The organism is Pseudomonas sp. EMN2 (genome assembly GCF_009650555.1).
Lineage (GTDB): Bacteria > Pseudomonadota > Gammaproteobacteria > Pseudomonadales > Pseudomonadaceae > Aquipseudomonas > Aquipseudomonas sichuanensis.
Map to the genome: position 1 here is coordinate 1 of NZ_VZZR01000045.1, position 55049 is coordinate 55049.

At 63.8% G+C, this 55049-nt stretch carries 55 protein-coding genes and 2 pseudogenes (1 of these 57 running past the window's edge); 32 read left to right on the forward strand and 25 right to left on the reverse strand.

From position 1 onward, the window contains the following. The 5 genes and pseudogenes from F6X61_RS14485 to F6X61_RS14505 all read left to right on the forward strand — a co-directional run. Positions 1–391: cytochrome c-type biogenesis CcmF C-terminal domain-containing protein (locus tag F6X61_RS14485; protein WP_306109183.1), on the forward strand; the 391-nt coding region annotated here is incomplete at its 5' end. Beyond that, entirely contained in the window at positions 388–843 is a 456-nt protein-coding gene (locus tag F6X61_RS14490; protein WP_153787199.1) for a cytochrome c-type biogenesis protein, read from the forward strand. The genes F6X61_RS14485 and F6X61_RS14490, both read left to right, overlap by 4 nt. Then, a pseudogene (locus F6X61_RS14495) lies at positions 840–1469 on the forward strand (tetratricopeptide repeat protein); the annotation flags it as partial. The gene F6X61_RS14490 and the pseudogene F6X61_RS14495, both read left to right, overlap by 4 nt. A gap of 88 nt (positions 1470–1557) precedes the next feature. Further along, positions 1558–2511, forward strand: a complete 954-nt coding sequence (locus tag F6X61_RS14500; protein ID WP_153787201.1) for a fimbrial protein — start codon at positions 1558–1560, stop codon at positions 2509–2511. A 75-nt stretch (positions 2512–2586) separates the two neighbouring features. Continuing rightward, on the forward strand, positions 2587–2961 hold the full coding sequence (locus F6X61_RS14505) for a DUF2784 domain-containing protein (protein WP_153787202.1): 375 nt from the start codon (positions 2587–2589) through the stop codon (positions 2959–2961). Here F6X61_RS14505 and tam read toward each other — a convergent pair. Then, entirely contained in the window at positions 2938–3714 is a 777-nt protein-coding gene (tam, locus tag F6X61_RS14510) for a trans-aconitate 2-methyltransferase (RefSeq protein ID WP_153787203.1), read from the reverse strand. The genes F6X61_RS14505 and tam overlap by 24 nt on opposite strands. 106 nt (positions 3715–3820) lie before the next feature. On the opposite strand from tam, the gene F6X61_RS14515 reads away from it, so the two are divergent. Then, on the forward strand, positions 3821–4270 hold the full coding sequence (locus F6X61_RS14515) for a FecR domain-containing protein (RefSeq protein ID WP_178125822.1): 450 nt from the start codon (positions 3821–3823) through the stop codon (positions 4268–4270). 55 nt (positions 4271–4325) lie between these two features. Here the strand turns inward: F6X61_RS14515 and F6X61_RS14520 are convergent, their stop codons facing one another. After that, entirely contained in the window at positions 4326–5735 is a 1410-nt protein-coding gene (locus F6X61_RS14520; protein ID WP_153787205.1) for an amino acid permease, read from the reverse strand. Positions 5736–6175: 440 nt separating this feature from the next. Here F6X61_RS14520 and F6X61_RS14525 point away from each other — a divergent pair, with 440 nt between their 5' ends. Continuing rightward, positions 6176–7600, forward strand: coding sequence for a PLP-dependent aminotransferase family protein (locus tag F6X61_RS14525; protein WP_153787206.1), 1425 nt, complete (start codon positions 6176–6178; stop codon positions 7598–7600). Positions 7601–7827: 227 nt separating this feature from the next. Here F6X61_RS14525 and F6X61_RS14530 read toward each other — a convergent pair whose 3' ends face one another. Together F6X61_RS14530 and F6X61_RS14535 are read right to left on the reverse strand one after the other, a co-directional pair. Then, positions 7828–8097 (reverse strand): DUF3077 domain-containing protein, encoded by a 270-nt coding sequence (locus F6X61_RS14530; RefSeq protein WP_153787207.1) that lies wholly within the window; start codon positions 8095–8097, stop codon positions 7828–7830. 64 nt (positions 8098–8161) lie between these two features. After that, complete coding sequence (locus tag F6X61_RS14535; protein WP_153787208.1) at positions 8162–8404, reverse strand: hypothetical protein; 243 nt, start codon at positions 8402–8404, stop codon at positions 8162–8164. 675 nt (positions 8405–9079) lie between these two features. On the opposite strand from F6X61_RS14535, the gene F6X61_RS14540 reads away from it, so the two are divergent. Continuing rightward, positions 9080–10825, forward strand: a complete 1746-nt coding sequence (locus tag F6X61_RS14540; protein ID WP_153787209.1) for an S-type pyocin domain-containing protein — start codon at positions 9080–9082, stop codon at positions 10823–10825. Beyond that, on the forward strand, positions 10822–11088 hold the full coding sequence (locus F6X61_RS14545) for a hypothetical protein (RefSeq protein ID WP_153787210.1): 267 nt from the start codon (positions 10822–10824) through the stop codon (positions 11086–11088). Before F6X61_RS14540 ends, F6X61_RS14545 begins: the two co-directional genes overlap by 4 nt. A gap of 97 nt (positions 11089–11185) precedes the next feature. On the opposite strand, the gene F6X61_RS14550 is transcribed toward F6X61_RS14545, so the two are convergent. From F6X61_RS14550 to F6X61_RS14560, 3 genes are read right to left on the reverse strand one after another with little or no spacing between them, the layout of a single operon-like run. Beyond that, on the reverse strand, positions 11186–12208 hold the full coding sequence (locus F6X61_RS14550) for a histone deacetylase family protein (RefSeq protein WP_153787211.1): 1023 nt from the start codon (positions 12206–12208) through the stop codon (positions 11186–11188). Further along, positions 12208–13449 (reverse strand): Zn-dependent hydrolase, encoded by a 1242-nt coding sequence (locus F6X61_RS14555; RefSeq protein WP_153787212.1) that lies wholly within the window; start codon positions 13447–13449, stop codon positions 12208–12210. Before F6X61_RS14555 ends, F6X61_RS14550 begins: the two co-directional genes overlap by 1 nt. Before the next feature lie 27 nt (positions 13450–13476). Beyond that, a complete protein-coding gene (locus tag F6X61_RS14560; RefSeq protein WP_153787213.1) occupies positions 13477–14781 on the reverse strand; it encodes an MFS transporter in 1305 nt (434 codons plus the stop codon). Between the two features lie 285 nt (positions 14782–15066). Between F6X61_RS14560 and F6X61_RS14565 the strand changes: the two genes are divergently transcribed. Next, complete coding sequence (locus tag F6X61_RS14565; protein WP_153787214.1) at positions 15067–15975, forward strand: LysR family transcriptional regulator; 909 nt, start codon at positions 15067–15069, stop codon at positions 15973–15975. A gap of 23 nt (positions 15976–15998) precedes the next feature. On the opposite strand, the gene F6X61_RS14570 is transcribed toward F6X61_RS14565, so the two are convergent. Then, positions 15999–17159 carry a diguanylate cyclase gene (locus F6X61_RS14570; RefSeq protein ID WP_153787215.1) on the reverse strand — a complete coding sequence of 387 codons (1161 nt, stop codon included), beginning with the start codon at positions 17157–17159 and terminating at the stop codon, positions 15999–16001. Positions 17160–17407: 248 nt separating this feature from the next. On the opposite strand from F6X61_RS14570, the gene F6X61_RS14575 reads away from it, so the two are divergent. Further along, positions 17408–18364, forward strand: a complete 957-nt coding sequence (locus F6X61_RS14575; protein WP_153787216.1) for a DMT family transporter — start codon at positions 17408–17410, stop codon at positions 18362–18364. Positions 18365–18377: 13 nt separating this feature from the next. On the opposite strand, the gene F6X61_RS14580 is transcribed toward F6X61_RS14575, so the two are convergent. The 4 genes and pseudogenes from F6X61_RS14580 to F6X61_RS14595 all read right to left on the reverse strand — a co-directional run bounded on the left by F6X61_RS14580 (position 18378) and on the right by F6X61_RS14595 (position 20973). Beyond that, positions 18378–19079 carry a DUF2063 domain-containing protein gene (locus F6X61_RS14580; RefSeq protein ID WP_153787217.1) on the reverse strand — a complete coding sequence of 234 codons (702 nt, stop codon included), beginning with the start codon at positions 19077–19079 and terminating at the stop codon, positions 18378–18380. Beyond that, on the reverse strand, positions 19072–19905 hold the full coding sequence (locus tag F6X61_RS14585; RefSeq protein ID WP_153787218.1) for a DUF692 domain-containing protein: 834 nt from the start codon (positions 19903–19905) through the stop codon (positions 19072–19074). The genes F6X61_RS14580 and F6X61_RS14585 overlap by 8 nt, the downstream gene beginning before the upstream one ends. Positions 19906–19986: 81 nt before the next feature. After that, a pseudogene (locus tag F6X61_RS27635) lies at positions 19987–20241 on the reverse strand (EF-hand domain-containing protein); the annotation flags it as partial. Positions 20242–20409: 168 nt separating this feature from the next. Next, positions 20410–20973, reverse strand: coding sequence for a DUF4174 domain-containing protein (locus F6X61_RS14595; RefSeq protein WP_153787219.1), 564 nt, complete (start codon positions 20971–20973; stop codon positions 20410–20412). Between the two features lie 242 nt (positions 20974–21215). On the opposite strand from F6X61_RS14595, the gene F6X61_RS14600 reads away from it, so the two are divergent. Next, positions 21216–21434, forward strand: a complete 219-nt coding sequence (locus tag F6X61_RS14600) for a hypothetical protein (protein ID WP_153787220.1) — start codon at positions 21216–21218, stop codon at positions 21432–21434. Positions 21435–21476: 42 nt separating this feature from the next. Here F6X61_RS14600 and F6X61_RS14605 read toward each other — a convergent pair whose 3' ends face one another. Next, on the reverse strand, positions 21477–23837 hold the full coding sequence (locus F6X61_RS14605) for a DNA polymerase II (protein WP_153787221.1): 2361 nt from the start codon (positions 23835–23837) through the stop codon (positions 21477–21479). 54 nt (positions 23838–23891) lie between these two features. Continuing rightward, on the reverse strand, positions 23892–25088 hold the full coding sequence (locus F6X61_RS14610; protein WP_153787222.1) for an MFS transporter: 1197 nt from the start codon (positions 25086–25088) through the stop codon (positions 23892–23894). Between the two features lie 117 nt (positions 25089–25205). Here F6X61_RS14610 and F6X61_RS14615 point away from each other — a divergent pair, with 117 nt between their 5' ends. Further along, entirely contained in the window at positions 25206–26117 is a 912-nt protein-coding gene (locus F6X61_RS14615) for a LysR family transcriptional regulator (protein WP_153787223.1), read from the forward strand. On the opposite strand, the gene F6X61_RS14620 is transcribed toward F6X61_RS14615, so the two are convergent. Beyond that, positions 26098–27018, reverse strand: a complete 921-nt coding sequence (locus tag F6X61_RS14620; protein WP_153787224.1) for a LysR substrate-binding domain-containing protein — start codon at positions 27016–27018, stop codon at positions 26098–26100. The two genes, F6X61_RS14615 and F6X61_RS14620, sit on opposite strands and share 20 nt — an antisense overlap. Positions 27019–27188: 170 nt before the next feature. Here F6X61_RS14620 and F6X61_RS14625 point away from each other — a divergent pair, with 170 nt between their 5' ends. From F6X61_RS14625 to F6X61_RS14660, 8 genes are all read left to right on the forward strand, one after another. Beyond that, the gene (locus tag F6X61_RS14625) at positions 27189–27965 is read left to right on the forward strand and encodes a YqcI/YcgG family protein (protein WP_153787225.1); all 777 of its coding nucleotides are present in this window, start codon (positions 27189–27191) and stop codon (positions 27963–27965) included. 2 nt (positions 27966–27967) lie between these two features. Beyond that, positions 27968–28594, forward strand: coding sequence for a LysE family translocator (locus tag F6X61_RS14630; protein ID WP_153787226.1), 627 nt, complete (start codon positions 27968–27970; stop codon positions 28592–28594). A 34-nt stretch (positions 28595–28628) separates the two neighbouring features. Further along, the gene (locus tag F6X61_RS14635) at positions 28629–29720 is read left to right on the forward strand and encodes a hypothetical protein (protein WP_153787227.1); all 1092 of its coding nucleotides are present in this window, start codon (positions 28629–28631) and stop codon (positions 29718–29720) included. 92 nt (positions 29721–29812) lie between these two features. Further along, positions 29813–30532 (forward strand): sel1 repeat family protein, encoded by a 720-nt coding sequence (locus F6X61_RS14640; RefSeq protein ID WP_256671365.1) that lies wholly within the window; start codon positions 29813–29815, stop codon positions 30530–30532. Positions 30533–30615: 83 nt separating this feature from the next. Then, positions 30616–31314 (forward strand): AzlC family ABC transporter permease, encoded by a 699-nt coding sequence (locus F6X61_RS14645; RefSeq protein ID WP_125859123.1) that lies wholly within the window; start codon positions 30616–30618, stop codon positions 31312–31314. Further along, positions 31311–31625, forward strand: a complete 315-nt coding sequence (locus F6X61_RS14650; RefSeq protein WP_011534512.1) for an AzlD domain-containing protein — start codon at positions 31311–31313, stop codon at positions 31623–31625. The genes F6X61_RS14645 and F6X61_RS14650 overlap by 4 nt, the downstream gene beginning before the upstream one ends. Further along, positions 31622–32455 carry an AraC family transcriptional regulator gene (locus F6X61_RS14655; RefSeq protein ID WP_153787228.1) on the forward strand — a complete coding sequence of 278 codons (834 nt, stop codon included), beginning with the start codon at positions 31622–31624 and terminating at the stop codon, positions 32453–32455. Before F6X61_RS14650 ends, F6X61_RS14655 begins: the two co-directional genes overlap by 4 nt. 75 nt (positions 32456–32530) lie before the next feature. Further along, entirely contained in the window at positions 32531–32758 is a 228-nt protein-coding gene (locus F6X61_RS14660) for a hypothetical protein (RefSeq protein ID WP_110996175.1), read from the forward strand. 67 nt (positions 32759–32825) lie between these two features. On the opposite strand, the gene F6X61_RS14665 is transcribed toward F6X61_RS14660, so the two are convergent. The 6 genes from F6X61_RS14665 to F6X61_RS14690 form a co-directional block, all read right to left on the reverse strand. Further along, positions 32826–33308, reverse strand: a complete 483-nt coding sequence (locus F6X61_RS14665; RefSeq protein ID WP_153787229.1) for a copper chaperone PCu(A)C — start codon at positions 33306–33308, stop codon at positions 32826–32828. Then, a complete protein-coding gene (locus F6X61_RS14670) occupies positions 33309–33917 on the reverse strand; it encodes an SCO family protein (RefSeq protein WP_110996177.1) in 609 nt (202 codons plus the stop codon). 188 nt (positions 33918–34105) lie between these two features. Beyond that, a complete protein-coding gene (locus tag F6X61_RS14675; protein WP_153787230.1) occupies positions 34106–34810 on the reverse strand; it encodes a hypothetical protein in 705 nt (234 codons plus the stop codon). A gap of 119 nt (positions 34811–34929) precedes the next feature. Next, positions 34930–35514 (reverse strand): Fe-S biogenesis protein NfuA, encoded by a 585-nt coding sequence (gene nfuA, locus F6X61_RS14680; RefSeq protein ID WP_110996563.1) that lies wholly within the window; start codon positions 35512–35514, stop codon positions 34930–34932. Positions 35515–35571: 57 nt separating this feature from the next. Beyond that, on the reverse strand, positions 35572–36606 hold the full coding sequence (locus tag F6X61_RS14685; RefSeq protein WP_153787231.1) for an acyltransferase: 1035 nt from the start codon (positions 36604–36606) through the stop codon (positions 35572–35574). Between the two features lie 188 nt (positions 36607–36794). Further along, a complete protein-coding gene (locus F6X61_RS14690; RefSeq protein WP_153787232.1) occupies positions 36795–39095 on the reverse strand; it encodes a fatty acid cis/trans isomerase in 2301 nt (766 codons plus the stop codon). Between the two features lie 174 nt (positions 39096–39269). Here F6X61_RS14690 and metH point away from each other — a divergent pair, with 174 nt between their 5' ends. Together metH and F6X61_RS14700 are read left to right on the forward strand one after the other, a co-directional pair. Then, the gene (gene metH, locus F6X61_RS14695; protein ID WP_153787233.1) at positions 39270–42977 is read left to right on the forward strand and encodes a methionine synthase; all 3708 of its coding nucleotides are present in this window, start codon (positions 39270–39272) and stop codon (positions 42975–42977) included. A 69-nt stretch (positions 42978–43046) separates the two neighbouring features. Then, positions 43047–43265 carry a DUF2970 domain-containing protein gene (locus F6X61_RS14700; RefSeq protein ID WP_153787234.1) on the forward strand — a complete coding sequence of 73 codons (219 nt, stop codon included), beginning with the start codon at positions 43047–43049 and terminating at the stop codon, positions 43263–43265. A 419-nt stretch (positions 43266–43684) separates the two neighbouring features. Here the strand turns inward: F6X61_RS14700 and F6X61_RS14705 are convergent, their stop codons facing one another. Further along, entirely contained in the window at positions 43685–44761 is a 1077-nt protein-coding gene (locus F6X61_RS14705) for an ABC transporter substrate-binding protein (RefSeq protein ID WP_153787235.1), read from the reverse strand. A gap of 216 nt (positions 44762–44977) precedes the next feature. Here F6X61_RS14705 and F6X61_RS14710 point away from each other — a divergent pair, with 216 nt between their 5' ends. The 3 genes from F6X61_RS14710 (at position 44978) to F6X61_RS14720 (ending at position 48792) form a co-directional block, all read left to right on the forward strand. Beyond that, a complete protein-coding gene (locus F6X61_RS14710) occupies positions 44978–46630 on the forward strand; it encodes a nitrite/sulfite reductase (protein WP_153787236.1) in 1653 nt (550 codons plus the stop codon). After that, positions 46614–47108, forward strand: a complete 495-nt coding sequence (locus F6X61_RS14715; RefSeq protein WP_153787237.1) for a DUF934 domain-containing protein — start codon at positions 46614–46616, stop codon at positions 47106–47108. Before F6X61_RS14710 ends, F6X61_RS14715 begins: the two co-directional genes overlap by 17 nt. A 124-nt stretch (positions 47109–47232) precedes the next feature. Continuing rightward, positions 47233–48792, forward strand: coding sequence for a hypothetical protein (locus F6X61_RS14720; protein ID WP_153787238.1), 1560 nt, complete (start codon positions 47233–47235; stop codon positions 48790–48792). Positions 48793–48868: 76 nt separating this feature from the next. Here the strand turns inward: F6X61_RS14720 and F6X61_RS14725 are convergent, their stop codons facing one another. From F6X61_RS14725 to F6X61_RS14735, 3 genes are all read right to left on the reverse strand, one after another. After that, positions 48869–49717: a c-type cytochrome gene (locus F6X61_RS14725; protein WP_371923709.1), complete on the reverse strand. Its 849-nt coding sequence runs from the start codon at positions 49715–49717 to the stop codon at positions 48869–48871. Positions 49718–49779: 62 nt separating this feature from the next. Then, on the reverse strand, positions 49780–50442 hold the full coding sequence (locus F6X61_RS14730) for a cytochrome c (protein WP_153787250.1): 663 nt from the start codon (positions 50440–50442) through the stop codon (positions 49780–49782). A gap of 146 nt (positions 50443–50588) precedes the next feature. Then, the gene (locus F6X61_RS14735) at positions 50589–50948 is read right to left on the reverse strand and encodes a hypothetical protein (protein WP_153787240.1); all 360 of its coding nucleotides are present in this window, start codon (positions 50946–50948) and stop codon (positions 50589–50591) included. Between the two features lie 161 nt (positions 50949–51109). Between F6X61_RS14735 and F6X61_RS14740 the strand changes: the two genes are divergently transcribed. The 6 genes from F6X61_RS14740 to modC form a co-directional block, all read left to right on the forward strand. After that, the gene (locus tag F6X61_RS14740) at positions 51110–51412 is read left to right on the forward strand and encodes a DUF1883 domain-containing protein (RefSeq protein ID WP_046855131.1); all 303 of its coding nucleotides are present in this window, start codon (positions 51110–51112) and stop codon (positions 51410–51412) included. A 7-nt stretch (positions 51413–51419) separates the two neighbouring features. Continuing rightward, complete coding sequence (locus F6X61_RS27000; RefSeq protein WP_167409850.1) at positions 51420–51590, forward strand: hypothetical protein; 171 nt, start codon at positions 51420–51422, stop codon at positions 51588–51590. A gap of 36 nt (positions 51591–51626) precedes the next feature. After that, on the forward strand, positions 51627–52712 hold the full coding sequence (locus tag F6X61_RS14745) for a nitronate monooxygenase family protein (RefSeq protein WP_153787241.1): 1086 nt from the start codon (positions 51627–51629) through the stop codon (positions 52710–52712). 83 nt (positions 52713–52795) lie between these two features. Next, positions 52796–53554 carry a molybdate ABC transporter substrate-binding protein gene (modA, locus tag F6X61_RS14750; RefSeq protein ID WP_153787242.1) on the forward strand — a complete coding sequence of 253 codons (759 nt, stop codon included), beginning with the start codon at positions 52796–52798 and terminating at the stop codon, positions 53552–53554. After that, positions 53554–54234 carry a molybdate ABC transporter permease subunit gene (gene modB / locus F6X61_RS14755; RefSeq protein WP_125859135.1) on the forward strand — a complete coding sequence of 227 codons (681 nt, stop codon included), beginning with the start codon at positions 53554–53556 and terminating at the stop codon, positions 54232–54234. The genes modA and modB overlap by 1 nt, the downstream gene beginning before the upstream one ends. 1 nt (position 54235) lies before the next feature. After that, positions 54236–55049: the 5' portion of a molybdenum ABC transporter ATP-binding protein gene (gene modC / locus F6X61_RS14760; protein ID WP_153787243.1), read on the forward strand. Its footprint extends 278 nt past the window's final position; the window shows 814 of its 1092 coding nt (coding positions 1–814); the start codon lies at positions 54236–54238; its stop codon lies beyond the right edge, outside the window.

The following is a 55049-nucleotide window of genomic DNA, read 5'->3' on the forward strand; positions in this document are numbered from 1 at the left end:
CGAGCTGGGCGGCTACCACTTCCTGTTCGAAGGCGCCAAGCACTTCGAGGGCCCGAACTTCATCTCCGACAAGGGCACCGTGCGGGTGGTGAAGAACGGCCGCGAGATCAGCGTGCTGCACCCGGAAAAACGCCTGTACACCGTGCAGCAGTCGATGATGACCGAGGCCGGCATCGATGCCGGCTTCACTCGCGACCTGTACGTCGCCCTGGGCGAGCCGCTGGACAACGGCGCCTGGGCGGTACGGATGCATATCAAACCCTATGTCCGCTGGATCTGGCTGGGCGGTCTGCTGACTGGCCTGGGCGGCTTGCTGGCGGCGCTGGACCGGCATTACCGGGTCAAGGTGAAAGCCGGGATACATGAATCGAATGAAGGAGTGACGGCATGAAACGCTGGCTTGTAGCCGCGCTGCTCGGCCTGGCGGGAATGGTCAGCGCGGCCATCGATACCTACCAGTTCAAGGACGATGCACAGCGGGTCCGCTATCGCGAACTGACCAAGGCACTGCGTTGCCCCATGTGCCAGAACCAGGACATCGCCGATTCCGACGCGCCGATCGCCGCGGACCTGCGCAAGGAAGTATTTCGCCTGCTCGGCGAAGGCAAGAATAACCAACAGATCATCGACTACATGGTGGCTCGTTATGGTGAGTTCGTCCGTTACAAACCCGGCCTCAATGCGAGGACGGTGCTGCTCTGGTTCGGCCCTTTCGGCCTGCTGCTCGGGGGTGGTGTGATCATCGCAACGATTGTCCGACGCGGCAGCAGACGACTTGCAGACTCACTTCGCCCCGAGGAGCGCGAACGCCTTGAGCACTTGCTGGATGAACACCAGCCATGACGGGTTTCTGGATCGTTGCAAGCCTGTTGCTACTGGTTGCCTTCGGCTCTCTGCTAGCTCCCGTCTTGCGTCAGCGGGAAGCCCAGCCCTTGCTGTTGTTGGTAAGCCTGCTGGTGCCGTTGATAGGGCTGGGGCTGTACCTGCATTTCGGCGCCCGCGACAACGTGCAACTGGCCTGGGAGCTGTCCCAGGGACCGAGGTCGATGGACGAGATGACTCACCTGCTGGAACGCGCCGTGGCGGCCCAGCCAGATGCCGTCGAAAGTTTATATTTCCTCGGGCGTGCCTACATGGCCCAGGCGCGGCCTGCCGAAGCTGCGAAGGTATTCGAGCGCACCACGGCCTTGGCCGGACGGCGGCCGGAACTGCTCGGGCTATGGGCGCAGGCCCGCTATTTTGCCGACGGTAAAAAGTGGTCTAAGACGGCTCAGGATCTGACGGATGACGCGCTGAAAGCAGACCCGACGGAAGTGACCAGCCTGGGTCTGCTGGGTATCGAGTCGTTCGAAACCCGGCGGTATCAAGAGGCGATTGAGTATTGGAATCGCCTGCTGGAGCAGTTGCCATCAGATGACAAATCCCGCAGCGCATTGCTGGACGGCATTGGATTGGCGAAAAGCAGGCTTCTTCAGCGGTGACCATACGGCATTCCTCGGTGGAAGCCCGTCAAACACCTACTCATAAAAATAGACCCCTGGAAACAATCACTACCCAATGAACAAATACAACTTTCTTTATATTGCGACACTTTTTTGTTTGTCATGGGATGCATTCGCGGAATGCCAGTTTTTGCCTGGGCACGGCCAAAGCGCCATACAATTCAATATCCCATCGACACTCTCAGCACCTCGCGACGCACCTGATGGCACGATACCTTATGAAAGCCCAATCAAAACCCTGCAAAATGTCTACAGCTCCTTTAAGTGTGACACCTCTTTCGTAGAGGGCATTAAAAACAGTGTGGGACCCACTACCGCCAATGGTAAAATTTTCCCAATCGGAAATACAGGAATTGCTTGGCAATGGGTATCGTCCTTTAGCCCTTCTGGCTTCCCAGGCCTGACTCGACCACCCACAGCGGGTATGGGGTTCAATGGTACAACACACGGCTTGCGCTTGATAAAAAACGGAAGCATTCAAAATTCCAAAATAAATCCGGGAGTACTTGGCATATTGCACGAAGGTAGCGTCGCACCTTTAAGGATGGAAATAATTGGCACTGGAACATCCATTTCCCCCCAATCCTGCGAAACACCGGATACCACTGTCCAAATGGGCAACTACACGCTCAGAGAACTTGGCTACGAACAGGGAAGCACTACAAAACCTGTCCCCTTCAGCATAAAACTGAATAACTGCCCTTCAGGAATCAATACAGTCAAATACCGCTTCAAGAAAGCCAGCCAGATTTATGATTATCAAAACGGCGTCATCCGATTGAGCTCCGACTCCACAGCTAAAGGTTTGGGAGTCCAGATTAAAGACGCCGATAACAGACCCATTTTAATAGACGACAACACCCGACAAACTTTTAACGATTACGACTCAAAGGGAGGTAATTTTGAGATCCCATTGACCGCCGCCTATTTTAGAATAAAAAACGAAGGCCAGGATTTTCAGGCTGGCACAGCTAACGCTGAACTGATTTTTACAATCGAATATTTATGAACCGTCGATCATTTATTTCTGTGTCACAGATACACATCTGATTTATGCTGAAAACCCTACCCCGAGCCCCACCCCATGCTCTACCGCCTGGCCGCCGACGCCCTGGTCCTGTTTCACCTCAGCTTCATCCTCCTGGTCCTGCTCGGCGGCCTGCTGGTGCTCTGGCGCCGCAAAGCCCTGATCCTCCACCTCCCCGCCCTCGCCTGGGGCCTGGCCGTGGAAGGCCTGCACCTGGAATGCCCGCTCACCGAGTGGGAAAACCGCCTGCGCGCCGCCGCCGGCGACGCCGGTTACCCCGGCGGCTTCGTCGAACACTACATCTGGCCCACCATCTACCCCGCCGGCCTCACCCCCCAGATCCAACTGTGGCTGGGCTCCATCGTCCTGATGCTCAACCTCGGCATCTACGGCTACGTACTCTGGCGCCTAACGCGTCGCCACCACGAATAACCGCGGGAACGGCAACAGCACCTTGCCGTCAGTGGCCGGCGGGTAATCGCGCTGCATCGCCTGCAGGTACAGCTGCAGGAAATCCGCCTGTTCCCCTTCGTCCAGCCGCGCCAGATACGGCCGTAGCGCCGACCCCTTGAACCACTCCACCACCGCCTCGGCGCCACCGGGCAGTGGGTGATGATAGGTGGTGCGCCACACATCCACCCGCGCACACAACGGGCTGAGCAGGTCGTAATAGAACGCCGCGCTGTGCCGTGGCGGCAAGCTGAAGTCGGCGAACTTGTCAGCCCACGGCCCTTGGCTGGCAATGTCCCGCAACTGCCGGTGCGCGGGTTCATCGAGGTTGTCCGGAGTCTGCACCGCCAGGCTGCCACCCTCGCTGAGCTGGCGTACCAAGTGCGGGTACAGGCTGGCGTGGTCGGGCACCCACTGCAGCGAGGCATTGGCGAGGATCAGGTCCTGGGGTTCGGGGGCCGTCCACTGGCCGATATCGGCGATCTCGCAACGCACCCGGGGAATGCTCAGGCGCGGCCGCTGCCTGGCCTTGTCGACCATGTCGGCGTCGCTGTCCAACGCGGTCACCTGCGCATCGGGGTGGCGCTGCAACAGCACTTCGGTAGAGTTGCCCGGGCCGCAGCCCAGGTCGGTGGCATGGCGGACCGGGCGTGGCGGTACGGCAGCGAGCAGGTCGCGCACGGCGCGGGTGCGTTCGGCTTCGAACAGCGAGTACTGGGTGGCGGACCAGGCCATTGTATGGCTCCTTGCGTGGCGGATGTGTGCAGCATAAGCCATTCGCCGGGTGGAGCGCCGGAACCGAGTGACTATGCTGCAAGTCTGTCCCTGTATGCGCACACCGATGAAAACCACCCTGCCCCTGATCTTGCTCGCACTGGTCGCCGCCTCTGCCCTGCTTGGCTCGCCGTGGATGAGCCAGCGCTTCGACCTGGCCGACCTGCGCACCACCGCCAGCCAGCAACTGACCCGCCACCTGGAGGACGGCAGCCTGCTGGTGCTGCAGCCCGACAGCGCGGTTGACGTGGAGTACGACACCCGCCAACGGCGCCTGACGCTGCTGCAAGGCGGGCTCTACGTCGAAGTGGCCGATGACGACCCACGGCCCTTCCTGCTGGTCACCGATCACGGCACCCTGGCCACCCGGGACGGGCAATTGGCGCTGGTGCGCAAGGCCGGGCAATCCGACGTCGAACTGCAGGCAGGCAGCGCCGAGCTCGACAGCGGCGGGCAGCATGTGCGCCTTGGCCCCAACCAGGCGCTGCGCTTCGACCAGGCGGGCCCGGTGCGCTGAACGAAAACGGCCGGCCCCCGCAAAGGGCCCGGCCGTCTTGTGCAACGCTCGGCGCTTACGCGCGCTTGCTGCTGCGGATCTGGTGCACCACGCCCATGGCCACTACCACGGCGGCAGCGATGCCGGTGGAGATCACCAGGATCTGGTAGTCAGGCATGAAGGCCATGGTCACCAGCGCGGCAATGATGAAGGCGATCACCAGGTAGGTCAGCCAAGGGAACAGCCACATCTTCAGGCGCACTTCCTTGCCTTCGGCAATCAGCTTGCGGCGCATGCGCAGCTGCGAGAAGGCGATCACCAGGTACACCAGCAAGGCGATCATGCCGGTGGTGTTCATCAGGGTTTCCAGCACGTCTTTCGGGCGCAGGGTGTCGCTGAAGTTGATCAGTGCGCAGAACACCGCCACCAGGCACGAACCGATGATCGCGTTCACCGGTACACCGGTGCCGGTGCGGGTGAACTTGAACAGGCGCGGCGCGTCGCCACGCTGGGCCAGGGAGAACAGCATGCGCGAAGCGGTGTAGTGGCCGGAGATCAGGCAGCTGCTCACCGAGGTCAGCACCACGAAGTTCATCAGCAGTTCAGCGTACGGCACCCCCAGCAGTTCCAGGGTGCGACGGTAAGCGCCATAGCCGGAGACGCCCAGCTGCGGATCGTTCCACGGCACCAGGCAGACGATCAGGAAGATCGAGCCAACGTAGAACAGGCACACACGCCACACCACCGAGTTGGTGGCCTTGACGATCTGGGTGGCCGGATCCTTCGCCTCGGAGGCGGCGATGGTGACGATCTCGGCGCCCAGGAAGGCGAACATCACCCCCAGCAACGCACCGATCACCGTGGTGATGCCGTTGGGCATGAAGCCTTCGGCGGTCAGGTGGCTGATGCCACGCACTTCACCGAACTGCCAGACGTTCATCACCGCCGCGGTGCACACCACCAGGAAGCAGACGATCGCCACCACCTTGATCAGCGCGAACCAGAACTCGAACTCGCCGTAGTGCTTGACGTTGAAGAAGTTGACGGTGATCAGCAGCAAGGTCGTGGCCAGCACGAACACGTTGACGCTCACGTCGGGGAAGAAGCCGTGCAGGATCTTGCCCGCCACGTAGGCTTCCCAGGCCATCAGGATCACCCAGTACCACCAGTACAGCCAGCCGATGGTGAAGCCGGCCCAGCGGCCGATGGCGCGGTCGGCGTAGGTGGAGAACGAGCCGGTGTCGGGCGAGGAAGTCGCCATTTCGCCGAGCATGCGCATGATCAGCACCACCAGGATGCCGCCGGCGAGGTAGGCCAGGACGGCGGCCGGGCCGGCGCTGTGGATGACACTGCCGGAACCGACGAACAGTGCGCCGCCGATCACCCCGGCGATGGACATCATCGTCAGGTGGCGCGACTTGAGCGAGGCACTGAGCTTGCTCTCGTGCCCGTCGTTCGCGGTGGTGGATGTGGATGTTGCGTCCATCAGTTATTTACCCCGTGCTTCTTTTTATCCAAGGAAAAACTGTGAAACCCCGATGGTTATCGGTCTCACCTGTACATCAGTGCTAAATGCGGGCAGGGAGGTGTGCGCGAGCACACGCAGGCCATCCGTGGCGGCCTGCTTACGCGGCCAGAGGTTGTCCTCTGAACGAACTGAACCATGCTGGGTCCGAACCAAAGGCGGCCGGCCGGGCAGAAAGAAGGTGCGAGGCGAACCCCGACGGTAAAGCAGCGAATTTATGATTATTCATGACGCTGGTTCGTGCTGTGTTGGCGATTTCTGACACGTAATGTAAAAATGTCGAACACTTTGAGCCATGCACAGCGGTGCGAAATCTGTACTGCACTGTACAGGCCGCCGATGCAATACACCCCGAATTCCCGGCCGGCGCTTGGCGTTACGCACCCCCGAAGGCACCCCGAATGCTCCAGCTACACCCGGACTCCTCCACCCCGCTGGTCAATCAGATCATCGACGGGCTGCGCGCGCTGATCGACAGCCAGGCGCTCAAGCCGGGGGCGAAGGTGCCATCCATTCGCGCCTTTGCCGCCACCTACTCGGTGAGCACCTTCACCGTGGTCGAGGCCTACGACCGGCTGGTGGCCCAGGGCCTGCTGGTGAGCAAGGGCAATGCGGGCTTCTTCGTCAATCGTGCGGCGAACGAGCTGGTGGATAAAGCCAACGTCGAGACGGACAGCGCCCGCCCGACGTTCAATTCCGAGTGGTACCTGCAGCAGATCTTCGAGACGCGCCAACTGCCCTTCAAGCCCGGTTGCGGCTGGCTGCCCAACGACTGGATGTACGAGGAAGGCCTGCGCCGCGGCATGCGTCAGGTGGCCGGCAGCCCGCTGGAACTGTCCGGCTACGGCGACCCGATGGGCCTGCCGGAGCTGCGCGCCCTGACCGCGCAGAACCTGCAGCAGGAACTGTCGATCGTCGCCAACCCGGCGCAACTGATGCTCACCCACGGCGCCAGCCAGGCCCTGGACCTTGCCGTGCGCACCCTGGTGCGCCCCGGCGATGTGGTGCTGGTGGACGACCCCGGCTACCCCAACCTGATGAGCATCCTGCGCACCCAGGGCGCAACGCTGGTGGGCGTGCCCCGCACCCCGGCCGGCTACGACCTCGACCATCTCGAGCGGCTGCTGGCGCACCACAAGCCCACGGCATTCTTCACCCAGCCACACCTGCACAGCCCGACCTGCTCGCGCACCCCGCTGGCCCAGCTGCACCGCCTGCTGCAACTGGCCAGCCGGCACGGCTTCCGGCTGGTGGAAAACAACCTGTACGCCGACATGATCACCGATCCGCTGCCATGCCTGGCCAGCCTCGACCACCTGCAACAGGTGGTGTACGTCGGCAGTTATTCGAAGAGCATCTCGCCCAACGTGCGGGTCGGCTACCTGCTGGCCAACCCCGAACTGATGCAGCAGTTGCTGCACCTGAAGATGCGTTCGGGGCTGACCACCTCGCAGGTGATGGAGCGCGTGGTGTACGCCGCGATCATCGACGGCCGCTGGCGCAAGCACCTCAAGCGCCTGCGCCAGCGCCTGGCCGAGGCCCATCAGGAGGTGGGCCGGCATCTGCATCGGCTGGGCTTTGAGCTGTTCATCGAGTCGGACGAAGGCATGTACATCTGGACCCGGCATCCGGCGATTCCGGACAGCGCGGCGTTGCTCGACGATGCGCTGGAGAAAGGCATCATGCTCGGGCCTGGGCAGCTGTTCATGGTGGATGCCAAGGCCACTGGGTGGATGCGTTTCAATGTGGCGTTCAGCACCGACCCGGCGATGTGGGAGTTGCTGGAGAAGGTGTTGGTCAAACATGTGCGCCGGGGTGGAGTTTGAACCTGCCTCGCTTTCATCGCCGCTAGCGCTTCTGCCGCCCCAACTGACGCAAGCCATGCGCCAAGGCTGGCAACCATGGCCTCACAGGTTCGGCACGTTGCAACAAATGTAGGAGCGGCCTTGCGTCGCGATGCGCCGCGCGGGCGGCGCTCGATCTTATAGGCGCTGCAAAGATTCCGGCAAACACCTTGCCGGCGATGGGCCGCTCGGCCGCCCCTACTACCGACTCAATGCGCCAAGCCCAGCTCGGCATCATCAAGCAACGCCTTGGCCATGGCGCTCAGGTAATACGCCGCCCAAACCATGCGCGGGTCTTCCTCCATGACCCCGAGCAGGGTCAGGTGGCGCACGCAGTCCAGCAGTTCAGAAGCCTGTTCGCGGGCGTGATCGCAGGGTATGCCCGGTTCGATGCGAAACAGTGGCTGGGGGCTGTCTTGCCCCTGGCAGAAGCGGGTTGTGCCGGCAGTTGTGGGGGGTGTTGGGTTGTTCGTGGTCATGCCGTAATCCTCGAAGTCATGGCGTTGGGTGTGGCGGCCCGTTCGCTGGCGAACGGGCTCGGCCTCAATGCAAGGGCTTTGGCATCACCGCCTGTTGCACCTGCGCCAGTGCAGATTCCAGCAGCGCGCGCAGCGTTTCCATCTCGTGCACGGCGGCCAGCATCAGCATCGAGCCGGGGGACTTGGAGCAGAGCAGGACGGATTGGTGGGCGACGGCCAGGGCGCAGTGCAGGTGTTCGCTGATCTGGACCAGGGTGTCTTCGAGGAAGGCGTGGGAATGGGGTGGGTCGGGGACGATCTTGAGCATTAACAGTTCCTCAAGTGGGCAACCGTCCACTCTGCTGTCAAACAGGTGGGTGGCCGCTGTACGTAGGTTGACAGACCGGAGGAACTGTTAAGACCGGCGCACGCGAGCGTGCCCTACGTACAGCCGCCATTGAGGACGACACCATACGCATTCAGTTCATCGCGGCCTGTCAAAGCCATGTCGCTGATGTGCAGCGACCCGGCGAGACTAGTAGGCGGAAATTGCCACCGCAACGGAAAAAATGCGCGGGCATTATCTTTGGGAAATGGACTACAGGGAAGGTGGGAAATCTGATTGATGGGCTGGGGCTGGCGAGGGCCTGGCTGTAGATTGCATGTGGGCGGCAAGGTGCCAGGCGCTGCAAGACTGCCGCCTGGCACCTGGTGGCCCACATGCGATTTCAAGACAGGCCCTTGAACGCCACACTTCCGCCCACACTTAATCCCGCCCCTAAAGAACCAAGCCCTAACACCCGCTTCCGTGCCATAACTAAAACATCTACAGCAAAGTATTTGAACACCCCGCCACAGCTCGGTCATTTCCGACACGACTTTACTTGCAGCACAACCCAAACAGTTTCAACCAGAGCAAGTAAGCCAGGGCATTATTTCCACATTCCCCCTTCTCAATAAAACGACCATCGTTCTTTCCCAAACCACCCAAAAGGAGAGAACAGTGATCTCACGCACGTTACTGACACAGTCAGAGCTTCAAGAAATATATTCGACAGATCCGTTCTCGTATGATTTCGAACATATCATCTCATGGGACCACCCTTTCACATACCCAATATCACCACCAGACATATCAAGATTCTCAATCGACGGGTTAAGAGCCAACGCCATAAGCATTGTCGAGGATATCATCAACAGAGTCGAAGCCACACGCCCTTCAGGAACACCAGGGTATGACAACTATATAATTCAACAAAGAACAAAAATCAATGAAACCTACACCGACACTGTAAGCAGGCTTTACGCAAAAAGGGAATTTCTTATCGACCTTCGCGCCAGAATATTTGGCCAAATGGGCCTATACGCTAAAAACTTTACCGGAGAACATATCTACGCCCAAACCGACCGCAGCCCAGGCAAATGGTTTTTAATCCTCACAGACATACATGCTACCGAAGACGAATTCATTGATCTCCAGATCTGGACACACAGGCTATTAGAGAGCATTACTTCAGCACAAATAGAAATCATACTAAAACGCTGCCTACCCAAACTCAATAAAGACTTGAAGAAAACCCATCTTCAACTTCTTGCCGCCTCAAAAGAGAGAGACCAGCAGGCACAAGACAGCAACGTCATCAGTTTCAGCCTCACCCCTTCCCTGCAGCTGAGCACAACTCAAGGCCCTATTGCGACATACGAAACCCCTAGGAGCACAGCAACTGCGCTACTGAAAGCAGGCCGCCTATTGACAGCTCTAGCCGAAGCTGCAGCGACTCGTTTTTTTAAGCTTTTTGCAGGCGGTATTCTTTACGCCCCTGAACTGGGGAACTCAGACCTCTACCACGACTCAGCACTGAGCATTCCCGCAGAACTGCTCCTCCCTCGCATCCCTCAGGACATCAATGACATTGCTGCGAACTATGGAGAACTGGAGCTACCGCTCAGAGTCCACCCGGACTCTGGCACCTATAGCCTTATAAAACCTCCAATTTCTGCCAGTTCGATAAACAAGATCCCAGTACGACCTCTCGTCCTAGACAGGGTACGTAACAGCTACGTATCTCTCCCCTCCAGTGAGTTCCCCACAAAGCTCATATTCCCCATACATCCTCGCGACACTTCATCTACAACCTCCCCTTTAGAACCAATTCCTGCCAACCCCTACACTGGGGTAAAACTTCTACCCGAGTTCACAACAGCAACACCGTTCCCCGCCTCTACAACGTCGAGATCCAAAGACTGTATTTACTGTTTCCCTGCAGATTCAGGACTACCACCGCTATACGTCGTCTTCAGTTCGCCTTATCCAGGTGCCACGACACGAGGCCAATACAGCGGACGCCTTTACAACCCAGATGAGTCTGGAGGCCCTATCGAAAAACTTGACTGGCGGGATGCAACTATCACTCAGGCCGGCATTGACCTCGCAAGGCTACACACGAGTCGGCTCGATCCTTCCGACGCAAACGAAATAATGCTCAATAGGCTTACAAAAATCCTACAGGGCTCGATAGAGGCAACTGACACTGACAAACGCTTTTACACGCACGAAATCAGGGAGCTGGAACGGTATCGCCGCCTTGGCATCGCTGATAACATGAGCCCCGGCATTGAAACTGGAACATGGAACAACACACACACCGCCACGCTTGAAGATTATGGGCTCAGTTCTGGTTTCGAGCTACTTTACACTCCCGAAGCCGTTGAAGCAGATACTCTACAATCCGCCCGAGAAAACAAATGAACACGATCAATGACATCATAAAAAATGAAAAGCCCGTCGATGTTATTTTATTCTTAACCAGCAAAAACGGGATCGACCACCCTAGACTTGACAGGCTTTACAGCCTGAACAACTGGCCCCACATAAACAACAACATGAGACTCATTGAACTTGTCGGCAACATGATAGCCGAAGGCCTTATAGAATCGAAAGGTGGTAGACACACCAAAGGCCCAAACTGGAGAGCTCCACAGTTTATGTTGGACAACAAATACACGCTTTAAAAACCGCCAATTGATTTATAAAAAGCCTCACAGACCTCTCGCGTCACGCACACCATAGAGGTCTGTGAATTTAATAACCCATCGAACAGTCTATTAACTAACCCCAATCCCCCCTATCCGCAAAAAACGCCCGCGCATTCGCCTCCAGGCTCTCCAGGTGATACCCCCCCTCCTGCACAATCAAACACGGCAAGCGCAACCCACGAATCTGCTCACCCAAACGGGCAAAACCTTCAGTGGTTACCGCCACCTTGCTCTGCGGGTCCAACTCATAGATATCAAAGCCCAACGACAACACCAGCACTTCAGCGCCAAAGTCCTTCACCGCAGCCAACGCCACCTCCAACTGGCCCATAAAGTCAGCCTCACTGGCACCGTGGGCCATGGGCAGGTTGAGGTTGTACCCCTCCCCCACACCGCTGCCGCACTCGTCCTCGAAACCCGCAACGCCCGGATAGAAATTGGTCGGGTCGCCATGCACCGAGACATACAGCACATCGTCACGGTCGTAGAAGATCTCCTGGATACCCTGCCCGTGGTGCATGTCGGTGTCGAGGATCGCCACCCGCCGATAACGGCTGCGCAGGGCCTGGGCAGCCACGGCAGCGTTGTTGATGTAGCAGAAGCCGCCCGCAGCATCGAAGCGGGCATGGTGCCCCGGCGGGCGACACAGGGCGTAGGCAGCGGGCTCACCGTCCAGAATCGCCCTGGCACCGGCCACGGCGCTTTGCGCCGACCAGTAGGCCGCATGCCAGGTCTGCTCACCCACCGGGCAGCTGCCGTCGGCCAGGTAGCGCCCGGCCTGGGCGAGAATGCCGCGCAGGGCATTGGGCTCGCGCACGAAGATGTTCGACATCACCTCGTCGCCCCAGTCTTCAGGCACTTCCTTCCAACGCGCATGGGCCTCTTCGAGGAACGCCAGGTAAGCCTCGCCATGTACCGCCGCCAGCGGCGCAAGGCCTGCGTCTTCAGGCTGGCGGATGTCGAAGCCCAGCCCCTTGGCAGCCTGCAGCAAACGCTGGGCACGCTCGGGGACTTCCTGCGGGGTGCGCATGGCGCCGCGGGAATAGTAGCTGCGTGGATGGTGCAGCAATTGTTCAGGGTGGAAGTAGCAACGCATCAGGCTTCTCCTTGTTGCACACGGCCCGCGCGGGCCAGCACGGCGTTGAGCAGCACATCGGCACCCTGGCGGGCATCTTCGGGCAGCACGTCTTCGGCCTCGTTGTGGCTCAACCCGCCCACGCAGGGGATGAACACCATGGCCGTTGGGCAATAACGGGCCAGCAGGATGGCGTCGTGGCCGGCGCCGCTGACGATCGACTGCTGGGCATAACCCAGGCCGTCCACCGCCTGCTGCACCGCGGCCACGCAGTCGGCATCGAAGGGCGTGGCCGGGCTCACCCAATGGCGCTCGATACGCACAGCAAGGCCGCGCTGGGTAGCGATGGCTTGCAGCTTCAGGGCAAGCTCGCGCTCCATGGCTTCGATGGCCTCGTCGCGGTGATGGCGCAGGTCGACGGTAAAGCTCAGCACGCCGGGAATGGTGTTGCGCGAGGATTTGGCGATCGACAGTTCGCCGACCGTGGTCAAGCCTTGCGGGGCGAAATCCGCCGCCAGTTGCTCCACCGCCTGAATCATCCGCGCGGCGCCGTACAGGGCATCCTTGCGCAGTGGCATGGGCGTGGTGCCGGCGTGGGCGGCCATGCCTTCGACCGTCACGTCCAGCCAGCGAATGGCCTGGCCACCGCTGACCACACCGATGGCCTTGGCGTTGTCTTCCAGGATCGGGCCCTGCTCGATGTGCGCCTCGAAGTAGGCATCCACCGCGCCACCCAACGGGCGCTGGCCGGCATAGCCGGTGCGGCGCAGCTCATCGGCCACGCTGATGCCGTCGGCATCGCGGATCGCCAGGGCCTGCTCCAGCGCAAGGGTACCGGTGAACACCGCCGAGCCGAACATGGCCGGGGTGAAGCGGGCGCCCTCCTCGTTGGTCCACACCGCGATCTCCAGCGGCTTGCGGGTCTGGATGCCCAGGTCGTTCAGGCGACGCACCACTTCCAGGCCCGCCAGCACCCCGTAGACGCCGTCGAAACGCCCGCCTTCGGGCTGGGTGTCGAGGTGACTGCCCATCATCACCGGCGGGGCATCCGCCTCGACGCCCTCGCGGCGGGCGAACAGGTTGCCGATGGCGTCCACGCTCAGGCTCAACCCGGCTTCGCGGCACCAGTGACCGAACAGTTCGCGGCCGGCCTTGTCCTCGTCGCTCAGGGCCAGGCGGCAACTGCCGCCACGGGCGGTGGCGCCGATTTCGGCCATGGCCATCAGGCTCGCCCACAGGCGTTCGCCGTTGCTTTTCAACATTGCAGGTACTCCAGGCAAATCAGGGATTCAGGCCAGTTCGAGCTGGCGGCTGCGGGCGTACTGGCGCGCCAGGCCCAGTACGCAGACCAGCGAAATGGTGGCAATCAGGGTGTAGAACAGCGCCATCGGCCACCATTGGCCGGTGAAGGTATGCGCAAGCCAGGTGCCGATCAGTGGCGTCAGGCCACCGGCGATGGCGCCGCACACCTGGTAGGCCAGAGAAATCGCGGTGTAGCGCACGCGGGTGTCGAACATGCCGCTGACGTAACCGGCGATCACCGCATAGAACGAGGCCATGCACGCCGCAGCCAACGCGATCCCGAGCACGATCAGCGGGCCCTGGCCAGTGCTGACCAGCACGAACATCGGGTACGGCGAGGCCATCGCCAACAGCGCCACCAGGGCCAGGAAGCGCGTGGCGCCGAGCTTTTCCGACAGCCAGGCAGCCAGCGGCTGCACGCAGAACTGGATGCACGCGACGAAGAACAGGCATTCCAGGATCAGCGAGCGCTCAAGGTGCAGTTGCTGGGTGGTGTAGCTGATCATGAAGGTGTTGGTGAAATAGACCCCGGCAATGCCCAGGGTGTTGGCGCCGATGCACAGCAGCAGCGGGCGCCAGGCGGTGCGCAGCACTTCCAGCACCGGTGCCTGTTCCTTGCGCTGGTCCTTGGCGGCCTGCTCGCGGCTGGCGATGAACTCGGGCGATTCATTGACCCCCAGGCGTATGGCCAGGCCCACCAGCAGCAACAGCGCGCTGGCCAGGAACGGCACACGCCAGCCCCAGCTCATCAGGTCTTCCTCGGGCAGGCGGGTCACCGCGCTGAACGCCAGCAGCGACAGGATCAACCCGGCCGGGCTGCCCAGCTGGGCGAACGAGGCGAAGAAGTTGCGCCGCCCCTTGGGCGCGTGCTCGCCGGCCATCAGCACCGCGCCGCCCCACTCACCGCCCACGGCGATGCCTTGCACCACCCGCAGCAGGATCAGCAGCACCGGCGCGGCGACGCCGATCTGCGCGTAGGTGGGCAGCAAGCCGATGCACACGGTGACCACGCCCATCATCAGCAAGGTGATGATCAGCGATTTCTTGCGCCCGATGCGGTCACCGATATGGCCGAACACGATGCCGCCCAAGGGCCGCGCAAGGAAGCCCACGGCGAAGGTGCCGAAAGCGGCCATGGTGCTGAACAGGCTGTTGTCGGAGGGGAAGAACAAGGCACCGAACACCAGGGCGGCGGCGGTGGCGTAGATGTAGAAGTCGTACCACTCGATCATGGTGCCGATGAACGCGGCGGCGGCGGCACGGCGCGGTTGGGGCGAAGCGGCGGGCTTCATGGGGTGGCTCCTTTGTTTGTTGTTCTGGCAGGAGTTGGGGACACGGTTTGCGCTCTTGTGGCGCTTCGCAGTGCGGACCTGAAAGATCAAGTTGCTTGCTTCGCGGGTAAACCCGCTCCCACAGGTCTTGCGCCTACCCTGTGGGAGCGGGTTTACCCGCGAAGCAAGCGACGCCGAACTGGCAGGCCTGCGCTTCAATGACTGTGATTTTTCGGCCCACCCCTATGATTAGTCAATTTTCTATTTATTATTCGAAGTATTAACCCTGCTTATACAGAGCCCACCATGCCCGACCGCCTGCTCAACGACCGCCTCGACTGGAATCTGCTGCGTACCTTCCGGGTAATCGGCCAGGAGCTGTCGATCAGCCGTGCCGCCGCCCGCCTGCACCTGACGCAACCGGCAGTAAGCCAGGCGCTCAAGCGCCTGGAAGAGCAACTCGGGCGCCAGCTCATCGCCCGCCGTGGGCCGCGCTTCGTGCTCACCGAGGTGGGCGAGCAATTGTTCGAACTGGCCGGCGAGGTGTACGGGCAGATGTCGCAGATCGGTGGGTTGCTGGAGCAACCGGCGGACGAACTGGTGGGCAAGGTGCGCCTGCTGATGATCAGCCGCATCGTCAGCGAGCGCTTCGACGACTTGCTTGCCGACTTCCATCGCCAGCACCCGCGGGTGGAGCTGGAGATCGACGTGATGCGCAGCTCGGACATCGTCGCGGCACTTCAGGAAAAGACCGCCACCGCCGGGCTCAGCCTCAATCGCCGGCCACAGCCGCGCCTGGAGCAGCAGCTGTTCCTGCGCCAGCGCTACGCGTTCTTCTGCGGCAAGCACCATGCCCTGTTCGGCCAGCACCAGAGCGACCTGCAGCGGGAGAATTTCGTCAGCTTCACCAGCGACCAGATCGGCGGGATGCTCTCGCCGCTGACCATCTTCCGTGACCAGCAAGGCTTTGCCGGGCGCATCGTCGCTTCGTCGCCGAGCCTGGAGGAAGTAAGGCGCCTGGTAATCGCCGGTTTTGGCATCGGCTGCTTGCCCGAGCATGTGGTGGCAGCGGATGTGGCGGCAGGCCTTTTGTGGAAGCTGCCGCCGCTGGAGGGGATCGCCGATGTGGATATCCACTTGCTGTGGAACCGCGAGCAGCGACTGAGCCGCGCAGAGAGTGCCTTCATCGAGGCACTGCAAAAAAGCCTGGTTTGACCTTGGCCATGGGCCTTGCCTGGTCAGACCGTGCTGCGCGATCCATCCATCAACTGCACGCTGTTGCGCCCGGCACGCTTGGACGCGTACAGCAACCGGTCGCCCTGCTCGATCAGTGCCGCCAGGCTGGCCGGCGGGCGGTCGAACAGGTGGGCACCGATGCTCAGGGTCACCGCTTCGGGGGTGGCGCAGGCGTGCGCGGCGGTGTGCTGGAATTGCTGGCGCAGGGCCTCGGCCAGGGCCTCGATCCGCACTCGTGACGCATCGGCCAGCAGGATCACGAACTCGTCGCCACCCAGGCGTGCGGCAATCGAGCGCTCCGGCAACAGCGCGCGGATCATCTCGCTGAGGGCGATCAACAGGCGGTCGCCGGCGGCATGGCCGTGCAGGTCGTTGACCAGTTTGAAGTGGTCGATGTCGATCAGCAGCAAGGCGCCGGGGCGCTCGGGCGAGACTTCCTTGAACAGGGCAGGCGCGCGCACTTCCAGGGCGCGGCGGTTGTACAGCGCGGTCAGCGGGTCGCGCGCGGCCAGGCGCTCGATGCGCTCTTCGCGGCGATAGCGCACGGTGCCGGTCATCGACAGGGCGATCAGCATGATCGCCATCGCGCCTTCCACCAGGGAGATCTGGATGATCTGGCCACGGAAGGCAGTGAGGTCGATCAGTGTGCCCGGCAGCAGCGCCGGCAGGGTCTTGGCCAGGTAGAACAGGCCGTGGAACAGCAGGATGAAACGCAGCTGTACCGCGCCGACGCTGAACGATTTGCCATGGGGACGCAGCAGCCAGCTGGCCTGCAGGGTGAGCAGCGCGATCATGCTTGACTGCACCACCAGCAAGGTCTTCGACCACTGCGGCCAGTCCGGCAGCAGCAACATCGCCAGCCAGGCGGGGATGATCAGGTACCAGGCCCGTGACAGGCGCGTTTCGGTGAACCGCGACACCCCCAGCAGGAACAGCCAGTGAGCGCTGATCAACATGCCGTTGGCAAACCACACGCCGATGAACAGGTAGCCGCTGCTGCGCAGCAGAGCCAGGGAAGAACCAACGCTGATGATGGCGAAGCTGGCGCTCCAGCACAGCAGCGAAGACTCGCGCACGCTGCTCCACTCCACCGCCAGGTACAGGGCGGCGGCAGCCGCAAGGGCGATGGTGAGCGTGAGGATGGTGGAAGCGTCGAACGCCATGAACGGGGTAGCCTGTGTCTTACGTTTCTAAAGGAAGGATTGTATGCGTTCGTAGGGATTTTCACAGGAGGACTGCCATCCAAATGATGGCACTCATCCGATTCATGCATGCGAATGCAGGCCGCAGCAGACTGGATCAGTGTGCTTGCGTGCGGCGCAGGGTGATTTGTGCAGTTCGGCAGGTTATGGTCGCAACGGTCGTCGGCCGGCACATCGTTGGCCACTACTCATTTCGTTACGGACCCGCCATGCCCCGCCTGCCCGCCCCGCTCGACCGCGCCCTTGCCAATGGCAGCCTCTACGCCGTACTCGCGGCGCTGGGTTTCAGCTTCAAGGCGATCTTCGTCAAGCTCGCCTACGCCGCGGGGCCTGTGGATGCGATCAGCCTGCTGGCGCTGCGCATGGCCATGTCCTTGCCGTTGTTCGCCTGGCTTGTGTGGTTCAGCCGCAAGCAAGGCGGTAGCGCGCTCACGCACGGGGACGGGCTGCGCGTGGCATTGCTCGGGCTGTTCGGTTATTACCTGGCGAGCCTTTTCGACTTCTACGGTTTGCAGTACATCAGCGCCGGGCTGGAGCGGTTGATCCTGTTCACCTACCCCACCCTGGTACTGCTGATCCAGGCCGTTGCCCAACGCGAGCGCCCCACCCTGCGCACCCTGGCGGCCATGGGCCTGTGCTACCTGGGGCTGGGTGTCGCCTTTGTCCACGACATCAGCGTCGCGGGGGTGGGCAGCCAGGTGGTGCTTGGCGCGTTGTGGGTGTTTGCCAGCGCGGTGACCTATGCGCTGTATTACGCCGGCACCGGGGTGATGCTCAAACGCATGGGCTCGATGCGCCTGGCCGGGTTGTGTGGCACGGCCTCGTCGCTGATGGTGCTGGCCCATTACCTGTCGGTGGCCGAGGTGGCGCCACTGTTCGAGCTGCCCGCAGCGGTATGGGGGAATGCGGCGCTGATGGCGCTGTTCTCCACGGTGCTGCCGATCTACTGGGTGGCCTTGGCGATCCAGCGCCTGGGGCCTACCCACACCGCGGCAGTGGGCAACCTGGGGCCGGTACTGACAGTGCTGGCGTCATGGGCGATCCTGGGCGAGGCGATTTCGCTGTACCAGGTGATCGGGCTGGCCGTGGTGCTGTTCGCGGTGTCGCGCTTGAAGCCTGAAAAAAAAGCCGAGGCCGTAGCGCCGGGCAAGCAGACCGAGGTGTAGGTCGGCTGCCGGCTCAAAGCCTGGTCCCGACGATGACGCCCTGCCCGCGCAGCTGCTCCAGCAGCGCCAGGCCATCCGCCTCATCCTTGCCCAGCGCGCGCAGGCGTTGCCTTCCCGTGCCCGGCAAACCCACCAGCAACTGCCAGGCCAGTGGCGCCAGACGGGCGAAGCGAACCTGCAGGTCGATATCGCGGTACACCAGCAGCAAGGTCGGTGCCTCGGGCGCAACGCTCGGCTGGAAGTCCGGGCCGATACGCTCCACTGGCCAACGATAGGCCAGCACGCGGGCCACACAGGACAGCAACGGCTCGCCGGCCAGCAGGTCACCGTCGGGGTGATGGGGCGGGTCTTGCGCATCGCTCAGGTACAGCTGCGCCTCGACCCATTCGTAATGCGCCAGCTCCAGCTGCCAGGGCGTATCGAGGTCGATGCCTTGCAGGTAATCGATGAACGCCTCGGCGATTTCGGTGAACAGCGGCGTCTGGCTGCGGTAATTGGCGTAGAAGTCGTGGACCCGGGCATGCCAGCGTTGCTCGCCTAGGGTTTGCCGCAACACCGGGAAGCTGCCCGCCAGCAGACTTTCGATAGCACCGTAGAACAGCTCGCGATAGACCTTCAGGCGCCGCGCCTCGATACCTGGCGGTGGTGGGTTGGCGGCCGGGTCGCGCAGGTGCCGGGCCAGGGTGAACTGTTGTTCGCGCAGGGTTTCAGGCATGGCAGGGTGCTCCGTGGCGCTGTTGCAGGGCGCGGATGTGCGCCGTCTCGGCCAGCAGCTCGGCCAGCGGCGGGTAGTTGAAGTCGCGCTCGAGCACCGTGGGGTGGGCGCCGAAACGCTGGCAGGCGTTGGCGAACAAGGCCCACACATCCGCCTTGACCGGTGCGCCATGGGTGTCGACCTTGAGGTCCGGTGCCTCGTCGTAGTGCCCCGCCACATGCATGCCCACCACCCGCTCGCGGGGGATGCCGGCGAGGAACGCCTGGGCGTCATAGCGGTGGTTGCAGGCATTGACGAAGACGTTGTTGACGTCAAGCAGCAGGTCGCAACCGGCCTCGTCGAGCACCGCGCGGATGAACTGCAGTTCGCTCATGGCCTGGTAGGGGGCGGCGTAATAGCTGATGTTTTCGACCGCAATGCGCCGGCCCAGCAGGTCCTGGGCCTGGCGGATACGTGCCGCCACATGGCGCACGGCCTCGTCGGTGAACGGGATCGGCATCAGGTCGTAGAGATGGCCGTCATCACTGCAGTAGCTCAGGTGCTCGCTGTACAGGCGCACCTGGTAACGGTCGAGGAACTGCCGGGTGCGGGCGAGAAAGGCGACGTCCAGCGGCGCAGTGCCGCCCAGTGACAATGACAGGCCGTGGCAGGCAATGGCGAAGCGCTCGGCCAGCTGCGCCAGGCCCTGGCCGTAAACACCGCCGACCCCGATCCAGTTTTCCGGCGCGCATTCGAGAAAATCGACCGCGCCGGCCGGCATCGCCAGCAGCTCAGGCAGCAGACCGCGACGCAGGCCAAGGCCTGTGTGCAAGGGTTGCGAATTCATGGGTCAGCCTCCAGAAAGGTGCGCGGCGCCCCAAGGCGCCACGCTACAGCAAGGGGATCAGGCTTTAGCTTTGCCTTCGGCGCCGCACTTGCCTTCGCCGCACTTGCCCTCTGCCTTGTCGGCCTTCGCGTCGGCACCACACTTGCCTTCGGCCTGGCTGGCCTTGCCGCTGCCGCCACATTTGCCTTCGCCGCACTTGCCTTCACCGGCGGCCTTGGCCGCTGCCAACTGATAGCCCTGGCTCAAGGGTTCAACGGCGAACGCACTGTTGCCCAGTACCAGGCCACCGAGCAGGGTGGCGCCGAGCAAGCTGAGGGTCTTGGGGGTCGTTTTCATGGTGTCGCTCCACTTGTGGTTGGAAAGTGGAGCCATTGAAACGTCGCGCTGTGTCGTGGGTGTATCGCGATGAGCGGCGTTTTGTATGCCAGTCGGTCGTGATGAGGCGCAGATACACAGTGATACAGGGAAGGCCTCCTGCTGGCGCAGAAGGCCGTGGCAGAGCGGTCAGTCTTCCAGCGGCTTGGGCGGTTCGGCAGGCTTGGCCGGTTTGGCGGGCTTGCCTGGCTTGCTGTCCTTGGCCTTGGGTTCGGCCGGTGCCACCGCCACCGGCTCGGGCGCGGTGACCGCCTTTTCACTGGCCGGCAGTTCGTCGACGGCCTTGAAGATCACCTGCGGGTCGATTTTTTCACCGCTTTCATCATCCTTGAGGACATGGCGTTCGCCATCCTTGCCCACCAGGATCACCTTGGTGCCCTTGCTGGCGCCGAGTTGCAGCTCGCGAATCAGGGCCATGGTGGTCTGCTGCTCGAGGTTCTTGTCCTCACGCTTGCCCATCATCTGGGCGACGCTGTACAGCACCAGCCCACGCTCCTTGAAACCGGCTTGCACGGCCGGGTCTTTCAAGGCCTCGTTGAGGCCGCGCAAGGTCGGGTCGGCGCTGCTGGGCGCAATCACCACCAGCGGCCGCGCCTTGCCCTGCTCCTTGGCCAGGGGGGCATCGCTGTCGGCGGCAAGCAGGGGGCCCGCGAAGGCGAACAGGGTGGCGAGGGTCAGTGACCTGACGAGCATGGGCATCTCCTTGTTAATTCTCATGACTACAGATCCTGGCGAAAGATCCGACATGCGAGCCTAAACCACCGAACCCGGCGGACAACGCGGGCAAAAGTAACTTGCGATGTCTGAGCGGTAACGGGGTGCGACACCCTGAGCATAGTCCAACCGCCCGCGGGCCAATGGCTGGAGGCATTGTGATAGCATGCGCGCGCCTCGGGAGAGGCATTGCTTGTTCACATTCAGTAAGGAATACGCCCGTGAAAGATTTCGTCATCAGCGTCAACAACATCGTCCTGTACGTTTCACTGGCCTTGATCTGGCTGGTTGCTCTGATCACCCTGTTCAGCGTTGGGTTCCTGCAAGGGCTGGGTATTTTCGTCGGCGGCAGCCTGATGTGGTGCATCGTCTCGGGCTTCTGGTTCGTCCAGTCGGCCACCTACGAAGAGCTGCGCAAGCTCAACGCCAGCAAGGGCTGAGCCATCCAGGGCTGCGCCGCGATGACGCCGCCCTCCCCTGTGCTAGAACAGCGGCAGTTGCTGGCCGGTCAGCGCCGCGAAGTCATCGCCCACGAACGGCAGGATGGCATCGGCCACCGGCTGCAGCTGACGGCTCAGGTAGTGCTGATGGTCAATGGGGGATTGGCGGTTCTCCAGCGGTTCGGGACCTGAGGTGGTGATCAGGTAGCTGATCCAGCCGCCGTTCTGGTACTGCTTGGGCCGCCCCAGCCGGGCGTTGTATTCATCGGCCAGGCGCGCGGCGCGCACATGGGGCGGCACGTTGCGCTGGTAGTCGGCTAGTGGCCTGCGCAGGCGCTTGCGGTACACCAGCAGCTCGTCATCCTCGCCCGCCAGCAGGCGCTGCACGGTTTCACGCACATAGTCGCGATACGGCTGGCCACGGAACACCCGGCCATAAAGCGTTTGCTGGAACTGCCGGGCCAGGGGCGACCAGTCGGTGCGCACCGACTCCAGTCCCTTGTAGACCACGTCCTCGCTGCCATCCTGGCGCTGCACCAGGCCGGCGTAGCGCTTCTTGCTACCCTCTTCGGTGCCGCGGATGGTGGGCATCAGGAAGCGCCGGTAATGGGTTTCGAACTGCAGCTCCAGGGCACTGTCCAGCCCCATGGTTTCGCCCAGGTGCTGGCGCCACCATTGATTGACCTCGGCCACCAGCGCGCGCCCGATGCGCGCCGCGGCCTCCTCGCCGTGGGCACCCTTGAGCCAGACGAAGGTGGAGTCGGTATCGCCGTAGATCACGTCGTAGCCACGCGCCTCCACCAGTGCCCGGGTCTGGCGCATGATCTGGTGGCCGCGCATGGTGATCGACGAAGCCAGGCGCGGGTCGAAGAAACGGCAACCACTGGAACCGAGCACGCCATAGAAGGCGTTCATGATGATCTTCAGCGCCTGGGACAACGGCGCATTGCCGTCGCGCTTGGCGGCCTCGCGCCCTTGCCACACGCGCTCGACGATGGCCGGCAGGCAGTGCTCGCTGCGCGAGAAGCGCCCACCGCGGAAACCCTCGACCGAGTGCGCGTCGTCCGGCTGGCGCAGGCCCTCGACCAGGCCGACCGGGTCGATCAGGAAGGTGCGGATGATCGACGGGTACAGGCTCTTGTAGTCGAGCACCAGCACCGAGTCGTACAACCCTGGGCGCGAATCCATGACGAAGCCGCCAGGGCTGGCTTCGTCGGGGCGGCTGCCCAGGTTGGGTGCGACGAAACCCAGGCGGTGCATGGGCGGGATGTACAAATGACAGAACGCCGCCACCGAGCCGCCGCTGCGGTCCACCGGCAGGCCGGTGACGCTGGCGCGCTCGAGCAGGAAGTCGAGCAGCCGGGTGTGGGCGAAGATCCGCGTGACCAGCTCACAGTCCTTGAGGTTGTAGCGGGCCAGCGCCGGCTTGTCCTCGGCGAACTGGCGGTTGATCTCGTCCATGCGCTGGTAAGGGGTGCTGATGGCCTTGCCCTCGCCGAGCAACTGCTGGGAAACGCTCTCCAGGCTGAACGAGGGGAAACTCCAGGTGGCTGAACGCAACGCCTCGATGCCATCGATCAGCAGCCGCCCGGGGGCTTCGGCGAAGAAGTGGCTGCGGCTGCCGTGCTCGCGCAGGTGCAGCGGCGCGCCATCACGGCCCAGGCACAGCGGCACGTTCAGCCGCTTGGCGTGCTCATGCAGCAGGCGCAGGTCGAACTGCACCAGGTTCCAGCCGATGATCGCGTCGGGGTCGTGGCGCGCCAGCCACTGGTTGAGGCAGTGGATCAGCCCGGCGCGGTCGTCGCAGTAGTGCAGGTCGAAATCCACCTGGCTGGCATCACCATTGGCCGGGCCGAGCATGTACACCGTGCGCTGGCCGCAGCCCTCAAGGCCGATGCTGTACAGCTCGCCGCGCTCGCTGGTCTCGATGTCGAGCGAGGCCAGACGCAGCGGTGGGCGATAGTCGGGGTCGGGTTTGAGCTGGGCGTCGATCAGCGTGCCGTTGGCATCGGGCCGGCCATCGAAACGCACCGGGGCGGTGATGAAACGCTCCATCAGGTAGCGCTCGGGCGGACGGATATCGGCTTCGAACACCTCGATGCCGGCAGCGCGCAGGCGCTTGTCGAGGGCGATCAGCTGACGGTGCTGGCGGCAGTACAGGCCCAGCACCGGGCGCTGGTCGAAGTCGCGCAGTTGCAGCGGTTTGAGCTCGACCCCTTGCTCACCGGCCAGCAGCACCTTGGCATGCTCGGCCTGGGCGACGGGGATGAACGCCACCGACGGTTGCGGCGCCAGGCGCAGGTGGCGTGGGCCCTGGTCGGTGGCCAGCCAGAACTCGACACAGGTGCCTTCGGGCGTGTCGTGCCAATGGCGGGTGAGGACAAAGCCCTGTTGACGCTGCACTGCGTGGTCCTTGCTGGGTTGCTGGAGGGCGATTCTACACCCTGCAGGGGCCGATCAGCGTGCGCCTGCGACGAATCCGGCGCGGCGCCCGGCAAACACCAGCAGCCAGGCCAGCCCGGTGAGCGCCAGCACCACGCCACCGAACGAGCCGACCCCGGCCCCGGTCAACAGCAGCCCGCCAATGATCCCGCCCAGGGCGATCGCGCTGTTCCACACCGTCACCAGCATCGACTGCGCCACATCGCCCCCCTCGCCCGCCGCATCGGCGCAGGCGGTCTGCAGCAGGGTCGGGGCGCCGCCGTAGGTCATCCCCCACAGTGCCACGCTGGCATGCACCAACCAGGCCGAACCCTGGGTGTGCCCCAGGGCCAGGGTGGCCACGGCGAAACCGGCCAGGCACAGCAGCACCAGGCCGCGCAGATGGCGGTCGACGCCAAGCCCGACCAGGGCGATGCCCGCCAGCGAAGCCAGGCCGAAGGTCATCAGCACCTGGCCGACATCGGCGCCCATGCCGGCCGCCGCCAGTAGCGGCACGATGTAGGTGTAGAGGATGTTGTGGCCGAGGATCCACGCCAGGATCACCAGCAGCACCCGCGCCACCCCTGGGGTACGCAGCACGCCCAGCGCGGCAGGCCGCTTGCCGGCGGCCTGGCCGGTGAAGTCGGGCACCGCGCGCAACACCCAGGCCACCAGCAGCAAGGCTGCCAGGGTGACCACCACGAAGGCGGCGCGCCACCCCAGCCAGGCGCCCAGCCAGGTGCCGATGGGCAGGCCCAGCGACAAGGCGATGGGCTGGCCGAGCATGGCTAGCGCCATCGCCTTGCCTTGTTGTGCCGGTGCCACCATGCGCCGCGCATGCCCGGCGATCAGGCCCCAGGCCAGGCCGGCGGCGGCGCCGGTGAGAAAGCGCAGCAGCAAGGTCAGCTGATTGTCGCTGGACAGCGCGGTCAGGCCGTTGAACAGGATGAAACCGACGATGGCCAGCAGCAGCGCCCGGCGCCGCCGCCAGCCTTGGGTCAGGGTGACCAGCGGGATGGCGGTGAGCAACGAGCCCAGCGCATAGGCGGTGACCCACTGCCCGGCCATGGCCTGGCTGATGTGCATGCCGTTGGCGACCTGGTCGAGCAGGCCGGCGGGCAGGGTTTCGCTGAGGATGGCGATGAAGCCGGTCAGGGCCAGGGCCAGCAGCCCGCTCAAGGGCAGGCGCGTGGCGTTGGCGGGCGCCTCTGCGGCGGTGAAGGTTGAGTTCATGGGGTGTCGTCCTGGGCAGTGATCAAGGCCGGCATCTTGCGGCGCCGAGGCACTGCGGAAAAAGATGGGTAGAATTCCGCACATCCAGGACATCAAGGTCCGCAATCGGAGCACGACATGGACAGCCTCAGCGGTTTCGTGGTTTTCAACCGGGTTGCCGAAACCCGCAGCTTCGTCGCCGCCGGCCAGTCGCTGGGCATCAGCGCCTCGGCGGTGGGCAAACGCGTGGCGCGCCTGGAAGGCCGCCTGGGCGTGCGCTTGTTCCACCGCAGCACCCGCAGCATCACCCTGACCGCCGAGGGCGCGCTGTTTCTCGAGCGCAGCCGGCGCATCCTGGCCGAGATCGAAGCCACCGAGCAGGAACTGTCGCAGGCCAACGGCGCCCCCCGCGGGCGGCTGCGGGTAAGCCTGCCGCAGGTGACCGGGCTGGTGATGCCGGCACTGGCCGAGTTCATGGCGCGCTACCCGGACATCGAGCTGGACCTGGACTTCAGCGACCGCATGGTCGACATCATCGGCGAGGGTTTCGACGTGGTGATGCGCGGTGGCCAACCGCTGGATTCGCGCCTGAACGCCAAGTTCCTCGGCCATTTCCAGCACCGCCTGGTGGCCTCCCCGGACTACCTGCGCGAGCATGGCCTGCCCGTGCATCCGCGCGAGCTGGCCGGGCACCGCTGCCTGCACTACCGCTTCCCCAGCAGTGGCAAGCTGGAAACCTGGCCGCTGCGCCGCGAACACCCCGAGCAGGACTACGAGATTCCCATCTCGATGGTCTGCAATCACGTCGAGACGCGCATCTGCTTTGCCCTCAACCACCGCGGCATTACCTGCCTGCCGGACTTCAGCGTGCGCGCCGCGCTGGCCAGCGGCAGCCTGGTGAGCGTGCTCGACGACTTCATCGAACGGCGCGGCAGCTTCTATCTGCTGTGGCCGTCGGGGCGGCAGGTGCCGCCGCGGTTGCGGGTGTTCATCGATTTCATGCTCGAACGGGTGTTCCCCGGCAACGCGGTCAGCCGTACAGGTAACTGATGTCCTTGTGCGCCAGGGGCGGCACCCGGGCCAGCAGGTAGTCGCGCAGCTTGTGCATCTGCCGGGCCTTGGGGCTGGACTTGAGCCAGGTCATGTAATAACCGTCGCCAGTGGCGACTGCCTGCGGGAAAGGCGTGACCAGGTTGCCGACGGCCAGGTCGGCGCTGGCCAGCACCAGGTCGACCACCGAAATGCCCAGGCCCTGCTGGGCCGCCGAGATGCCCTGGTCGAGGGTATCGAACACCTGGCCCTGGTCGATGCTGATGTCCGGCGCAGCCACCCGCGCCAGCCAGCGCCGCCAGTCGCGCCGATCCGGTGAGGGGTGAAGCAGCTCGCAGCCTTCGAGCACGGCCAGGTCCGGGGCGGGCCCGGGCAGGTAGTCGGGGTGGCAGACCGGGATCAGCCATTCATCGAACAGCTTCAGGCTCTCGACGTCTGCCGGGAAACGCCCGTTGCCGAGCAGGATGGCGCAGTCGTAGGGCTCTGAGTAGAAGTCCACGGCGTCGATGTCCATCCACACGCTCGACAGCTGCACCGCGCAGCTGTTGTCGACCTTCTTGAAGCCGTCCAGCGCACGCAGCAGCCAGCGTACCGTCAGCGTGGACGGCGCCTTCAGGCGCAGGCCGTAGCGGTCCTGGCGCAGCAAGGCACAGGCGTTTTCGATGATCTTGAAGCCGACCTTGAGCTCCTCGGCCAGCAGCCGGCCATGCTCGGTCAGGCGCAGCTTGGGGCCACGCCGCTCGAACAGGTCGCAGCCGAACAAGGCTTCGAGGGTCTTGATGTGATGGCTGACCGCGCCCTGGGTCAGCGCCAGCTCCTGGGCGGCGCGGGTGAAGGAGCCATAGCGCGAGGCAACTTCGAAGGCACGCAGCGCGTGCAGGGCCTGAATCCGTTCCGACATGGGGCTTTCCAAAGCATGAGTGAGACTAATAGTTGGTCATAGTTCCAGGCGTTTTACAACCTATGACCCTTTTCGGAAAATGCCGGAAACAACAAATATAGAGCGGTTAACCGTATGGATATGCCGGTAAAACCACCTTAACTGCCAATTTGCGACTACCTGGGGAAATCATGTTTACGGGTTATGGAAATTGCTACCGCCTGGATGCGCTGGAGCTGGCCGATGAACATGTTCAGAACCCACACCACTGGACACACAAGGCCATAGAACACTTCAAGGAAACCCTCGCCAACCCCGACTTCCCTTGCCTGTTCGGGCGCAAGGCGGTGAATGCGCGCACCTGCCACATCCTCTTCGCCCGTGCAGAGCAACTGGCCGACGACATCGCCCGCGGCCTTGCCGACTACATCGCCACCATCGAGCCCATACCGCTCAAGCAGCGTATCGGCAACCCGTTGCTGGTGTTCCTGCAAACTGCCGCCGACACCTCGCTGCAACAGCAGCAGGCCCTGGCCTGGGACGTACTGCGCCAGGTAAACGGCCGTGACCCCCTGCCCTGGCCAAGCGAGGTGCCACAGGACCCGCACGACAACCAGTGGTCGTTCTGCTTCGCCGGCATGCCGCTGTTCATCAACATGAACTTCCCTGCCCACCGCCTGATGAAAAGCCGCAACCTGGGCCGACACATTGCCTGGGTGATCAACCCGCGGGAAAGTTTCGACGAGGTGGCCAGCGCCAACACCGCCAGCGGCCAGCGGATCCGCGCACGCATTCGCGAGCGGGTGCAGCACTACAACGATGGCGTGATGCCGGCCTCGCTGGGCTTCTTCGGCCAGCACGACAACTTCGAATGGCAGCAGTACCAACTGCAGGAACCCGGCTCGCTGAACCCGGCCCGCTGCCCCTTCCATACCTGCGCAACACCCGACCCTTTGATCGAGAACTGAACGTGAATACCGCACTGACCGCCACCTACGCCCTCACCGTCCTGCTGCTGATCGCCACACCCGGCCCGGTGGTGGCGTTGATCGTCAACACCGCCGCCGCTGCCGGCTCGCGCAAGGCCCTGTTCACCGCCATCGGCACCAACTGGGCCTCGCTGGTGCTGATCGGCGTCGCGGCCTGGATCATCATGACCAGTGCAGCCATCGACAAAACCTGGCTCAACGGCATGAGCCTGCTGGGCTGCCTGTTCATCGGCTACATCGCCGTGGGCACCCTGCGCGAAGCCCTGCAGGCCCCGGCACAGCCAGCCGCAGTCGAAGCGCCAGCAGCTACCCGCGGCGGCCTGCTGCAGGGGTTCATGGTCGGTATTTCCAACCCCAAGGACATCATCTTCTTCATCTCGTTCTTCCCGCAGTTCATCCAGATCACCGAGTCGTTCGGCAAGAGCATGGTGGTGCTGTCACTGCTGTGGATCGCCATCGACTTCGCCGTGCTCAGCCTGTACATCTTCGCCATCGGCAAGATCGCCTCGCAGCGCAGCAACCGCCTGATCAGCCTGGCTTCGGGGGTTGCCCTGCTGCTGATCGCCGGCGTGGGCCTGGCCTACAACCTCAAGGCCCTGGCGGCCTGAGCCCTGCCGTGCGGCACGCCGCCAAGGAGCGTCCATGACCCTGATCGCCAAGCCCTCGGCGGGTGCTGCGCAGCCGTTGCAGGACAGCTATCAGCGCTTCCTGCAACTGGGCAGCCGCCGCGCACCGCAAACACTGTACGTGCACGAACAGGGCTATCGCTCCAGCACCATCAACACCGACGCACAGGGCATGCGCTACAGCCATCGCGCCGGCAAGCGCTTTTCGGTGGCCGAGTGCACAGGCGCAGGGCGCATCAACCTGCTGGTGGGGGGCTCCACCGCGCTGGGGGTCGGTGCCAGCTGCGATGAACATACGGTGGCGTCCAAGCTGTCGCTGCTGACCGGCGAGACCTGGCTGAGCCTGGCCGGATGCGGGCTCAACGCCACACAAGAGCTGCTGCTGTTCCTCACCCATCAGCACCGCTTTGGCCAGCTCGGCCATGTCGTGGTACTCAGCGGGTTGAATACCCTCGCCCAGGAGGCGCTGGTCGAGATACTCGCCGCTACCCATGACCCGCAGCACTCACAGGCCCACCTGGCATTTCTCAATCGCTTCAACGAGGGGGTGCAGGACACCGCGCCGGCGCGGCGCGCCTCATTGTGGCAGCAGCTGCGCCATGCCGTTGCGCCTCGCCAGGCGCCGCAGTGGCCGACGCTCGATGCGTTGTCGCCCGCGGACAAACGCCTGGCCCGCGCCGCCGACAGCATCGGCCGTTCCTTGCGCCAATGGGAGCGCCTGCTGGCAGACGACCATACCAGCCTGACCTTCATCCTCCAGCCGCTGCTGCCCTGGTGCCGCGAGACGCTGCCCGCCGGCGAGCAATCGATGCTGGCCGGGCTGGCGAAGCAACCGACCAACTTCGATCGCCTGCTCGGTGACAGCTATGACCGCCAGCTGCACTCGGCATTTTTTCGACGCATCAGAAGCCAGGCCGAGCCAGTCCCTTGCTACGACATGAACTGCATGCTCAGCAGCTCACCGGTTTTTGCCGAAGACCTGTTCGTCGATCGCCTGCATTTCAACGATCAAGGCAACAATGCCCTGGCCAAAGTGATCACCGCCAAGCTGGGCCTGGCCCAGGAAAAACACGCACAACGCCGAGTGCCGCCGGTCAGGCAGGGCTGATAGGGGTTTCCCGGGCTTCCGGCAAGCGGACGAGGATGGCTAGAATACGCTGTCGTCGCACCTGATTCGCCTGAGGCACACCCACACCTGCCATGACCATTCAAGCCGTCTACCCACGCCAAGGGCTCAACGCCCTGCGCGCGGCCTGTCTGCCGCTGCTGCTGACGACGTTCCCTGCCCAGGCGTTGGAGGTGAGCATCGACCCGCATGCTGACCTGCTGTACCGCCAGGCCCTTCCGTTACTGGAACAGGCGGACGTGACAGACGACAGCGCCAACCTGATGCGTACCGTGGCAAGCGACCCCGAACTGAGCCGCCAGGGCCAGGCCATGGCCCGCACCCTGCCCACGGCGGTGACGCTACTGAAGAAATCAGTGGCACTCGATCACCCGGTCGCGCAGTACCGCCTGGCGCTGTACTACATCACCTTCCTGCCGACCGCGCAGATCCCGGACGCTGCCTGTCCACTGCTGGAAGCCAGCCTCAAGCAAGGCTTTGCCCCGCCTGCCTTGGCCATCGCCCGTTGGTGTCGGCCGTACAACAGCAGCCCTGCCTACCGCGAGGCGCTGGAGTCGATCCCGCGTATGGCCACCCTGTATGCGCCCTACTACCCGCAGCCGGCCACCCGCCTGGCCTGCAGCCGCAGCCGGCCACAAGGCCTGGCGCTGCAATGGGGGCGCCAGAGCGACTACCAGGCCGAAGTCCTGCGCCTGCTCAGTGACCTCGACCCGGTGCGGCGCCAGGCCTTGCTGCAGAAGGCGGTGGAAATCAACGGCTGCAATACGGCGCAACAGCACTTGAGCAATCGCTGAGCCACAAACCAGCAAGAACGTTCAAGCCAGCGGGCGGCACCTCTGGCATGCTGGCCCACCCTGTCGATTCGTTGTCGTGCCCCATGCCCAACCCTACCCTGGCCCGCCAGGCATTCGTCCATGGCGCCATCGCCATCCTGCCGCTGTCACTGGCCGTCGCCCCCTGGGGGCTGCTCGCCGGCTCCATGGCCATCGAAGCCAACCTCAGTGCCTGGCAAGGCCAGGGCTTATCGGCCATTGTCTTCGCTGGTGCCGCGCAGTTGGTGGCGATCGGCATGCTCAAGGGCGGCGCCAACCTGTTCTCGATCCTGCTCACCACGCTACTGCTGACCTCGCAACACCTGCTTTACGGACTGTCGATGCGGCCCGTGCTGTCGGGGTTACCGACGCGCTGGCGGCTGGGGTTGGGTTTTTTGCTCACCGATGAGTTCTTCGCCCTGACCAGCCACCACGACCAGCAGCAGTTCAACCGCTGGTACGCCCTGGGAGTGGGACTGACCTTCTACGTGGCGTGGAACCTGTTCACCCTGGCCGGCATCATCCTCGGCCAGAACATCCCGCACCTGGATCAGCTGGGCCTGGATTTCTCCATCGTCGCCACCTTCGTCGCGCTGATCGCGCCGCTGGTGCGCAACCTGCCCACCGTGGTGTGCGTGGCGGTGTCACTGTTCTGCTCGGTGCTGTTCAGCTTCTGGCACTGGGAAACCGCGCTGGTGGCGGCCGGCCTGCTGGGCATGGCTGCGGGCTTTATCTGTCAGAAATTCTCCGGAGGCCGCCCATGATCTGGCTGCTGATCTTCGCCATGGGAGCGGTGGTGTTCCTCAACCGCTATGCCTTCCTGGAGCCGCGCCTGCCCTTGCGGTTGAGCTCCAACGCCCGGCAGTTCCTCGGTTTTGCCGTGCCCGGCATGCTCACGGCAATCTGCGGGCCGATCATCTTCCTGCCTGGCCACCAGCTCGATCTGAGCCCGCTCAACCCCTACCTGCTCGGCTCGCTGGTGGCCATCACCCTGGTGCTGTTGACCCGCAGCGTATTGCTGAGCATGCTGGCAAGCATGTTGATCTTCTTCCTGCTGCGCAGCTGGCTGGCATGACCACGCCCCAACGCGAACAGACTCACCTGTGGCAAGCACCGGCGCTGGGCGACGTCGAGATGCTGCACGCCCGTTACTTCCAGCAGCGCTTCGCCCCGCATGTGCACGAAGGCTACGTGTTCACGGTGATCGAGTCCGGCGCCCAGCGCTTCTGGCACCGTGGCAGCGAGCACCTGGCGCCGGTGGGCAGCATGGTGTTGATCAACCCCGACGAGCTGCACACCGGCGCCACCGCCCACGAGGCCGGTTGGCGCTACCGTGGGTTCTACCCCGAATGCGCACGGGTCACCGGGGTGCTCGACGAGCTGGAACTGGGCCGCCACGGCATGCCCCTGTTCAAGGCCAGCGTCATCCAGGACCCGGCACTGGCCGCGGCCTTCAGCCAGCTGAACCAGCGTTCGGAGGCCGGTGCCAGTGCCCTCGAACAACAGACCGCCTGGCGCCAGGCGGTGTTGGCGCTGGTGCAGCGCCACGGCCACTGCGCTGAGCCCGCCGCCCCCGGTCATGAACCACTGGCAGTAGCCCGCGCCCGCGAGTTGCTGGAAAGCCAGTTGGCCGATCCACCGTCGCTGGAAACCTTGGCGGCGGCGGTGAATCTCTCGCCCTTCCACTTCGCCCGGGTGTTCCGCCAGGCCACCGGCCTGCCACCCCATGCCTGGCTCAAGCAACGCCGCCTGGCCCGTGCCCGGGAGTTGCTGCGCAGCGGCCTGCCGGCCCTGGAAGTCGCCTTCAACCTGGGTTTTGCCGACCAGAGCCACCTCAGCCGACAGTTCAAACAGGCCTATGGCGTCACCCCAGGCGCTTACCGCCAGGCCTGCCTGAACCCCTGACGGCGTGCGGCAATCCACCCCAGGCAGCCTGGCAGGCCACTGCTACACTCAAGGGGCTGAACGGAGGATCTCGCCATGTCCGAACGTGAAATCACCAACCTGCTGTCGCTGATGACCCAGCGCCAGGCCAACCTGAGCAGCGCCTGCAAGGAAATCGCCGACTGGATCGATCGCCAGGGCGACGTGCCTGCCGCCGGCAAGATCCGCGCAAGCCTCAAGGCGCTGGAAGCCGACGAAGCGCAGGTGCGCAAGACGCTGACGTCACTGAGCATCGAACGCCCGCTGCCGCGCTTTCGCAGCTGAAAGCACACGGCTTGAGCCTGTGCACCCGGCTGAAAAAGTGAGGGCCGCATAAGCGGCCCCTACTCGATCAGTGCTGCATGTGCATATGATCATGCCCGCCGCCCGCCTCGGCAGTGAGCGGACGCACTGTTGCCTGCACCTGCAGGGTTTCCTTGGCACCCTTGGCATCTTCGATGGTCAGGGTCAGTGGCACCTGCTCACCGTCCTTCACCTGCTGGTTCAGGCCCATCAGCATCACGTGCAAGCCATTCGGGTCGAGGGTGACCGGCTTGCCGGCCGGCAGTTCGACCGCCTTGACCTCACGCATGCCCATCACGTCGCCGTTCATGGTCATTTCGTGCACCTGCACGGTCTTGGCTACCGGTGATGCCACGCTCACCAGCTTGCTGTCGCTGCTGGCGGTGAGGGTCATGAAGGCACCGGTGGATTGCTGGTGCGGCACGCTGGCGCGTACCCAGGCGTCACTCACGGTGGTCTGGGCGAAGGCCGGCAGGGCCAGGCCGAACAGCGCCAGGGCAGCCAGGGTGCGTTTGATCGGTTGCATCGACATTCAGCAGATCTCCATCAGGGTGAGCAGGTCTTCGGTGCATTCCTTGGCGTTGAGGGAATGGCCGAGGCTCAGGCGCAGGGTGCCACGGGTATCGTAGACGTAGCTGGTGGACGAGTGAGAGATGGTATAGGTGTCGCCGACCGGGACTTTTTCGTAGAACACCTTGAACTCCCGGGCCACTTCGGCGATTTCCTCGGGGGTGCCGGTGAGGGCGATGATCGACGGGTCGAACGCCTTGACGTAGGCATCGAGCACTTCGGGGGTGTCGCGTTCCGGGTCCAAGGTGATGAGCACCGGCTGGAACAGCTCGAGGTCACGGCCCCGGAGCATCTTGCGGATCTGCGCCACACGCGCCAGCGCGGTCGGGCAGACTGCCGGGCACTGGGTGAAGCCGAAGAAGATCATCGGCATGCTGCCGTAGAAGCTCGACAGGGAGCGTTCGTTACCCTGAGTGTCCTTGAGCTTGAATTTGCGCCCGAGGATCTCGTTGCTCATGTTCTTGCCGTACTTGAAGTCCAGGCCGCGGGCCGGGTTGCAACCCGCCAACAGGCCAAGCCCCAGTACGCCCATCCCGGCGACTACCGCGCGCCGGGTCAACAGATCAGTCATGGAACCATCCTTTACAGGGAAGGTGCCGGCCCTTGGGGTGGGTCGGCCAGAAAACCGGGGCATTCTGTCATGCCACCCCCTGGCCATCCACCCGACCTAGGCCCGATCGGCCGCAAGCCCTTGATTTCCGGGATGCGGCCTGTTGTCGCAGGGGTTGAATTGGTAACAGTTTATTGCTAGCTGCGACTTCAGTTCTGCAACCTGTCCATACGCCTGGCGACTGCGGGGCAACCATTGATATCGATTGCCTTCTGCCAGAACTCGCGGCGCAGCGGGCTGCGTCGATCACTGGCAAAGCCGAGCAGACGGTAGAGCTCGGCCTGGTAGGCCGTCGCATCGCCCCATTGCAACTGGATGTCTTGTGGGTTCGGCTTGGCACACTCCAGCGTCACCGTTGGCTGCGGGTAATAGGCCGTGAACTGGGAAAAGTCGGAAAGCGCCTTGTTCAATGCTGGCGCATAGGCCGGTCCGTCGACATAACCAATACATAGGTTGACCATGCGCCCAGCAGCTGGCGCGAAGCCTTGCTCCAGGCTCTTGGTCAGCAGTGCGCACTGGTTGGGGTCGTTGAGCTCGATGGCATCTGCCTGATAGGCGAACAGGTAAAGCGCCATTCGATACTGGGCCACGGCATGGCCTGCATCGGCTGCGCGCTGGAGCTGTTGCAGCGCCGGCGTCCATTGGCCACGCAGTTGGCCAAGGCGTGGCTCCAGATCCTGGGCGGGGGTGCCTTGGGCGAGCTTCTGGACCATCACCATCAGCTGTGGCTCGACCACGTCGAGACTGGCGACGGCCTGACGGTAGTCGGCCTCACTGCTACCAGGGGGCTGGTAGGCGCCCAAGGCTTGGGTCGAAAGCATCAGGGCGATGAGTGCGGGCAGGGTGCGGTACATACCGAGCATCCTTGTTCAGTCGTTGGGCTGGCGGGGCAAACGCAATCGCGGGGCAAGCCCGCTCCCACGCAGGTCTATGTGCGTGGGAGCGGGCTTGCCCCGCGATAGGAAGAAACACCTTAGTAGTAGGCGTTTTCTTTCTGACTGTGGTCAGTCACGTCACGTACGCCCTTGAGCTCCGGAATGCGCTCGAGCAGGGTGCGCTCGATGCCTTCCTTGAGCGTCACGTCGGCCTGGCCACAACCCTGGCAACCACCACCGAACTGCAGCACGGCAATGCCGTCATCGACCACGTCGACCAGGCTCACGGCGCCGCCGTGGCTGGCCAGGCCCGGGTTGATCTCGGTCTGCAGGTAGTAGTTGATGCGCTCGTTGATCGGGCTGTCTTCGTTGACCATCGGCACCTTGGCGTTAGGGGCCTTGATGGTCAGCTGGCCGCCCATGCGGTCGGTGGCATAGTCGACCAGCGCGTCTTCGAGAAACGGCACGCTGACGGCGTCCAGATAAGCGGTGAAGCTCTTCAGGCCCACCGGCTCGTCGTCGGGTTTTTCTTCGCCTGGCTTGCAGTAGGCGATGCAGGTCTCGGCGTACTGGGTGCCCGGCTGGGTGATGAAAATACGGATGCCGATCCCCGGCGTGTTCTGCTTGGAGAGCAGATCGGCCAGGTAATCATGGGCGGCGTCGGTAATAGTTATAGCGCTCATGGAAGTTCCTCACAGACTTGCCGGCAGTGTACGCCAACCCGTGCCCCGAACAAAGTCCTAGTATTTGACTCGGGATAGCGCCAGCGCGGGTTCCGCGGCCACCGGAGCCGCCAACCAGGCCTTGAGCCGCCCGTACAGGCCACGTTCCAGCCAGTGATAGCTGAACCAAGACATTAGTCCGATTGACGGCACGCACAGGGCGAATACCAGGTACGGGTTCAGGCGCAGCCGTTGGCTGGCGAACAAGCCGGCGTAAAGCACCAGCACATGGATCAGGTACACCGAGTAGGAGCAGTCGCCCAGCATCTTGAGCACCCGGTTGCCTTTGAAGTACGGCTCCAGCGCAATGAATGCCAGCACCACAAGCGCGCTGGGCAGGCCCCAGTGCAGCAGACGCTGCGAGGCATCCAGGTGGTAGAGCGCGAAGCCTGCCAACGCCAGCAGCCCCAATGGCAGCCATAGCCCTTCGCGGATCAGCCCGCGTCGGTACAGCACCCCCAGGCCGATACCCAGCAGGAATTCGTAGACGATGTCGTTGCTGTAGAAGCGGCTGAGCACACCCAGGCGGCCGAGCACTTCGCTGACCAGCAATAGCGCCGCCGTCACCAGCAACAGGTGATGGCGTTGGCGCACCAGGAAGGCCAGGCCGAACAGCAGGTAGAAGAACATCTCGAAATTCAGCGTCCAGCCGACGTTGAGCGTGGGGTACAGGCCATAGCCACCGGGGTTCTCGGCCGGGATGAACAGCAGCGACAACAACAGGTGCTGCCACTCGAATACCTGGTGCGGCATCCAGCGGCTGGCGATCAGCATCAATACCGCCATCAACAGGGTGTAGAACCAGTAGGCCGGGACGATGCGCAGGGCGCGGTTGAGCAGGAACTGCCCGGGGGCGATGTCCTTGTCGCGGGTGGACAGGTAGATCACCAGCCCGCTGATCACGAAGAAGATGTCCACCCCCACCGCACCTCGCTCGGCGAGCAGCTGGCCGATCGGGCCGCTGGCGTGGAAGTCGAAGAAGATCTGCCGGAAGTGGTGGCAGACCACCACCCAGGCGGCGAATGCCCGCAGAGCTTGAAGCGAATACAGCATGAAATACCTGCGATTGCCGGTGCATTGAGGCTCTGGCGAACATCCATCGCGGGGCAAGCCCGCTCCCACGCAACAGGTAACTAGCGTGGGAGCGGCGGTGCGCCGTTGCGACTTGCCCCGCGATGGATGCATGCGGAACCACCCTGCCTGTCCGACCGCAGGATGCCGGGAATGTCCCGGCCAACCGATCAGAGGTTCTCGTAGCGGTTCATGTCCAGCACGCCCTCTTCCACCGGATCGGTCTCCTGGAGGTAGCGGCTCAGGTCATGGAAGTAGCGCCAGAACTCGGGGTGGCTGCGGCGCACGCCCCAGCGCATGACCACTCGCTCGAACTTCGCCGTGTCGTCACGGGCGGCCTCCAGGTCTTCGACAAACTCAGGCACATCCTTGGCCGACACATTGAAGATGAAGTTGGGGTAACTGCTTAGCACCCCGGGGTACAGCGTGAGGGTGTCCAGCCCAGGCTGGTAGCGGTACGCCTCGCCGAGCAGGAACGCCACGTTGCTGTGGGCGCGGTTGCGCAGCAGGCTGTAGACCTGGCGCTGGCCGCCCTGCCCTTCGATACGCAGCATCGTCGCCTCGGGCAACTGGCCGATCACCTTCAGGCCGGCGGCCGGGCGCGAGACCAGACGGCTGAGCGACTGTTCGACATCACGGAACTCCTCGCTCATCTGCGGCCGCGAGCAGAAGGCCCCCTGACAACGGTTGATCGGGTCGGGCGCGGCATTCAGGCTGCCGGTGCGCTGCAGCAACTTGAGACCGAAATCGCGCTTGGGGTCGTGCTTGTCGAGCTTGAGAGCACTGGGGGTGTCGGTGTCGATGTCGGTATAGTCCATCCACATCTTCACCTTGCCGCTGTTCTGGTACCAGTTGCCGAGGATCTCGCCGCGTTTGTTGGCCGGCATCAGGCGCAGGAAATTGACCTCGGCGCCGTTGCGGATCAAGTCGAAGTACAGACGGGTCTGCAACTGGTGCGAGACGTTGCCGAACACGTCGAAATTCACCGCCAGCTGGTAATAGGTGCGCTCGAACAGCGGGTAGTCGAACAGCCACATGGTCAAGGGCACGTCGCCGATCAGGCCCTTGGTGACCGAGGCGCTGTCGAAGTGGCGGAAGATGCTCAGCAGGGCATTGTCGTTACCCGCCCACAGGGTCGACCAGCTCGGCGCGGGCTGCTCGGCATAGGCCTCGCGGCGCAGCGACTCGTAGTCGTTGCGCTTGTCGCGGTAGGCGTGCCACAGGCTCAGCACGCTGCCGACATCGTCGATCTGGCCCGGCATGGCCAGCAACGGCGTGGCCTCGCCACGGTAGCGCGCATCGGTGATATAGAGGTCGTGGGCCGGCTCCTGGAACAGCGCCCAGAAGTTGTCACGAATCACGTCGGTGGCGATCTGCCCGCGACACACCGGGCCCCGGATGAAGGTCCGCACGAAATACTCGGCGTTATCCAGCATGAACTGGTAACGCGCCACTGCCGGGATCGCCTCGAAGGTTTCGAACGGGTTGGCGCGGTGGCGCGGGCCGTAACCGGGCAGTGCCTCGGCGTGCCAGTCGCCGCTGTAGAACAGCTGCTTGACCCGCTTGAGCTTCTGCGGGCCCATCGGGTAGGTGATGTGGGTCTTGTGCACGATCACGCCCTGCACCGGGATCAGCCGGTAGTAGAAGTCGGTGCCGGGCGGGTCGTTGGGGCGGCGAGTGGCGATCAGGTCGACCGGCTGGCCGCTGGGCGTGCGCGAGCGCACCCACTGGAAGAAGTGGCCCTGCTCGCCGCCCTTGAAATAGATGTGGGCGAGGAACAGGTGCTCATACAGCCAGCGGCCGACCAGCGCTTCGGTCGAGCCCGGGCGGTTGAGCAGTTCTTCCCAGTCGGCGATCTGCTGCGCTTCGACGGCGCTGGGCTGGATCGGGGTTTTCTCCACCGGAGCACCGGCCGCCAGCCAACGCTGCAGGGTCTGGTACTCCTTGTCGGTCAGCCCGGTCACCGCCAGCGGCATGCCTTCCTTGGGGTGGGCGCCGGCGTAGGCGTCGAACTCGTGGGGCATGGGGCACATGTTGTTGCGGTTGAGCCCCAGCACGATCTCTTCGGGCAGCTTGGCGTTGGGCGTGAGCGGGGTCTTGTGGCCCAGCTCGAGCATGCGTGCCATCAGCGCTGCCTGGCTGCCCTGCTTGTCCAGCACCGAATAGAAGCCCTGCTTGCGCCAGCCGGCCTCGTCACGGGCGTCGTAGAACAGCCGGGTGGTGGGCACCGCCTTGCTGCGCTCGCCCTGATAGACCGGCACCTTGGAGGCGCCGCGCTCGGCACCTTCGGCACTGCCCAGGTTGAGCTGGCAGGCGGCATCGTTGCAGGCGTGGCAAGCCACGCACTTGTCGGTGAAGATCGGTTGAATGTCCCGGGTGTACGAAACCGTCGGGCTGGATTGGGGGGCCTGCGCGAACGCCGCGCCACTGATCAGCAGTGCGAAGGCGCTGGCGAGAATGCGAAACAGCATGTGCCGAATGTCCTGGTTACTTGAAGCCATCACGATGTGCCTGGCGGGTCTGAGGTGTGGGTGGCGCGCCGCACTAACATGAGGGAATTTCATGCAAATGGGCAGAGCGCCTAAAATCCATGCAGCTTTGTTATTATTCGGCACCTTCTGATTTTCGCCCGACCAGGTAGTCCTATGTCCGACCGCAGCGCTCGTTACCAAGCACTCCAGAAAGCACTCAAAGAGCGCATCCTGATCCTCGACGGCGGCATGGGTACTATGATCCAGAGTTACCGCCTGGAGGAACACGACTATCGTGGCACGCGCTTCGCCGATTGGCCAAGCGACGTGAAGGGCAACAACGACCTGCTGCTGCTCAGCCGCCCGGATGTGATTGCGGCGATCGAGAAAGCCTACCTGGACGCCGGCGCCGACATCCTCGAAACCAACACCTTCAACGCCACGCAGATTTCCCAGGCCGACTACGGCATGGAAGCGCTGGTGTACGAGCTCAACGTCGAGGGCGCGCGCATCGCCCGCCAGGTGGCCGATGCGAAAACCCTGGAAACCCCGGACAAGCCGCGCTTCGTCGCCGGCGTGCTCGGCCCGACCAGCCGCACCTGCTCGATCTCCCCCGACGTCAACGACCCAGGCTATCGCAACGTCACCTTCGACGAACTGGTGGTGAACTACATCGAGGCCACCCGCGGCCTGATCGAGGGCGGCGCCGACCTGATCCTGATCGAAACCATCTTCGACACCCTCAACGCCAAGGCGGCGATCTTCGCCGTGCAGCAGGTGTTCGAGGAAGACGGCGTCGAACTGCCGATCATGATCTCCGGCACCATCACCGATGCCTCCGGCCGCACCCTGTCCGGGCAGACCACCGAAGCGTTCTGGAACTCGGTGCGCCACGCCAAGCCGATCTCCATCGGCCTGAACTGCGCCCTGGGCGCCAAGGACCTGCGCCCGTACCTGGAAGAGCTGTCGGGCAAGGCCGACACCTTCGTTTCGGCGCACCCCAACGCCGGCCTGCCGAACGCCTTCGGCGAATACGATGAAACCCCGGCCGAAATGGCGGCAGTGGTCGAGGAGTTCGCCGCCAGCGGCTTCCTCAACATCATCGGCGGCTGCTGCGGCACCACCCCGCCGCACATCCAGGCCATCGCCGAGGCCGTGGCCAAGCACAAACCGCGTGCAATTCCGGACATCCCCAAGGCCTGCCGCCTGTCGGGCCTGGAGCCGTTCACCATCGATCGCCAGTCGCTGTTCGTCAACGTCGGCGAGCGCACCAACATCACCGGCTCCGCCAAGTTCGCCCGGCTGATCCGTGAAGAGAACTACACCGAAGCGCTTGAGGTCGCCCTGCAGCAGGTCGAGGCCGGCGCCCAGGTGATCGATATCAACATGGACGAAGGGATGCTCGACTCCCAGGCCGCCATGGTCCGCTTCCTCAACCTGATCGCGGGTGAGCCGGACATCTCCCGCGTGCCGATCATGATCGACTCCTCCAAGTGGGAAGTGATCGAAGCGGGCCTCAAGTGCATCCAGGGCAAGGGCATCGTCAACTCCATCTCGATGAAGGAAGGCGTCGAGCAGTTCAAGCACCACGCCCGCCTGTGCAAGCGCTACGGCGCCGCCGTGGTGGTGATGGCCTTCGACGAAGTCGGCCAGGCCGACACCGCCGCGCGCAAGAAAGAGATCTGCCAGCGCAGCTACGACATCCTGGTCAATGAAGTGGGCTTCCCGCCGGAAGACATCATCTTCGACCCGAACATCTTCGCCGTCGCCACCGGTATCGAGGAGCACAACAACTACGCCGTCGACTTCATCGAGGCCTGTGCCTATATCCGCGACCACCTGCCCTACGCCCTGACCTCGGGCGGTGTGTCCAACGTGTCGTTCTCGTTCCGTGGCAACAACCCGGTGCGTGAGGCGATCCACTCGGTGTTCCTGTACCACGCCATCCAGAACGGCCTGACCATGGGTATCGTCAACGCCGGCCAGCTGGAAATCTACGACGAGATCCCCGCCGCGCTGCGCGAGAAGGTCGAGGACGTGGTGCTCAACCGCACCCCGGAAGGCACCGACGCCCTGCTGGCCATCGCCGACGACTACAAGGGCGGCGGCGCCACCAAGGAAGTCGAGAACGAAGCCTGGCGCTCGCTGCCGGTCGACAAGCGCCTGGAGCACGCGCTGGTCAAAGGCATCACCGCGCACATCGTCGAAGACACCGAGGAGTGCCGCCAGCAATGCGCGCGCCCGATCGAGGTGATCGAAGGCCCGCTGATGAGCGGCATGAACGTGGTCGGCGACCTGTTCGGCGCCGGCAAGATGTTCCTGCCCCAGGTGGTGAAATCGGCCCGGGTGATGAAGCAGGCCGTGGCCCACCTGATCCCGTTCATCGAGGCAGAGAAAGGCGACAAGCCCGAGGCCAAGGGCAAGATCCTCATGGCCACGGTCAAGGGCGACGTGCATGACATCGGCAAGAACATCGTCGGCGTGGTGCTCGGTTGCAACGGCTATGACATCGTCGACCTGGGCGTGATGGTGCCGGCCGAGAAGATCCTGCAGACCGCCCGCGAGCAGAAGTGCGACATCATCGGCCTGTCCGGCCTGATCACCCCGTCGCTGGACGAGATGGTCCACGTAGCCCGCGAGATGCAGCGCCAGGACTTCCACCTGCCGCTGATGATCGGTGGCGCCACCACCTCCAAGGCGCACACCGCGGTAAAGATCGAGCCCAAGTACTCGAACGATGCCGTGGTCTACGTCACCGACGCCTCGCGCGCGGTAGGCGTGGCAACTCAGCTGCTGTCCAAGGAGCTCAAGGCCGGCTTCGTCGAGAAGACCCGCGAGGAGTACGTGGAGGTGCGCGAGCGCACCGCCAACCGCAGCGCCCGCACCGAGCGCCTGAGCTATGCCCAGGCCATCGCCGCCAAGCCGCAATACGACTGGGCCAGCTACCAGGCCGCGGTGCCATCCTTCACCGGCGTGAAGGTGCTGGACAACATCGACCTGCGCACCCTGGCCGAGTACATCGACTGGACCCCGTTCTTCATTTCCTGGGACCTGGCCGGCAAGTTCCCGCGCATCCTCACCGACGAAGTCGTCGGCGAGGCGGCCACCTCGCTGTACCAGGACGCCCGCGAGATGCTCGACAAGCTGATCGACGAAAAGCTGATCAGTGCCCGCGCGGTGTTCGGCTTCTGGCCGGCCAACCAGGTCAAGCATGACGACATCGAGGTGTATGGCGACGACGGCAAACCGCTGGCCACCCTGCACCACCTGCGCCAGCAGACCATCAAGCCCGACGGCAAGCCGAACTGGTCGCTGGCCGACTTCGTCGCGCCGAAAGACAGTGGCGTGACCGACTACGTGGGTGGCTTCATCACTACCGCCGGCATCGGTGCCGAGGAAGTGGCCAAGGCCTACCAGGACAAGGGCGACGACTACAGCTCGATCATGGTCAAGGCCCTGGCCGACCGCCTGGCCGAGGCCTGCGCCGAATGGCTGCACGAGCAGGTGCGTAAAGAGCACTGGGGTTATGCCAAGGACGAGCATCTGGACAACGAGGCGCTGATCAAGGAGCAGTACAGCGGCATCCGCCCTGCCCCGGGCTACCCGGCGTGCCCCGACCACACCGAGAAGGAAACCCTGTTCCGCCTGCTCGACGGCAGCGCCATCGGCGAGACCGGCCCGAGCGGGGTGTTCCTCACCGAGCACTTCGCCATGTTCCCGGCCGCGGCGGTCAGCGGCTGGTACTTCGCCCACCCGCAGGCGCAGTACTTTGCCGTGGGCAAGGTGGACAAGGACCAGGTCGAGCAGTACAGCGCACGCAAAGGCCAGGATCTGAGCGTGAGCGAGCGCTGGCTGGCACCGAACCTGGGTTACGACAGCTAAGGCTGCCGGCGATGGGGCCGATACATTCACCTACACTGTCCCTGATTGCCTCTGACCAAGGAGCCACTCATGGACGACCGCACCCCGGGCAAACCGCCCACCTTCTGGCAGATGCTGCAGAGCATCCTCGCCGCCGCCTTCGGCGTGCAAAGCGGCAAAAACCGCGCACGCGACTTCACCTACGGCAAGGCCAGCCATTTCATCGTGATGGGCACGCTGTTCACCCTGGTCTTCATCTTCGTACTGATCGGGCTGGTGCAGCTGGCGATACATCTGACTGCGCGCTAGACAAACATGCAACCCCTGTAGGAGCGGCCTTGTGCCGCGATGGGCTGCAAAGCAGCCCCGGCGATAGTGAGTGGAGTGAAGATCGCTGGGGCCGCTGCGCAGCCCTTTCGCGGCACAAGGCCGCTCCTACACAGGGTGGGCAAGGCCATCAAACGCAAACCGCCCGCGGATATCCACTCCGCGGGCGGTTCAGGTTTGTTTCACGGTTTATGGCGGCCCGTTACTGGTGGCTGACCCAATACACGGCGGTGACCACCACCAGCACGATCAGGCACAGGATCGCCCAGGCGTCGACACTGCTGTCAGCTTTGCGGACCTTGGTTGAGTTTCCCATTGCATTGCCTCTTGTAGTGGTTATGGGAATGCACTTCACAAGCAGCAGTTAAGTCCAGCAATGTCCTTCGCTCAAGCAGGGACTTTCAATAGTCGACGGGCGACGTGAGAAACGGGTAGCGGTAGTCGGCCGGCCGCCCTTCGGCGCTGTAGTGATGAAAGTCGACGCCGTGGCCGCCCTGCTCCAGCAACTTGAGCCAGCGCCGGGCCTTGGCCGGGTCGATCAGTTGCAGGACCGGCACCTGGTGCTCGCGCGATCCGTCGCGATTGACCGCCAGGCCCATGGCATCGTCGTGCAGCATGACCATGGCCCAGCCGCCAAGGGTGAAATGGCCGCCCATCAACACGCCCAGGCGCCCGTCGATCAGTGCGCGCAAGGCTTCTGGCGAGCTGTTCACCGCACTGAACACGGCATCGCGCCCCGGCACCTTGCCCGCCTGCTCGAAGGCGCGCATGGCGCCGAAGGCCATTTCATCGTTGGCCGACCACACCAGCCGGGTCTCGGGGTAGCGCTCCAGCAGCACCTGCGCCTGTTCGAAGGCGCGCTGACGGCTCCAGCCGCCATACACCACCTGGCGCAGGCGCACCTGCGGGAAGTCTGCCAGCGCGCGGCGCATGCCCTGCTCGCGCAGCTGCGAGGCCGGGGTGGTCTTGACCCCGGCAAAGGCCAGCAGGTCGACCGGCCCGGACGAGGGCGGCAGTTTCGCCACCATCGCCTTGAGCATCTGGTAGCCGGCCACTTCGTCGTTGCTGGTCAGGGTGCCGAGCACTTCGGGGTACTTGTCGGGCTGGGCCTGGATGCTGCGCGCCTGGCTGTCCGTCAGGCCGTTGTTGACCAGGAACAGCTTGACCCCGGTACCGCGGGACAGGCGGATGATCTCGGGGGCGACGTACTGTTCGTTGACCAGCACCAGGTAGTCCGGGCGTTCCGGCCCCTGCAGCACGGCGCGGGCCTGGGTCAGGGCGAGGTCGGCCCGGCGCTCGCTGTACTGCACGCGCAATTGCATGCCCAGGTCCGTGGCGGCGGCCTGCATGAAGCGTGAGTAGTCGACCCAGAACGTCTCGTTGGACAAGCCTGGGTTGAGAAATACCACCGAAGCGGCCTGTGCGCCCGCCACCAGCGGCAGGCTCAGGCACAGGCCCTGGCACAAGGCCTTGAGCATGCGGTTACATCCCTGGGGAGCAAACGGCGGAGTATACGCGCAGCGCGGTGTAGAGCGGGCAAATGGCAGTCAGTCTCACTTAGTCCAAATGGTTCTTTTCATATGCAAAAACATCACTTTAGCGCATAAACCCACTCTGCTATCGTTCCCCCGCTCCGCTCCGGAGTGCGCGGCCGTGCGCGCGATTAGCTGCATGCAGCCTGAGACAGGACTTTTATGTACGTATACGACGAGTACGATCAGCGGATCATCGAGGACCGCGTCAAGCAGTTCCGTGATCAGACCCGCCGCTACCTGGCCGGTGAGCTGAGCGAAGAAGAATTCCGCCCGCTGCGCCTGCAGAACGGGCTCTATGTCCAACGCTTCGCCCCGATGCTGCGCGTCGCCGTGCCCTATGGCCAGCTGAACGCAACGCAGGCCCGTATGCTGGCGAAGATCGCCCGCGACTACGACAAGGGCTACGCGCATATCAGCACCCGCCAGAACGTGCAGTACAACTGGCCGGCGCTGGAAGACATCCCGGATATCCTGGCCGAGCTGGCCACCGTGCAGATGCACGCGATCCAGACCAGCGGCAACTGCCTGCGCAACGTCACCACCGACCAGTTCGCCGGTGTCGCCGCCGACGAACTGGTGGACCCGCGCCCATGGTGCGAGATCGTTCGCCAGTGGACCACCTTCCACCCGGAATTCGCCTACCTGCCGCGCAAGTTCAAGATTGCCGTCAACGGTTCGAGCGACGACCGCGCCGCCATCGAAGTGCACGACATCGGCCTTGAGCCGGTGCGTAACGCTGCCGGCGAGCTGGGCTTCCGCGTGCTGGTAGGTGGCGGCCTGGGCCGTACCCCGGTGATCGGCGCGTTCATCAACGAGTTCCTGCCGTGGCAGGACCTGCTCAGCTACCTGGACGCCATCCTGCGCGTGTACAACCGTTACGGCCGCCGTGACAACAAGTACAAGGCGCGGATCAAGATCCTGGTCAAGGCCCTCACCCCGGAAGTGTTCGCCGAGAAGGTCGAGGCCGAAATGGCCCACCTGCGCGGTGGCGAGACCACGTTGACCGAGGCCGAAGTGCAGCGCGTGGCGCGCCACTTCATCGACCCTGAGTACCTGGCGCTCGACAACCAGGACTACAGCGCGCTGGATGCCGAGCACCCAGGCTTTGCCCGCTGGCGTTCGCGCAACACCCGCGCGCACAAGAAGCCGGGCTACGTCGCCGTCACCCTGTCGCTCAAGCCCACCGGCGTTGCCCCGGGCGACCTGACCGACAAGCAGCTGGACGCCGTCGCCGACTTCGCCGAGCGCTACAGCTTCGGCTACCTGCGCACCTCGCACGAGCAGAACATCATCCTCGCCGACGTCGAGCAGCGCCAGTTGCACGCCCTGTGGCTGGAACTGCGCGAGAACGGCTTCGCCACGCCGAACATCGGCCTGCTGACCGACATCATCTGCTGCCCGGGCGGTGATTTCTGCTCGCTGGCCAACGCCAAGTCGATCCCGATTGCCGAATCCATCCAGCGCCGCTTCGACGACCTGGACTACCTGTTCGACATCGGCGAGCTCGACCTGAACATCTCCGGCTGCATGAACGCCTGCGGCCACCACCACGTCGGCCACATCGGCATCCTCGGGGTGGACAAGAAAGGCGAGGAGTTCTACCAGGTGTCGCTGGGCGGCAACGCCGCGCGCGACGCCAGCCTGGGCAAGATCCTCGGCCCTTCGTTCGCCCAGGATGACATGGCCGACGTGATCGAGAAGCTGATCAACGTGTATGTCGAGCAACGCACCGAAGACGAGCGTTTCATCGACACCTACCAGCGGATCGGTATCGACCCCTTCAAGGAACGCGTCTATGCAGCGAATCATTAAGAACAACCAGATCGTCGACGAAACCTGGCACCTGCTGCCCAAGGACGTCTCGATCGACGAGCTGACCAACTGCGACGACTACATCGTGCCGCTGCAACTGTGGCGTGACCATCCGAGCATGCTCAAGGCCCGCGACGGCGGCCTGGGCATCTGGCTGGACAGCGACGAGGAAGCCGAAGAAATCGGCGCGGACGTTGAGCACTTCCAGGTCATCGCCCTGAACTTCCCGGCCTTCACCGACGGGCGCAACTATTCCAATGCGCGCCTGCTGCGTGACCGCTACAAGTTCAAGGGTGAGCTGCGCGCCATCGGCGACGTGCTGCGCGACCAGCTGTTCTACATGGCCCGCTGTGGCTTCGATGCGTTCGCCATCCGTGCCGACAAGGACCCGGAAGACGCGCTGCAGAGCCTGAAGGACTTCTCGGTGACCTACCAGGGCGCCACCGACGAGCCGCTGCCGCTGTTCCGCCGCCGCTGATCGTCAGCTGCTGCATCGACCGGCCCGCCTTATGGCGGGCCGGTTCGTTTCGCACTTATCGCTCAGGTTTGACGATGGCATGCCGATATCATCGGTAGACCCATTCCCTCGCAAGGACAGCGAAATGAACCCGATCAGCGCCGCGCTGCGGCTCCCCCTCGCCTACAGCAGCTCCACCCCCCAGCAGACCGTCAGCCCGCACAAGGCCGCACACCCCGCCGACAGCCCAAGCGCTCAGGTCAACCTCGGCCTGGATACCCGCGTTGCCGATGCCCAGACATACTCCGCCAGGGGCTCGCTGGGCACACCGCAAAGCCGTTACCTCTGGCAGCAGGAAAACACCGACCCGCTCAGCCTGCACATGCAGGGCAGCCTCAGGAGCAGTACGCTGAGCGGGAGTTTCCAGGGCCTGGGCGCAACCCTCATGGAACAACTGGTCGCCAACGGCGGCCAGCGCGTGTCCCAATCGGCGCTGCTGGCAGGCGCAAACAGCCAAGCCGACGCCGTGCTGCTGGCCCAGCAGCAGTCAGAGCTGCGTAAGTACGCCAGCAACCACGTGACCTTGAACCTGACCACCGCTTCCGGGGCAACTGTCACCCTCGGCCTCTACAGCAGCGAGAAAGGCCTGGCCGTCGATGCCGAGGTGCAGAACGGCACCCTCAGCGACACCGAACTGAAGAGCCTGGCGAGCCTCGCCAATGGCTTCGAGTCGGTGATCAGCGGCCTGAACCAGCAGCCGCCGCGCCTCAAGCTGGACGCTATGCTCAAGCTCGATCAGAACCTGTTCACCGGGCTGCAGATGAATGCCAGGCTCGATCTGGTCGACGGCAAGCAGCAGACCTTCGATCTGCGTCTGAATCAAATCACCCGCAGTGTCAGCCTGCAGGGGCCGAACGGCGACCTGCAACTGAACCTCGACACCCAGGGGGGTAGCTTGCTTGGTGGCACGGCGCAGCGGCAGGCGGCGCTCAACAACTATCTGGCCCAGTTCGATGCTGCGCAGGAGCGCGGCAAGGGCGATGCGCACTTGATGACGCTGTTCAAGGACGCCTTCCGCCAACTCAACCAGGTGGACGACAATAGCCCGCGCCCGGCCGAGCACAGCATGCCAAGCCACACGTTCAGCCGCTCGCTGCTCAGCGGTCTGGCCGACTTCAGCGCCTCGATCAGCCAGACCAGCACGCGACCAAACCCGCTAAGACTGAAGGAAGAGGACCGCTTCGCCTACCAGGTCTCGCAGTCCACCTCGACCCAGAGCAAAGGCAATAACGTCACTCGCCAACAGCAGCAGCAGGCCACCCTCGACGCCGCCTGGCACAGCAGCCTCGACTCGTCGGCACGGCTTACCGACGGCGTTGTTGGCGGTGACTACCACTACCGTGTGCTGCGCGAACAGGCCAGCAGCATCAGCCGGCTGTCGATACTCGACGGCGAACTGGCCGAGGCAGGGGTCAGCCAACAAGCAAGCAGCACCAAGCGCGTGCTGACCATGCGCGATGGGGCCGTGCAATCCGATATCAGCACACCGCGCTCGGCAAGCAAGTCCCGTGACCTGATGGCGCTGCTCGACCAGCTGTTCAAGCAGGAAAAGGCCCGCGTAGAGGGGGTTGAATCAACCCTGGACCAGCAACTGGCAAGCAACAGCCAGCTGTGGTTGCTGCAGACGGACCCAGCACGAATCTAGCGCGGCACTGCTGGAACACACCTGGCCGCCTTTGCGGGGCGGCCCACGGCGTCATGGCCGTGGGCCGCTGCCACGCTCAGCCGCCGGTGCCCTGCCCGACCAGCACACCGTCGACCTTTTGCCCGTACAGGTTGACCCCGTCATTGGCATGGAACTTCAATCGCGTCTTCTCGATCGAGCCCTCCACCAAGCGTGGATCCTGTGGCCGCTCGTGGCGGTTGATCCACGCAGCCACGTCCCAGGCCTGCTGGTCGCTCAGGCTGCCAGGCTTGCCCAGCGGCATGTTGTACTTGATGAACGACGCCGCGGTGTTGATGCGGTGCATGCCCGCCCCCCAGTTGTACGAGTCCTTGCCCCACAACGGCGGCATCACGTATTCCCCGGCGACCTTCTGCCCCTCACCGTTGTCGCCGTGGCAGATCGCGCATTGCTCGCGGTACACCTGCTGGCCCCGCTTGAAGTCGTAGCCGCCCGCGGGCTGCGCAACGTCGGGGTAGCCACGGCCGGCGATCTCGACGCCGGTCGGCGCCTGGGTCGAAAGCCAGTAGGCGTACACACTCAGCGCTGTCATCTGCGGGCTGTCGGCCGCCGGTGGCTTGCCGTTCATGCTGAACTGGAAACAACCCTGGATGCGTTCGGCGAAGGTGTTGACCTTGTCGTTTTTCTTGCGATACGCCGGGTACATCGGATAAGCACCCCATAACGGCGCCGAGTGGGCCATGCGCCCCTGGTCGAGGTGGCAATTGCTGCAGTTCAGGCCATTGCCCACGGCATCGGGCATCAAGCGGCGGGTATCGACGAACAATGCATGGCCTTGGCGGACCATCTTGCCAAAGGCGTTGTCGGGGATGGCGCTTTCGGCGGGCGCCACGAACTGCGGCGCGGCCTGCACGCCCGGTACCTTGAGCTGCGATTGATCTTCCATGGCAATCGGCGCGGCCTGGGCACTGCCAATGGCCAGCAACAGCACAGCGGGGATCATGGTGTTCATGGCTTGACCTCCTGGCTGGCCGACGGGCTTGTTGCCTTGGCGAAATACTCGGCTATCGCCTTGACCTCGGCATCGGTCATGGCCTTGGCCACGTTGACCATCAATTGGTTGGGGTCGTTGCTGCGGCTGCCGTCGCGCCAGGCGTTGAGCTGGGCCACCAGGTAGCCGGCCGGTTGCCCGGCCAGGGGTGGGAAATGTTCGCCAACCCCGCTGCCACCCGGCCCATGGCACTGCACGCAGCCTGGGATCTGCCGGCTCCAGTCGCCATACAGGGCCAAACGGGATACCGCATCGCCGGCAATCTGCTGGCGGCGCAGGTCGACGGCGCCATCAGCCGGGAGCGCTGCCAGGTAGGTGCTGACGGCGTCGATTTCCGCGTCACTCAGCGCCTTGGCCAGCGGCTCCATCACCGCCTGCTTGCGGCTGCCCTGGCGAAAATCCCGCAGCTGCTTGGCAAGGTAGCCGGCAGACAAACCGGCAAGGCGGGGGAAGCCGGCGGCGGCAATGCCTTTGCCGTCCGGCCCATGGCAGCCCAGGCAGGCCATGGCGGCGGGGTTCTGCCCGCCCTGGTTGAAGACCTGTTGTCCGTCGGCGGCATACGCCGAGGGCCAGGCCAGGATCAGCCAACCGCCGATCACGACACGACTCAGGGATATCATCACGGAAGACTCCATTTCCTTGTTATAAGCTTAGGCTCAAACGACATAAGCCCATAAATACTAGGGCTTATCCCCGGTATGCGACAACGTGCCACCGGGATGGAAATGGGCAATCTGCCTTTTAATCGATCAACAACTGCGCTGGATCAAGAACCCGAGATGCACTCGGTCGCCGCCGTGCGCACATCTCCCAGGCGCAGGGGGAAATTGCTCAAACGCTCATGAACCTTGATCGCACTGCCGCTGCCACGTTTGTCGATGTCCAGCAGCGCCGCCGGCCCTGCGTTCGCAGACAGTTTTTGCGGCACGATCAGGCGCAGGCCATCGCCGCGCACTTCTTCACCCAAGGGGTCACGACTGTCCGCCAGCTTGCGCTTGACGCAATCAGCGTATTCACGGGGCGTCTTGCCAGACATCACATCCATGGTTTCGTGGGACTGCTCCAGCTCCGTCACGCTTGCGCAGCCCCCCAGCGCCAGCGCCACCGCCGCTACCAGCCATTTCATTTACGCTACTCCAATTGCAAAGATCACCCTCTGACCGCAGCCAGGCGCAATTGCTCCCCGATCTGGCAGAAATCTCCCCGCCCGCTCGAGCCCGGACGCAAGTGTAGCGCCACATCGTGGTATCTTTCGCCTTTGCAGAAACAACCCTTGCGGAGCACCCCATGAAATTCGTACACCAGCGCGAGCACCTGAACGAGGACGACATCGTCGTCATCGAGTGCTCCCAGCGCTGCAACATCCGCCTGATGAACGACGCCAACTTCCGCAGCTTCAAGAATGGCGGCCGACACACTTACCACGGTGGCCACTTCGAGAAGTTCCCGGCAAAAATTACCGTGCCCAGCACCGGTTTCTGGAACATCACCATCGATACCGTGACCACGCGCCCGATCTCGGTGACCCGCAAGCCGACCCTGACGCACAAGATCAAGATCATTCGCCGCTCCTCGTCGAAACTCGGATAACGCCCGCATGACCCAGACCATCAAGTATGTGATCAAGTACAAGCTCGACGGCGAACGCCGCTGGGATTTCGCCCTGATGCCCGATGCCTCCCTGGAGCAGGCGCAGCAGGCCCTGCGCAAGATCCACGGCGACGACGCCGAGAAGATCAGCGACATTCAGGTCAGCAAGGCCCTGTAAGACCGCCCCGATCCCGCCGCACTCAAGGAGTCGCCCATGAGCACCTGGCCAGACCGCCGCATCCTCGACCTGTTGAACATCGAGGTGCCCATCCTCCAGGCGCCCATGGCCGGCGCTAGCGGCTCGGCGATGGCCATTGCCGTCGGCAACGCCGGCGGCCTGGGCGCCCTGCCCTGCGCCATGCTGACCCACGAACAGATACGCGGGGAAATCGAGGCCTTCCGCGGCGCATGCAGCGGCCCGCTCAACCTCAACTTCTTCTGCCACCAGCCGCCAGCACCGGACCCAGAGCGTGACGCGCGCTGGAAGCAGGCGCTCAAGCCCTACTACGACGAAACCGGCGCCGACTTCGGCGCGCCCACGCCGGTATCCAACCGTGCGCCGTTCGACGAGCAGAGCTGCCAACTGGTGGAGGCAATGCGCCCGGAGGTGGTCAGCTTCCATTTCGGCCTGCCCGCCGCCGCATTGCTGCAACGGGTCAAGGCAACCGGGGCCAAGGTGCTGTCCAGCGCCACCACGGTCGAGGAAGCCATCTGGCTCGAACAGCACGGCTGCGACGCGATCATCGCCATGGGCTTTGAAGCGGGCGGCCACCGCGGCATGTTCCTCAGCGACGACATCACCAGCCAGATCGGCACCTTCGCCCTGGTGCCCCAGGTAGCGGACGCGGTGCGCGTACCGGTGATTGCCGCCGGCGGCATTGCCGATCACCGTGGCCTGCTCGCCGCCCTCGCCCTGGGCGCCTCGGCCGTGCAGATCGGCACCGCCTACCTGTTCTGCCCGCAGGCCAAGGTCTCGCCGGCGCATCGCCGTGCACTGGACTGCGCCCCGGCCAGCGATACCGCATTGACCAACCTGTTCACCGGGCGCCCTGCGCGCGGCATCAACAACCGCATCATGCGCGAGCTGGGGCCCATGAGCGCACTGGCCCCGCATTTCCCCCTGGCAGGCGGCGCCTTGATGCCGCTACGGGCGATTACCGACCCACAGGGCAACAGTGATTTCAGCAACCTGTGGTCAGGCCAGGCCCTGCGCTTGGGCAAACACCTCGACGCGGGCGAGCTGACGCTTGAAATTGCCAACGGGGCGCTTAAAATCTTGACCCATAGATCAATTTTTTAGCCGCGCAGCTCTTCCCGACGGATGGCTTATCGCTATATAGTCCGCACCATAACGATAAACACCCGCCCCTAGGAGCCTTCTCGATGCGTATTCGCCTGTCCCACCTGGCCGCCGCTACCCTGGCCAGCCTGTTCACCCTCAACAGCGCCTGGGCCGATGAAGTCCAGGTTGCCGTGGCAGCCAACTTCACAGCGCCGATCCAGGCCATCGCCAAGGATTTCGAGAAGGATACCGGCCACAAACTGGTCGCCGCATACGGCGCCACCGGCCAGTTCTACGCACAGATCAAGAACGGCGCGCCGTTCGAAGTGTTCCTCGCCGCCGACGACAGCACCCCGGCCAAGCTCGAGCAGGAAAAAGAAACCGTTGCAGGCTCGCGCTTCACCTACGCCATCGGCACCCTGGCGCTGTGGTCGGCCAAACCCGGCTACGTCGACAGCAAGGGCGAGGTACTGAAGAAAAACGACTTCAAGCACCTGTCCATCGCCAACCCCAAGACCGCCCCTTATGGCTTGGCCGCCACCCAGGTGCTGGACAAGCTCAAGCTGACCGAGGCCACCAAGGCCAAGCTCGTCGAAGGCCAGAACATCACCCAGGCGTTCCAGTTCGTTTCCACCGGCAATGCCGAGCTGGGCTTCGTCGCCCTGTCGCAGATCTACAAGGACGGCAAGGTCGAGAATGGCTCGGCCTGGATCGTCCCGGCCTCGATGCACGAGCCGATCCGCCAGGACGCAGTGATCCTGAACAAGGGCAAGGACAACCCGGCGGCCAAGGCGCTGGTCGACTACCTCAAGGGCCCGAAGGCAGCCGCCGTGATCAAGTCCTACGGCTATGAAATCTGATGCCACTCGACGCCAGTGACCTGGGTGCGATCTGGCTGACCATCAAGCTGGCCAGCCTGACCACTGCCATCCTGCTGGTGGTGGGCACGCCTATCGCCTGGTGGCTGGCACGCACCCGCTCCTGGCTGCGCGGTCCGATTGGCGCGGTGGTGGCGCTGCCCCTGGTGCTGCCGCCGACGGTGATCGGTTTCTACCTGCTGCTGATGCTTGGCCCCCATGGCTGGATCGGCCAAGCCACCCAGGCGCTGGGCCTGGGCAGCGTGGTGTTCAGTTTCGCCGGGCTGGTGATCGGCTCGGTGGTGTATTCCATGCCGTTCGTGGTCCAGCCACTGCAGAACGCCTTCAGTGCCATTGGCCAGCGCCCGCTTGAGGTGGCCGCGACCCTGCGCGCCAGCCCCTGGGATACCTTCGTCCATGTGGTGCTGCCGCTGGCACGCCCCGGTTTCATCACCGCCAGCATTCTCGGCTTTGCCCATACCGTGGGCGAGTTCGGCGTGGTGCTGATGATCGGTGGCAATATTCCCGACAAGACCCGCGTGGTCTCGGTGCAGATCTTCGATCACGTCGAGGCCATGGCCTATGACCAGGCCCATTGGCTGGCCGGGGCCATGCTGCTGTTCTCCTTCCTGGTACTGCTGATGCTTTACGCCGGCCGGCGTGGCAAGGCTGGCTGGAGCTGAGATGAGTGCTTCGATACAGGCGCGCCTGATGCTTGCGCGCGACGATTTCACCCTGAATGTCGACCTGCGCCTGCCCGGGCGCGGCATCAGCACGCTGTTTGGCCATTCCGGCTCGGGCAAGACCTCGTGCCTGCGTTGCCTGGCGGGCCTGGAGCGTGCCGCCAGTGCTTATATCGAGGTCAACGGCGAGGTTTGGGAAGACAGCGCGCGCGGGTATTTCATGGCCCCGCACAAACGCCCTGTGGGTTATGTGTTCCAGGAAGCCAGCTTGTTTGCGCACCTGTCGGTGCGCGGCAACCTGGAGTTCGGCTGGCGCCGCATCGCCCCCAGTGAGCGCAAGATCAAGCTGGAGCAGGCGTGCCAGCTGCTGGGCATCGGCCATCTGCTCGAGCGCAAGCCGGCCACCTTGTCGGGCGGCGAAGCACAGCGGGTCGGCATCGCCCGGGCGCTGCTCAGCAGCCCGCGCCTGTTGCTGATGGACGAGCCGCTGGCGGCCCTGGACAGTGCGCGCAAGCGCGAAATCCTGCCCTATCTGGAGCGCCTGCACGACGAACTGGATATCCCGCTCATCTATGTCAGCCATGCCCAGGACGAAGTCGCGCGCCTGGCCGACCACCTGGTACTGCTGGAACAGGGCAAGGCCCTGGCCAGCGGCCCGATCGGCCAGACCCTGGCACGCCTGGACCTGTCGCTGGCCCAGGGCGAGGATGCCGGCGTGGTGCTCGAAGGCGTGGTGGTCGGCCACGACCCGCACTTTGAGCTGTTCGACCTGCGCTTGCCCGGGGGCGAAGGCCCGCTGTTGCGCATCGCCCATC

Excerpts from the sequence above, each read along its gene's own strand:
- F6X61_RS14580 (WP_153787217.1), bottom strand. The coding sequence starts at position 19,079 with ATGCCTGAAACCCTGCGCGAACAACAGTTCACCCTGGCCCGGCACCTG.
- F6X61_RS14500 (WP_153787201.1), top strand. The coding sequence starts at position 1,558 with ATGAACAAATACAACTTTCTTTATATTGCGACACTTTTTTGTTTGTCA.
- F6X61_RS14675 (WP_153787230.1), bottom strand. The coding sequence starts at position 34,810 with ATGTACCGCACCCTGCCCGCACTCATCGCCCTGATGCTTTCGACCCAA.
- F6X61_RS14685 (WP_153787231.1), bottom strand. The coding sequence starts at position 36,606 with ATGCTGTATTCGCTTCAAGCTCTGCGGGCATTCGCCGCCTGGGTGGTG.
- F6X61_RS14570 (WP_153787215.1), bottom strand. The coding sequence starts at position 17,159 with ATGGCGTTCGACGCTTCCACCATCCTCACGCTCACCATCGCCCTTGCG.
- F6X61_RS14560 (WP_153787213.1), bottom strand. The coding sequence starts at position 14,781 with ATGAAGCCCGCCGCTTCGCCCCAACCGCGCCGTGCCGCCGCCGCCGCG.
- modB (WP_125859135.1), top strand. The coding sequence starts at position 53,554 with ATGCCACTCGACGCCAGTGACCTGGGTGCGATCTGGCTGACCATCAAG.
- F6X61_RS14550 (WP_153787211.1), bottom strand. The coding sequence starts at position 12,208 with ATGCGTTGCTACTTCCACCCTGAACAATTGCTGCACCATCCACGCAGC.
- F6X61_RS14720 (WP_153787238.1), top strand. The coding sequence starts at position 47,233 with ATGAACCCGATCAGCGCCGCGCTGCGGCTCCCCCTCGCCTACAGCAGC.
- F6X61_RS14555 (WP_153787212.1), bottom strand. The coding sequence starts at position 13,449 with ATGTTGAAAAGCAACGGCGAACGCCTGTGGGCGAGCCTGATGGCCATG.
- F6X61_RS14740 (WP_046855131.1), top strand. The coding sequence starts at position 51,110 with ATGAAATTCGTACACCAGCGCGAGCACCTGAACGAGGACGACATCGTC.
- F6X61_RS14735 (WP_153787240.1), bottom strand. The coding sequence starts at position 50,948 with ATGAAATGGCTGGTAGCGGCGGTGGCGCTGGCGCTGGGGGGCTGCGCA.
- F6X61_RS14545 (WP_153787210.1), top strand. The coding sequence starts at position 10,822 with ATGAACACGATCAATGACATCATAAAAAATGAAAAGCCCGTCGATGTT.
- F6X61_RS14710 (WP_153787236.1), top strand. The coding sequence starts at position 44,978 with ATGTACGTATACGACGAGTACGATCAGCGGATCATCGAGGACCGCGTC.
- F6X61_RS14620 (WP_153787224.1), bottom strand. The coding sequence starts at position 27,018 with ATGTCGGAACGGATTCAGGCCCTGCACGCGCTGCGTGCCTTCGAAGTT.
- F6X61_RS14690 (WP_153787232.1), bottom strand. The coding sequence starts at position 39,095 with ATGCTGTTTCGCATTCTCGCCAGCGCCTTCGCACTGCTGATCAGTGGC.
- F6X61_RS14730 (WP_153787250.1), bottom strand. The coding sequence starts at position 50,442 with ATGATATCCCTGAGTCGTGTCGTGATCGGCGGTTGGCTGATCCTGGCC.
- F6X61_RS14625 (WP_153787225.1), top strand. The coding sequence starts at position 27,189 with ATGTTTACGGGTTATGGAAATTGCTACCGCCTGGATGCGCTGGAGCTG.
- F6X61_RS14610 (WP_153787222.1), bottom strand. The coding sequence starts at position 25,088 with ATGAACTCAACCTTCACCGCCGCAGAGGCGCCCGCCAACGCCACGCGC.
- F6X61_RS14655 (WP_153787228.1), top strand. The coding sequence starts at position 31,622 with ATGACCACGCCCCAACGCGAACAGACTCACCTGTGGCAAGCACCGGCG.
- metH (WP_153787233.1), top strand. The coding sequence starts at position 39,270 with ATGTCCGACCGCAGCGCTCGTTACCAAGCACTCCAGAAAGCACTCAAA.
- F6X61_RS14520 (WP_153787205.1), bottom strand. The coding sequence starts at position 5,735 with ATGGACGCAACATCCACATCCACCACCGCGAACGACGGGCACGAGAGC.
- F6X61_RS14650 (WP_011534512.1), top strand. The coding sequence starts at position 31,311 with ATGATCTGGCTGCTGATCTTCGCCATGGGAGCGGTGGTGTTCCTCAAC.
- F6X61_RS14645 (WP_125859123.1), top strand. The coding sequence starts at position 30,616 with ATGCCCAACCCTACCCTGGCCCGCCAGGCATTCGTCCATGGCGCCATC.
- F6X61_RS14585 (WP_153787218.1), bottom strand. The coding sequence starts at position 19,905 with ATGAATTCGCAACCCTTGCACACAGGCCTTGGCCTGCGTCGCGGTCTG.
- F6X61_RS14525 (WP_153787206.1), top strand. The coding sequence starts at position 6,176 with ATGCTCCAGCTACACCCGGACTCCTCCACCCCGCTGGTCAATCAGATC.
- F6X61_RS14530 (WP_153787207.1), bottom strand. The coding sequence starts at position 8,097 with ATGACCACGAACAACCCAACACCCCCCACAACTGCCGGCACAACCCGC.
- F6X61_RS14640 (WP_256671365.1), top strand. The coding sequence starts at position 29,813 with ATGACCATTCAAGCCGTCTACCCACGCCAAGGGCTCAACGCCCTGCGC.
- F6X61_RS14535 (WP_153787208.1), bottom strand. The coding sequence starts at position 8,404 with ATGCTCAAGATCGTCCCCGACCCACCCCATTCCCACGCCTTCCTCGAA.
- modA (WP_153787242.1), top strand. The coding sequence starts at position 52,796 with ATGCGTATTCGCCTGTCCCACCTGGCCGCCGCTACCCTGGCCAGCCTG.
- F6X61_RS14515 (WP_178125822.1), top strand. The coding sequence starts at position 3,821 with ATGAAAACCACCCTGCCCCTGATCTTGCTCGCACTGGTCGCCGCCTCT.
- F6X61_RS14670 (WP_110996177.1), bottom strand. The coding sequence starts at position 33,917 with ATGACTGATCTGTTGACCCGGCGCGCGGTAGTCGCCGGGATGGGCGTA.
- tam (WP_153787203.1), bottom strand. The coding sequence starts at position 3,714 with ATGGCCTGGTCCGCCACCCAGTACTCGCTGTTCGAAGCCGAACGCACC.
- F6X61_RS14575 (WP_153787216.1), top strand. The coding sequence starts at position 17,408 with ATGCCCCGCCTGCCCGCCCCGCTCGACCGCGCCCTTGCCAATGGCAGC.
- F6X61_RS14505 (WP_153787202.1), top strand. The coding sequence starts at position 2,587 with ATGCTCTACCGCCTGGCCGCCGACGCCCTGGTCCTGTTTCACCTCAGC.
- F6X61_RS14615 (WP_153787223.1), top strand. The coding sequence starts at position 25,206 with ATGGACAGCCTCAGCGGTTTCGTGGTTTTCAACCGGGTTGCCGAAACC.
- F6X61_RS14490 (WP_153787199.1), top strand. The coding sequence starts at position 388 with ATGAAACGCTGGCTTGTAGCCGCGCTGCTCGGCCTGGCGGGAATGGTC.
- F6X61_RS14665 (WP_153787229.1), bottom strand. The coding sequence starts at position 33,308 with ATGTCGATGCAACCGATCAAACGCACCCTGGCTGCCCTGGCGCTGTTC.
- F6X61_RS27000 (WP_167409850.1), top strand. The coding sequence starts at position 51,420 with ATGACCCAGACCATCAAGTATGTGATCAAGTACAAGCTCGACGGCGAA.
- F6X61_RS14700 (WP_153787234.1), top strand. The coding sequence starts at position 43,047 with ATGGACGACCGCACCCCGGGCAAACCGCCCACCTTCTGGCAGATGCTG.
- F6X61_RS14660 (WP_110996175.1), top strand. The coding sequence starts at position 32,531 with ATGTCCGAACGTGAAATCACCAACCTGCTGTCGCTGATGACCCAGCGC.
- F6X61_RS14595 (WP_153787219.1), bottom strand. The coding sequence starts at position 20,973 with ATGCTCGTCAGGTCACTGACCCTCGCCACCCTGTTCGCCTTCGCGGGC.
- F6X61_RS14705 (WP_153787235.1), bottom strand. The coding sequence starts at position 44,761 with ATGCTCAAGGCCTTGTGCCAGGGCCTGTGCCTGAGCCTGCCGCTGGTG.
- F6X61_RS14725 (WP_371923709.1), bottom strand. The coding sequence starts at position 49,717 with ATGGAAGATCAATCGCAGCTCAAGGTACCGGGCGTGCAGGCCGCGCCG.
- F6X61_RS14635 (WP_153787227.1), top strand. The coding sequence starts at position 28,629 with ATGACCCTGATCGCCAAGCCCTCGGCGGGTGCTGCGCAGCCGTTGCAG.
- F6X61_RS14565 (WP_153787214.1), top strand. The coding sequence starts at position 15,067 with ATGCCCGACCGCCTGCTCAACGACCGCCTCGACTGGAATCTGCTGCGT.
- nfuA (WP_110996563.1), bottom strand. The coding sequence starts at position 35,514 with ATGAGCGCTATAACTATTACCGACGCCGCCCATGATTACCTGGCCGAT.
- F6X61_RS14715 (WP_153787237.1), top strand. The coding sequence starts at position 46,614 with ATGCAGCGAATCATTAAGAACAACCAGATCGTCGACGAAACCTGGCAC.
- F6X61_RS14745 (WP_153787241.1), top strand. The coding sequence starts at position 51,627 with ATGAGCACCTGGCCAGACCGCCGCATCCTCGACCTGTTGAACATCGAG.